Source organism: Pseudooceanicola sediminis, from assembly GCF_003575965.1.
GTDB lineage: Bacteria > Pseudomonadota > Alphaproteobacteria > Rhodobacterales > Rhodobacteraceae > Pseudooceanicola > Pseudooceanicola sediminis.
This window is the reverse complement of sequence record NZ_QWJJ01000003.1, coordinates 284,841-327,670: the sequence shown is the minus strand read 5'-3', so window position 1 is coordinate 327,670 and position 42,830 is coordinate 284,841. Positions and strand designations below refer to the sequence as shown.

36 protein-coding genes and 1 tRNA gene are annotated in these 42,830 nt (G+C 64.6%); 23 read left to right on the top strand and 14 right to left on the bottom strand.

The window, feature by feature from the left end; translation table 11 throughout:
- Positions 1–128: 128 nt before the first annotated feature.
- Positions 129–1,934, top strand: a complete 1,806-nt coding sequence (locus DL237_RS05160; protein ID WP_233544873.1) for an ABC transporter ATP-binding protein — start codon at positions 129–131, stop codon at positions 1,932–1,934.
- Between the two features lie 68 nt (positions 1,935–2,002).
- Here DL237_RS05160 and DL237_RS05155 read toward each other — a convergent pair whose 3' ends face one another.
- A complete protein-coding gene (locus tag DL237_RS05155; RefSeq protein WP_119397950.1) occupies positions 2,003–2,578 on the bottom strand; it encodes a glycosyltransferase in 576 nt (191 codons plus the stop codon).
- Positions 2,579–2,751: 173 nt separating this feature from the next.
- Here DL237_RS05155 and ygfZ point away from each other — a divergent pair, with 173 nt between their 5' ends.
- Positions 2,752–3,531, top strand: a complete 780-nt coding sequence (gene ygfZ / locus DL237_RS05150; RefSeq protein WP_119397949.1) for a CAF17-like 4Fe-4S cluster assembly/insertion protein YgfZ — start codon at positions 2,752–2,754, stop codon at positions 3,529–3,531.
- Between the two features lie 689 nt (positions 3,532–4,220).
- On the opposite strand, the gene efp is transcribed toward ygfZ, so the two are convergent.
- Complete coding sequence (efp, locus tag DL237_RS05145; protein WP_119397948.1) at positions 4,221–4,784, bottom strand: elongation factor P; 564 nt, start codon at positions 4,782–4,784, stop codon at positions 4,221–4,223.
- 211 nt (positions 4,785–4,995) lie between these two features.
- On the opposite strand from efp, the gene DL237_RS05140 reads away from it, so the two are divergent.
- Together DL237_RS05140 and DL237_RS05135 are read left to right on the top strand one after the other, a co-directional pair.
- Entirely contained in the window at positions 4,996–5,316 is a 321-nt protein-coding gene (locus tag DL237_RS05140; protein WP_119397947.1) for a DUF6280 family protein, read from the top strand.
- A gap of 158 nt (positions 5,317–5,474) precedes the next feature.
- Entirely contained in the window at positions 5,475–6,938 is a 1,464-nt protein-coding gene (locus tag DL237_RS05135; protein ID WP_119397946.1) for a cobyric acid synthase, read from the top strand.
- 14 nt (positions 6,939–6,952) lie between these two features.
- Here DL237_RS05135 and DL237_RS05130 read toward each other — a convergent pair whose 3' ends face one another.
- The 3 genes from DL237_RS05130 to DL237_RS05120 form a co-directional block, all read right to left on the bottom strand.
- Entirely contained in the window at positions 6,953–7,636 is a 684-nt protein-coding gene (locus DL237_RS05130; RefSeq protein WP_119397945.1) for a hypothetical protein, read from the bottom strand.
- Positions 7,637–7,708: 72 nt separating this feature from the next.
- Complete coding sequence (locus DL237_RS05125; protein ID WP_119397944.1) at positions 7,709–9,118, bottom strand: TolC family outer membrane protein; 1,410 nt, start codon at positions 9,116–9,118, stop codon at positions 7,709–7,711.
- Between the two features lie 119 nt (positions 9,119–9,237).
- Positions 9,238–9,891: a protein-L-isoaspartate O-methyltransferase family protein gene (locus DL237_RS05120; protein ID WP_119397943.1), complete on the bottom strand. Its 654-nt coding sequence runs from the start codon at positions 9,889–9,891 to the stop codon at positions 9,238–9,240.
- Positions 9,892–10,238: 347 nt separating this feature from the next.
- Between DL237_RS05120 and DL237_RS05115 the strand changes: the two genes are divergently transcribed.
- Positions 10,239–11,174 carry a GSCFA domain-containing protein gene (locus DL237_RS05115; protein WP_147405311.1) on the top strand — a complete coding sequence of 312 codons (936 nt, stop codon included), beginning with the start codon at positions 10,239–10,241 and terminating at the stop codon, positions 11,172–11,174.
- A gap of 249 nt (positions 11,175–11,423) precedes the next feature.
- Positions 11,424–11,497 (top strand) — tRNA-Cys (locus DL237_RS05110).
- 296 nt (positions 11,498–11,793) lie between these two features.
- On the opposite strand, the gene DL237_RS05105 is transcribed toward DL237_RS05110, so the two are convergent.
- Positions 11,794–12,705, bottom strand: a complete 912-nt coding sequence (locus DL237_RS05105) for an NAD-dependent epimerase/dehydratase family protein (protein WP_119397941.1) — start codon at positions 12,703–12,705, stop codon at positions 11,794–11,796.
- Positions 12,702–16,310 (bottom strand): rhamnan synthesis F family protein, encoded by a 3,609-nt coding sequence (locus tag DL237_RS05100; protein ID WP_119397940.1) that lies wholly within the window; start codon positions 16,308–16,310, stop codon positions 12,702–12,704. The genes DL237_RS05105 and DL237_RS05100 overlap by 4 nt, the downstream gene beginning before the upstream one ends.
- A 307-nt stretch (positions 16,311–16,617) precedes the next feature.
- Here DL237_RS05100 and DL237_RS05095 point away from each other — a divergent pair, with 307 nt between their 5' ends.
- Positions 16,618–16,839 (top strand): hypothetical protein, encoded by a 222-nt coding sequence (locus tag DL237_RS05095; RefSeq protein WP_119397939.1) that lies wholly within the window; start codon positions 16,618–16,620, stop codon positions 16,837–16,839.
- Between the two features lie 193 nt (positions 16,840–17,032).
- Here DL237_RS05095 and DL237_RS05090 read toward each other — a convergent pair whose 3' ends face one another.
- Together DL237_RS05090 and DL237_RS05085 are read right to left on the bottom strand one after the other, a co-directional pair.
- Positions 17,033–17,383 carry a hypothetical protein gene (locus DL237_RS05090; protein WP_119397938.1) on the bottom strand — a complete coding sequence of 117 codons (351 nt, stop codon included), beginning with the start codon at positions 17,381–17,383 and terminating at the stop codon, positions 17,033–17,035.
- A gap of 195 nt (positions 17,384–17,578) precedes the next feature.
- On the bottom strand, positions 17,579–18,184 hold the full coding sequence (locus DL237_RS05085; protein WP_119397937.1) for a helix-turn-helix domain-containing protein: 606 nt from the start codon (positions 18,182–18,184) through the stop codon (positions 17,579–17,581).
- 175 nt (positions 18,185–18,359) lie between these two features.
- Here DL237_RS05085 and DL237_RS05080 point away from each other — a divergent pair, with 175 nt between their 5' ends.
- The 3 genes from DL237_RS05080 (at position 18,360) to DL237_RS05070 (ending at position 22,998) form a co-directional block, all read left to right on the top strand.
- A complete protein-coding gene (locus DL237_RS05080) occupies positions 18,360–20,831 on the top strand; it encodes a GcvT family protein (RefSeq protein ID WP_119397936.1) in 2,472 nt (823 codons plus the stop codon).
- Between the two features lie 263 nt (positions 20,832–21,094).
- A complete protein-coding gene (locus DL237_RS05075) occupies positions 21,095–22,117 on the top strand; it encodes a diacylglycerol/lipid kinase family protein (protein WP_233544872.1) in 1,023 nt (340 codons plus the stop codon).
- The gene (locus DL237_RS05070) at positions 22,114–22,998 is read left to right on the top strand and encodes a metallophosphoesterase family protein (protein WP_119397935.1); all 885 of its coding nucleotides are present in this window, start codon (positions 22,114–22,116) and stop codon (positions 22,996–22,998) included. Before DL237_RS05075 ends, DL237_RS05070 begins: the two co-directional genes overlap by 4 nt.
- 326 nt (positions 22,999–23,324) lie before the next feature.
- Here DL237_RS05070 and DL237_RS05060 read toward each other — a convergent pair whose 3' ends face one another.
- Entirely contained in the window at positions 23,325–23,873 is a 549-nt protein-coding gene (locus DL237_RS05060) for a sugar O-acetyltransferase (RefSeq protein ID WP_119397934.1), read from the bottom strand.
- Between the two features lie 305 nt (positions 23,874–24,178).
- On the opposite strand from DL237_RS05060, the gene DL237_RS05055 reads away from it, so the two are divergent.
- The 3 genes from DL237_RS05055 (at position 24,179) to DL237_RS20965 (ending at position 26,391) form a co-directional block, all read left to right on the top strand.
- A complete protein-coding gene (locus DL237_RS05055) occupies positions 24,179–24,466 on the top strand; it encodes a co-chaperone GroES (protein WP_119397933.1) in 288 nt (95 codons plus the stop codon).
- A 46-nt stretch (positions 24,467–24,512) separates the two neighbouring features.
- Positions 24,513–26,138, top strand: a complete 1,626-nt coding sequence (gene groL / locus DL237_RS05050; protein WP_119397932.1) for a chaperonin GroEL — start codon at positions 24,513–24,515, stop codon at positions 26,136–26,138.
- Between the two features lie 121 nt (positions 26,139–26,259).
- The gene (locus DL237_RS20965; protein ID WP_267897003.1) at positions 26,260–26,391 is read left to right on the top strand and encodes a hypothetical protein; all 132 of its coding nucleotides are present in this window, start codon (positions 26,260–26,262) and stop codon (positions 26,389–26,391) included.
- Between the two features lie 117 nt (positions 26,392–26,508).
- Here the strand turns inward: DL237_RS20965 and choV are convergent, their stop codons facing one another.
- The 3 genes from choV to choX are packed head-to-tail and all read right to left on the bottom strand — an operon-like array spanning position 26,509 to position 29,370.
- On the bottom strand, positions 26,509–27,561 hold the full coding sequence (gene choV / locus DL237_RS05045) for a choline ABC transporter ATP-binding protein (RefSeq protein ID WP_119397931.1): 1,053 nt from the start codon (positions 27,559–27,561) through the stop codon (positions 26,509–26,511).
- Positions 27,558–28,394 carry a choline ABC transporter permease subunit gene (gene choW / locus DL237_RS05040; protein WP_119397930.1) on the bottom strand — a complete coding sequence of 279 codons (837 nt, stop codon included), beginning with the start codon at positions 28,392–28,394 and terminating at the stop codon, positions 27,558–27,560. Before choW ends, choV begins: the two co-directional genes overlap by 4 nt.
- 58 nt (positions 28,395–28,452) lie before the next feature.
- Positions 28,453–29,370 (bottom strand): choline ABC transporter substrate-binding protein, encoded by a 918-nt coding sequence (gene choX, locus DL237_RS05035; RefSeq protein ID WP_119397929.1) that lies wholly within the window; start codon positions 29,368–29,370, stop codon positions 28,453–28,455.
- A 106-nt stretch (positions 29,371–29,476) separates the two neighbouring features.
- On the opposite strand from choX, the gene betI reads away from it, so the two are divergent.
- From betI to DL237_RS04985, 10 genes are all read left to right on the top strand, one after another.
- Entirely contained in the window at positions 29,477–30,070 is a 594-nt protein-coding gene (betI, locus tag DL237_RS05030) for a transcriptional regulator BetI (protein ID WP_119397928.1), read from the top strand.
- A 22-nt stretch (positions 30,071–30,092) separates the two neighbouring features.
- Positions 30,093–31,580 (top strand): choline-sulfatase, encoded by a 1,488-nt coding sequence (gene betC, locus DL237_RS05025; RefSeq protein WP_119397985.1) that lies wholly within the window; start codon positions 30,093–30,095, stop codon positions 31,578–31,580.
- Between the two features lie 2 nt (positions 31,581–31,582).
- Complete coding sequence (betB, locus tag DL237_RS05020) at positions 31,583–33,043, top strand: betaine-aldehyde dehydrogenase (RefSeq protein WP_119397927.1); 1,461 nt, start codon at positions 31,583–31,585, stop codon at positions 33,041–33,043.
- Between the two features lie 11 nt (positions 33,044–33,054).
- Positions 33,055–34,716, top strand: coding sequence for a choline dehydrogenase (betA, locus tag DL237_RS05015; RefSeq protein WP_119397926.1), 1,662 nt, complete (start codon positions 33,055–33,057; stop codon positions 34,714–34,716).
- A gap of 254 nt (positions 34,717–34,970) precedes the next feature.
- A complete protein-coding gene (locus tag DL237_RS05010) occupies positions 34,971–35,441 on the top strand; it encodes an NUDIX hydrolase (protein ID WP_119397925.1) in 471 nt (156 codons plus the stop codon).
- A 147-nt stretch (positions 35,442–35,588) separates the two neighbouring features.
- Entirely contained in the window at positions 35,589–36,047 is a 459-nt protein-coding gene (locus DL237_RS05005; RefSeq protein ID WP_119397984.1) for a DUF1178 family protein, read from the top strand.
- Between the two features lie 52 nt (positions 36,048–36,099).
- The gene (locus DL237_RS05000) at positions 36,100–36,750 is read left to right on the top strand and encodes an SDR family NAD(P)-dependent oxidoreductase (protein ID WP_119397924.1); all 651 of its coding nucleotides are present in this window, start codon (positions 36,100–36,102) and stop codon (positions 36,748–36,750) included.
- Between the two features lie 97 nt (positions 36,751–36,847).
- Positions 36,848–38,086 carry an aspartate kinase gene (locus DL237_RS04995; RefSeq protein WP_119397923.1) on the top strand — a complete coding sequence of 413 codons (1,239 nt, stop codon included), beginning with the start codon at positions 36,848–36,850 and terminating at the stop codon, positions 38,084–38,086.
- 309 nt (positions 38,087–38,395) lie between these two features.
- The gene (ptsP, locus tag DL237_RS04990; RefSeq protein ID WP_119397983.1) at positions 38,396–40,657 is read left to right on the top strand and encodes a phosphoenolpyruvate--protein phosphotransferase; all 2,262 of its coding nucleotides are present in this window, start codon (positions 38,396–38,398) and stop codon (positions 40,655–40,657) included.
- 31 nt (positions 40,658–40,688) lie between these two features.
- Positions 40,689–42,101: an FAD-binding oxidoreductase gene (locus DL237_RS04985; protein WP_119397922.1), complete on the top strand. Its 1,413-nt coding sequence runs from the start codon at positions 40,689–40,691 to the stop codon at positions 42,099–42,101.
- A gap of 159 nt (positions 42,102–42,260) precedes the next feature.
- Here DL237_RS04985 and DL237_RS04980 read toward each other — a convergent pair whose 3' ends face one another.
- On the bottom strand, positions 42,261–42,791 hold the full coding sequence (locus DL237_RS04980) for an adenine phosphoribosyltransferase (protein WP_199671982.1): 531 nt from the start codon (positions 42,789–42,791) through the stop codon (positions 42,261–42,263).
- Positions 42,792–42,830 lie beyond the last annotated feature (39 nt).

Genomic DNA, 42,830 nt, shown 5'->3' with positions numbered 1-42,830 from the left:
CCCCCAAATCGCCCGCCCCCACCTCGAACGACCCCACCTCGCCCGACCCGACATCACACGGCCCGACATCACACGGCCCTGTCGCTTCCGTCCTCACCCCGACAGATCCGGCTGCCGCCCGCGCTGCCGTGGCGCCCTCCGATCCCTATGCCACCGGCCATCACACCAGCGCCCGCGTGCTCATCTCCTGGCTGTGGCGCGGCTACCTGCGGCCCTATCGTTTCGCGATGATCGCCGCGCTGATCCTGATGTCCCTCGAAGGCTCGATGCTCGGCGCGCTCAGCTACATCATGAAGCCGATGTTCGACACGGTGTTCATTCAGGGCAACACCAATGCCCTCGGCCTTGTCGGCGCGGCCGTCGTGTCGATCTTCGTGATCCGCGCCCTCAGCTCGATCGGGCAAAAGGTGCTGCTCTCGCGCGTCGCGCAAAAAAGCGCCGCCGCCCTGCGCACCACCCTGCTTGCGCGCCTGATGACCCAGGACGCCAGCTTTCACCAGACCCACCCGCCCGGCTTTCTGATCCAGCGGATCCAGACCGATGTCGCCGCGATCAATCAGGTCTGGACCGCGATCCTGACCGGCGCGGGCCGCGACGCGGTGTCCCTGGTCATCCTGATCGGCGTCGCCATCTCGGTCGACTGGCGCTGGACGCTTGTCGCGCTCATCGGCGCGCCGCTGCTGGTCGCCCCGTCGATGCTCGTGCAACGCTTCGTGCGCACCCGCTCGCGCGAGGCGCGCGACCTTGGCGCCCGCCTCGCCGTGCGGCTGGACGAAGTCTTTCACGGCATCGTGCCCGTCAAGCTCAACCGGCTCGAGGGGTATCAGTCCCGCCAGTACGGCGCGCTGACCGACAGGCTGGTGCGCGCGGAAACCCGCACCGCGCTTGGCGCGGCCACCATCCCCGGCATGATCGACATCATGGCCGGCCTGGGCTTTCTCGGCGTGCTGATCTACGGGGGTGGCGAAATCATCAACGGCGAAAAGACAGTGGGCGAATTCATGGCCTTCTTCACCGCCATCGGCTTCGCGTTTGAACCGCTGCGCCGCCTCGGCAATGTCACCGGGGTCTGGCAGGCCGCCGCCGCCGCGCTTGAGCGTGTCAAGGAATTGATGGAGGTCACGCCCACCCTGACCTCCCCCGCCAACCCTGTCCCGGCGCCCAGGGGCGTGCCCGCGATCTCCCTCGACGACGTCCAGCTCAGCTATGGCGACACGCGCGTGCTCAACGGGCTGACCTTCACCGCCCGCCCCGGCACCACAACCGCGCTTGTCGGTTCCTCCGGCGCGGGCAAATCCACCGTGTTCAACCTGCTGACCCGGCTGGTCGACCCGCAATCAGGCAGCGTGCGCATCGACGGCACCCCCGTCTCCGCGATGTCCCTGACCGACCTGCGCGCGCTCTTTTCGGTCGTCAGCCAGGACGCCCTGCTGTTCGACGAAACCCTGCGTGAAAATATCCTGCTGGGGCGCACCGACATCCCCGAGGACCGCCTGCGCGCGGTGCTCGACGCCGCCCATGTCAGCGATTTCCTCGACAAGCTGCCAAGGGGCCTCGACTCGCCCGTGGGGCCGCGCGGCTCGAACCTCTCGGGGGGCCAGCGCCAGCGCGTCGCCATCGCCCGCGCCCTGCTGCGCGACACCCCGATCCTGCTGCTGGACGAGGCGACCTCGGCGCTGGATGCCAAATCCGAAGCGGTGGTCCAGGCCGCCCTCGACCGGCTGGCCGAAGGCCGCACCACCATTGTCATCGCGCACCGCCTCTCGACCGTGCGCAACGCCGACAAGATCGTGGTGATGGACAAGGGCCGCGCGGTGGACGAGGGCACGCATGACCAACTGCTCTCGGCCGGGGGCCTCTATGCGCACCTGCACGACCTGCAATTCCAGACCGACGCCAGCACGGCCCGATCCGGCGAAACCGCACAGGACTAGCCGCCCCCGGGTGACCCCAGGCACGGCCACATGCCCGGCCCATACACGGCCCCGCAGACGGACGCGCGCTAGGTCGCGGTTTCGCGCCGCACACTGGCGGCCAACAGCACGGGGCGCCGCCCAATCGCCGCCAGACGCCGCGCCAGCGCAGGCGCGCCAGTCCGTCCGGCGCTGGCGTGGCCCCCGGCGTCGGCATAATCCCCGGCGCGCACCAGCAACCCCTGCGGACCAGTCGCGGCCCCCACCATCGCCGTGCGCCGGTTGGCCCAGGCCGCCGCCAGCCGCCCGGCCGTCCCCCTAGCCTCAACGCGAAACACCGCTGGCGCCTGGCTCGGCATGTGCGCCCTGACCGCGGCGGTCCAGCCCGGCTGCAACTGGCTTTCAGGCGGTACGAACAATAGCCAGTCACCCCGCGCCGCCTCGGCCCCGCGTTGCAATTGCGCCGCGCGGGTCGGCCCGGCGCTGACGAACTCCGCGCCCAGTTCATCCGCAATGCGCCGGGTCTCGTCCACGGACCCGCCGTCACTGACGATCAGTTCACGCAGCAGCCCTTCCTGCACGCCTTCGAACAGGCCCGCCGCACAGGCGGGCAGCAACCGTTCTGCGTCTAGCGTGGGAATGATAACCGAAATGGCGGCGCGCATCTTCGTCTCCTGTTGCGGCCCCTTCTCCGGGCCTCTGCGTGATCCTGCCGTGGCGTGGCCACGTGCCCGACCCAACCGCGAACCGGCAAAGATAGGACGCGTCTCGGGGCACCCCCCTGTCGCCCGCCGGCAAGAGGGCTATACTCGCCCCGAACCAGAACCGGGAGTCCCCAATGCCTGAAACCGCATCCGCAACCGGCACACCGATCCACCCCGCGGCCGACGCCCGCACCATCCTGCGCCTGTCCGGCCCCGAGGTGCGCGACTTTCTGCAAAACCTCGTCACCAACGACATCACGCGCGTCGATGACGGCGCCGTCTATGCCGCGCTGCTGACACCGCAGGGCAAGTATCTGGCCGATTTCCTGCTGGTGGCCGATGGCGCCGACATCCTGCTGGATACCGCCTCGTCGTTGGCGCCGGGCCTGCTGCAACGCCTCAACATGTACAAGCTGCGCGCCAAGGTCACGATTGCCGAAACCGATCTTGCCGTTCGCCGTGGCACCGGCCCGGCGCCCGACGGCGCGGTGGCCGATCCCCGGCACGCCGCGCTCGGCTGGCGGCTCTATGGCGCGACCGGCGGCGATGACGGGACAGACTGGGCGGCGCTGCGCGTGGCCCATTGCATCCCCGAAACCGGGGTCGAGCTGACGCCCGATACCTTTATCCTCGAAGCCGGGTTCGAACGCCTGCACGGTGTCGACTTTCGCAAGGGATGTTATGTCGGACAAGAGGTCACGGCCCGCATGAAGCACAAGACCGAGCTGCGCAAAGGTCTCGCTACGGTCGCCATCACCGGCAGCGCCCCTGCGGGTACGGAAATCACGCGCGATGGCAAGGTCGCGGGCACCCTGTTCACCCAGGCGCAGGGACAGGCCATCGCCTACCTGCGCTTTGACCGCATCGGCCCGGACATGACGGCGGGCGACGCCAGCGTCAGCCCGATCACCTGACACATCCCGCGCGCGGCGCGACCTCCTCGGCCAGGCGCGCGCATCACGCCCGGGTGCGACCGCCGCCGGGCCTGCACGAACGTCGCGCGCCGCGTTCGAACTCCGCACCGCAGATCGCCCTCAGATCCCGCCTGACGCTCCGCGCCACCGCAGGCGCGCCGCACGGTGATCGCACGGTGACCTCAGGGTGATCGCAGGGTGATCGCAGGCTGGTCACGGTGGTCTGTCCACCGGCGCGACGGGTGTTGCGCTCAGGCCACGTGGTGTTGCACAAAAAAACCGACACGCGCCCGAGCATGGGCGCTGCGGCTGGCTGAACCGCGCCAGACACCGCCCGGATACCGTCAAGATACCGACGTGAATACCGTCGCCGTTTGTCTGTCGCGCAGGCTGGCCCACAGCGCCGCCGCGCTGCGGCAGGATACGATGCGGTGCGGCACGGTTTCCCACCAAGCCATGCATTTCGATCATGTGACTACGAATGATCGCCTTTGCCGTGTCACGGCATCACTCCTGACCACGCGCGCGCCCTGCCCGACTCAGTCTCGGCCGCCGCCACGGGGACCCTTGGCCGACGCTGCCACCGGGCCGGCCAGGCGCGGCGCATCGAACAGCCAAACGGCACGGGGGCCGCATCACCCGATTGGTGATACGGCCCCCGCAGCGCTGTCGAGACTGTATGGATCGCCTCAGGCGCGTTCGTAGTATTCCATGGTCTCGGTGTTGACGACGATGTCCTCGTCCTGCCCGACGAACGGCGGCACCATGACCTTGACGCCGTTTTCCAGGATCGCGGGTTTGAACGAATTCGCGGCCGTCTGACCCTTTACGACCGGCTCCGTCTCGGCGATGCGGCAGGTGACTTTCTGTGGCAAGGTGGCGTGCAAAGCCTCGGTATCATAGAATTCTACAAGGATCGTCATGCCATCCTGCAAGAACGGGCGGCGTTCGCCCAGCAGGTCTGCGGGCAATTCGATCTGCTCGTATGTCTCGGTGTCCATGAACACCAGCATCCCGTCGCTCTCGTACAGGAACTGCTGGTCCTTCTGCTCAAGACGCACCTGCTCGACCTTGTCGGCGCTGCGAAAGCGTTCGTTCAGCTTGGAACCGTTGCGCAGGTTCTTCATCTCGACCTGGGCAAATGCGCCGCCCTTGCCGGGCTTCACGTGGTCGACTTTGACAGCCGCCCAAAGGCCGCCGTTGTGTTCCAGCACGTTGCCGGGACGAATCTCGTTACCGTTGATCTTGGGCATCTCGTACCGCCTGCGATGGTTGAACCGTTTCCGGGCCAGCCTATATATCGGCCACAAGCTCATGGCAAGCGATCCAGACGGAGCGCGATATGGACCAAAGGCATGCAAAAATCGCATACCGGAGATGCATGATCGCGCTATCCGAATCGATACGTTTTCGTCATAAGGGGCGGCACGCCCGAAACACAAGAGCAATAAGCAAGGACGGATCATGAAAGATTTCGTTGACGGCACGGCCTTCAATAACGAACAGGGCAACCGCGCACGCAAACTTTTCGCAGCCGTTGTACTGGCTGCGTTGGATGATGCCATCGCCGATGACAAGAAATACGGCAACGGCCCGGAACAGATCGCCCGTTGGGCCCGCTCGCGCGATGGTCGCGAGGTTCTGTCCTGTGCCGGGATCGACCCCAACGAACGCGTGGTCGGTGGACTGATGGACTTCGTTTCCAAGGGCATTCGCACCTCGGTCGCGTTGTCGCGCGAAGAAAGCGAACGCCGCCACGCTGCCGAACAGGCAGAAGCTGCGTAAGTAACTGAAATCGTTACTGAATACCGTTGAAAAGCGCGCCTCGAGAGAGGCGCGTTTTTCGTTGGCCTGCCCCGCATCACGTGGCATAGCCAAGGGAAGCTCTCGGTGGCGATGACCGAAACAGCGGCTCTGACAGCGGCAGGAACAGGAAGACAGGCATGGCACGGGCGATCATGATGCAGGGTACCGGCTCCAACGTGGGCAAGTCCCTGCTTGTCGCGGGGATGGCGCGTGCCTTTGCCAATCGCGGCCTGTCCGTCGCCCCGTTCAAACCGCAGAACATGTCGAACAATGCCGCCGTAACGCCCGACGGAGGAGAGATCGGACGCGCCCAGGCGCTTCAGGCGCTGGCCTGTCGCCGTGCGCCGTCGATCCACATGAATCCCGTCCTGCTCAAACCGGAATCCGACATCGGCAGTCAGGTCATCGTGCAGGGACAGCGCGTCACATCGACCTCCGCACGGGACTATGCGCTGCTGAAACCCCGCCTGCTCAGCGCCGTTCTCGACAGCTTCCGGCGGATTTCCGCAACGGCAGACCTGGTGATCGTCGAGGGGGCCGGCAGCCCGGCTGAGGTCAATCTGCGCGCCGGCGACATTGCAAACATGGGTTTCGCCGAAGCTGCACAGATACCGGTGCTGTTGATCGGCGATATCGATCGCGGCGGCGTCATCGCGCAGATTGTCGGCACGCATACCGTGCTGTCAGCCCGGGACAATGCGCGCATCCACGGCTTTGCCGTCAACAAGTTCCGCGGCGATCCGCGTCTGTTCGACGACGGCGTCAGCGCCATCGCGGCCCATACCGGCTGGCAGCCACTTGGCGTGCTGCCCTGGTTTGCAGACGCCTGGCGCCTGCCCGCCGAAGACATCATGGACCTGGATACGCGCAGCCACCGCCGCGACGGCGCGCTCAAGATCGCAGTGCCGCGCCTTGGCCGCATCGCAAATTTCGATGACCTTGATCCGCTGGCCGCCGAACCCGGCATCACGCTCGACATCATCCCGCCGGGGCGCCCGCTTCCCGGCGATGCGACACTTGTGCTGATCCCCGGGTCCAAATCCACCATTGCGGATCTTGAGATGTTTCGCGCGAATGGTTGGGACATCGACCTTGCCGCACATGTGCGGCGCGGCGGGCACGTCCTGGGCCTGTGCGGAGGCTATCAGATGCTGGGGCGCGGCGTCAGTGATCCCGATGGCATCGAAGGGCGGCCCGGTCGGACGCAGGGACTGGGCCTGCTGGATGTGGAAACCGTGATGAAACCCGGCAAGCGGCTGGCCCTGTCCCAGGCGCACCACCTGGCCAGCGGCGCGCCCCTGTCGGGCTACGAAATCCACCTGGGCGAAACCACCGGCCCGGACTGTGCCCGCGCCTGGCTGACGCTTGGCGCGCGCCCCGAAGGCGCGGCCTCGGCAGATGGCCTTGTGCGGGGCTGCTACCTGCATGGGCTGTTCAGCTCGGATGCCTTCCGTGCCGCCTACCTGGCCGAACTCGGCGGCGCGTCCCAGCCCGGCTATGACGCAATGGTCGAAAAGACGCTGGACGCGCTGGCGGCCCATATCGAGAACCACATGAACCTAGACCAGGTGCTGGACCTGGCGCAGGACGTGCACCCCTGACGCCTGCCCTGACCTCAGTACAGGTCGCGCGCATTCAGGGCGCGCTGTATTTCGGCACGCACCAGCTTGCGGACATTGCGGGTAATCCGCTCTCCCAACGGGCCCTGAAGCTCCTGTCGCAGGATTTCAGAGACCAGGTCGCGCAGCATGTATTCGTCGAACAGCGCGCCGTCGTCGTCATTGTCCTGCACGGCCAGGTCGCCCGCAGGCTGTTCGCTGATCGGCGCCCGCCGGTCGACGGCCGCGTCGGCATAAGCCGAGCCTTCATCCTCTTCGCCCATGCGGTGGGATGCGGCAACCGGGTCTTCACCGGCCTCCTCCGTGTCCCACAGCACATCTGCGTCGTCGGTTGAGCGCCCGCCAGGCGTGGCGTGGTTACGGTCGCGCACCCGCGACATCGCCTCGAAAGGGCGCAGCACGACTGCCGCCGTGTCATCGTCTTCGGGTTCCGCATCGGGGGCAAAGCCCGCGATTTCTTCTTCGTCAGCGTCGAAATCGCCACGTTCGGTCACGGCCCCTTCGACCACCCGCAGCGCAGGCGACAGAATCAGCTTGTCTGATGCAGGTGCCGAAGAAGAGGCCGGGCCAACCTGGCCCGCCACGCTGGGCGAAACCTGCGCCCGCACCTCTTCGGATACCAACTTGCGGATGGACGACAGGACGTCCTCGATCGGGACGTTCGTTACCGGGTCTGACATGTTTTCCTACCACTCTCACTTGGACCCAAGTCTAGCGCGAGAGGGCAGGTTCAACAATGCGGTGTCGGCGGATTACTGTTTGCCGATGCGGCGCAGCACGGAATCCAGCTGACGACCCTGTTTCGACACGCCCGCCGGGGCGCTCTTGACCATGTTGTAATAGGCCGCCGGGTCGTAGATATCGACGTTCAGCTTCAGGTTCTGCGCCGTCAGCAGCCCCATCGAGGACAACAGCGAATACCGCGCCAGAACCTCGTCGACCTGCGCTGACAGGTAGGTGGTGCGGGCATCCAGCAAATCCTGCTCCTGTGTCAGCACATCCAGCGTGGTCCGCGACCCCAGGGTGGCTTCCTCGCGGACACCATCAAAGGCGACCTTGGCCGCGCGCACCTGTTCGGTCCCCGCGCTCGAGGCTGCGCGTGCAATCTGCACGCCGGAAAAGGCATTGCCGACCGCCTGGCGAATATTGATCGTGACGACGTGCAGGTTGGCGAGCGTCTGTTCCTTGTTCAGCATCGCCTGACGCTGTTTCGAGGCCAGCGCACCCCCGCTGTAGATCGGACCGGACACGCCAAGGCTGACCGAACCGCTGCGGCTGTGCGCGTCGCTGTCCAGATCCGATTCCAGGCCATAGCTGCCCGACAGGTTCAGGGACGGCTTGAGGCTGGCATCGGTCACCGCGACCTGCAATTCGGCAATGGTAACCTGGCGGCGGGCGACGTTCATGCTGGGGTGATTTTGCAGGGCGACCGCAATCGCCTCGTTCACCGAAGCGGGCACACTGCCCAGTTGCGACGGTGCCGCCAATGTACCGGGGCGGTGCCCGACGGCGGCCTCGTATTCCAGCTGCGCCTGGATCAGCACACCCTGCGCCGACGTCAGACCGCTGCGCGATGCTGCCAGCGCCGCCTCGGCCTGCGACACGTCTGTCCGGGTAACTTCACCCACATCGAAACGATCACGTGCAGCGCGCAGTTCCTGCGTCAGCAGACGTACGTTGGCCTGGCGCAATGCCAGGGTCTCGGTCGCGCGACGCACCTCCATATAGGCGGTGACGGCCCGCAGCAGCACTTGTTGCTCGATCAGCACCAGTTGCTGCCGGGTCAGCAGAACCGACTCCTTGGCGATATCGAGGGCGATGCGGCTGGCACCGAAATCGAACAGTAACAGCGACATCGTCAGGCCAGCCGAGGCCCCGTTCGACTCGGTCGCGGCAGACGTCCCTGCGTCACTGTAGGCGCGCCCAAAGGAATGCGACGCCCCCGCGCTCCACGACAAAACCGGACGCAGCGATGCCAGCGCCTGGGCGCTGTCTTCATCCGCCGCCTTCAGGACCGCGCGGTTCTGCTCCAGCAGGCCGCTGTTCCTGTAGGCGTCGGCCAGCGCCTGACCAAGGTTTTCAGCGGCAGCGGCCATCGGCATGGCCAGCAGGGCCAGCCCCACGGCAGATCCCGCCAAGGCCTTGCGAAGGGCTGCCTTCATCGGCCGCGATTGTCCTTCACGCCGACGGTCCGCCTCTACTCGTTTTGCCATTCTCTTCATTCCTCGTTCGACCGGTTCGCCCAGTCCTGTCACTGATTGTCCGGTGCCGTCCCGCAGGATCAGAGCGTGAAGACCGCGTGCCGTTCAAAACCCGGCAACACCGGCGCGCCCGCGTTGAAGGAAAAGCGCCAGCTCACCTTGCCATCGATCTTGTAGCCGACGCGTACGACACCCAGATGTCCCTCCGCGAACAGCACCACGATACGGCCACCTTCCTTCAGCTGATCCGTGATCGCCTCGGGCAGATGTTCGACGGCCCCTTCCAGCACAATGACGTCGTAGGGCCCGTGCTCAGGCGCACCCTCGGTCAGCTTGGCTTCGTGCAACACAACATTGTCAGCACCAAGGTCGCTCAGCAATTGCTGGCTGTCGGCGGCGATGTCGGCGTCTTCTTCCACCGCGATGACGGCTTCGGCGATCCGCGACATGACTGCAGCAGCATATCCCTGCCCCGCGCCCAGATCCAGCACCAGCTCATCGGGCTGGATATCCACCGCATCAAGCATCTTGGCCAGCGTGCGCGGCTCCAGCAGCACGCGATTGGCGCCGATGCTCACGTTCTCGCCCAGATAGGCCGCTTCCTTGCGGTCCTGGGGCACGAACATTTCGCGCGGCACCGCGAGCATGGCCTCGATAATTGGAAACTTGGTCACGTCAGATGGTCGAACCTGGGCATCAACCATCATCGTACGGCGTGCAGCATAGTCGGTCATAACTAAACTCTTCCGTTCAGAATCTTCTCTGGAGTGGTATTGCCACATAGAAAAGGCGGCAGCAACGGCGCGATGCAAGGCTTTTACCGTTTGTCTTTAAGAAGGGCTTAACAGCAACGCCTTTGCGCAGCCTCGCATCACTGACGGTACAGGGCGGGCACCGCTCTCGCACCGTTCGCGCACCGTCCTGGCACCGCGGCCATTGACGTGCGGCATTTCCCGCAGCCAACAGCATTGCCCCCTCACTGGCGATCGCATTTTGAACCTTTGTTAACCACGGCGCCGTAATCCTGAGCCTGTGATGACGCCGCGTGCAGAATGCCGCGGCCCGAACGGGAGACGCACAGGTGAAAGACATTGCAGGGGCAGACGCCTTTTCCGGCGCACTCAGGAACAAGGACCGCAAGTACCCGGATCGCGGCGATCCCCGCTGGCGGCAAGGCATGATCTTTCCCAAGGTGACACCCGGCTTTACCTTGTCGGCGGGCGAAAGCGTCTTCACCATCGGGTCCTGCTTTGCGCGCAACGTCGAAAAGGCCCTGCTGGATCGCGGCCTTGCGGTGCCCACCGCGCACTTCACCGCGCCGAACGAAGAGGCCCCGGGCCAGCCCAACCGCGTTCTCAACCAATACAACCCCGGCACCATGTTGCAATGCGTGCGCAGCATCGACGCCCCGGTGGACCGCAAGGGGCTGTACCCCGTCGCCGACGGGCAGGTGCTGGATTGCCTGCTTGCAACGGGATCGCGCCCGGTGTCAGCCATTCGCGGGCTGGAACGTCGCCAGCAGATCCGCGATCTCTACGCGTCGGGCCTGGGAAATTCCGGCATCGTCGTCGTCACGCTCGGCCTTGTCGAAGCATGGTATGACCGCGACGCCGAGGTATACCTGAACGAGGCGCCCAGCCGTAAGTTGCTGACCGCCCATCCCGACCGCTTTCTGTTTCGCCAGCTGAACATGTCGCAATGTCAGGACCTTGTCTTTGACATGCTGGACCACCTGGTCGCAGGGGGGCGGCGCAAGGTGGTCCTGACGGTGTCCCCCGTTCCCCTTCAAGTCACCTTTGCGGGCGGCGACGCGACCATCCGCAATGCCTATTCAAAGTCCGTCTTGCGGGTTGTCGCAGAACTGGCAGCGACCGAGTTTCCCCAGGTCGACTATTTCCCCAGCTATGAAATCATCACCACTCTCGGTCTGACGGGCTACGGCGAAGACAATGTGCACGTCAGACCCGCCATCGTGGATGAGGTGATCGGGTACATGACGTCCTGCTACGTCGCCTGAACGGCTGGGCCGGGCGCCCTGCCTGCCCGGTCATCGCCGTCCCTTCACCCCTGCCCCGTCGCGCCTGTCGCGCCCCACGTCGCGCAACACCGCAAGTGTCCCGAAAAGCCGCATCCTCCGCCCCACGCGGCAACGCACCCGCCCTGCCGCTCGCCCCCTCTCTCCCTGGACCCCCGCACATCGGTATCTGCGGCGGACCCTCTTGCGCGCCGCCGCAAGTTTCGCTAAACGGCAACACACATCACGGATGGCGAGTTGGCGGAGTGGTGACGCAGCGGATTGCAAATCCGCGTATACCGGTTCGATTCCGGTACTCGCCTCCACTTATCTTCAAGCGATTACGCCAGTCACTCCATTGCAGCGGCACCGCCGCTTGCAGGTGCGAAGCCCCCTAAAGGCCCGGCTTCGCGGCCTTTCGCGCTTTCCAAGGCCTGGACGAGGCGTCGTTCTGAGCAGATTAGCGCGGCGATCGCGATCGGCGGCAACATCCGCCAAGTACGCGGCGTGCAAACATGACCCACGCGCCGCGCCTGGATCGCTCCGGGGTCACGCGCTGTCTTCACCCGGCCACGGGGGCCAGCGGCCCTGGGACCGATGGCCGAGCGATATATGATCCCGTCTAAAGCTCCCGCATCCATTTCCAGGTCAGGTCGATACCTTCGCGGCTGGCCACCACCGGTTCCCAGTCGAACTCTGCCCGCGCCTGCGAAATGTCCAGAACGGATCGCGGAACATCGATGGCCCGTCCCGGCAGGTAGGTCGGCTGGATGTCCTTGCCTGTCACGTCGCGCAGGGCCTCCACGATCTCGTTCACCGAAAGGCCGCTGCCGCTGCCGGCATTGTAGACGCCCGGTCTGTCGCCAAAGGCCGCACGGCAGCACAGACGGGCCACATCCTCGACGTAGATATAATCGCGCACAACGCTGCCGTCGCCCCAGATCTGGATCGCTTCATCATTCAGGATGCGGTTCAGGAACGTGCCGATGATGCCCTGCAAACCGGTATGTCCCTGACGGGGCCCATAGGGGTTTGACGGGCGTATGATCACGGTGGAGATGCCATGTTCACGCCCGTACATCGTCACGTAGTTCTCGATGGCGACCTTGACGATACCATAGGAATTGATTGGGCGCAGAGGGTGATTTTCGGGTGTCGGCACCGCCTCCGGCACGCCATAGACCGTCCCGCCCGATGACAGGTACACCAGCCGGGGCACCTTGACCTTGACCATGCCCTCCAGCAGCGCGATCGTCGGCAACAGGTTGTCACGCACATCGGCAAGCGGATCCATCGCCGCCGTTCCGGGGACCGTTGCCGTGACAAGATGCAGGACCACGTCGCAATCCGCCAGGGCCTCGATCACGGCGACGGAATCGCGAAAATCGCCGAACAGGTACTCCACTCCGGGCAGTTTCTCGCGATAGCGTTCCGGGCCACGGTCGAACACCCGGACCTTGACGTCAGCCGCCAGCAGCTGATCCACCACGTGCGACCCGATGAAGCCGCTGCCCCCGAGAACCAGAACCCTCATCGTGTCATATCCTTCACATTGGTCAGAGCTGTCTTGAATCCATGGGCCTCGACCGTCAGCCCGAACAGCCGTTCCAAGGCATGCAGCATCGTGCCGTCATAGGCCAGAGGCTCCTTCGGATAGTCGTCCCATCCCAGGTCAAGTTGCACAAATGGCGCAAGCGCCGCTGCACGGATCCAGAACATCGTGCCGACCGGAAAATCGAAGGCCGCGGGCACGTCACTGTCGAGGCCCAGCCGGGGCGCCAATTTCCGCGCCTCGCCCGCGTTCAGCGACCATGACAGGATATTCGGGTCTGCCGCGAACACCAGCCCCAGGTCATCCTGCCGGACAAAGGCGTCCATGATGCCATCCAGCATGGCACCCCCGACGTCTCCGCCAAGCAGGTTCTGCATCAGGAACGCCATCCATGCCTCGACACTCTCGGGGTCATCCAGCACCAGGCTCTTTTTCGTATGGACGTGGCCGACCACATCGTAATCCGCGACCAGCCGCGCGCCGAACTCGGTCAGCAGCGGGCCGATGTCACGGCCCAGGTTGGGCACAACCGAAACGCAGGACGCGCCGCCGTACTGGCGCAACATCTCGCTGGCTGCCGACCTGTCCACGTCGCTGGTGACACTGACAAGGAGATCCGGCCGGGTCGCATTTGCTGCCAGGTGCGACAGGATGCGCGGCAACTGATCGACGTAATAGGCATGGATATGCAGCGCGACGCGACAGTCCGCCGGGGCCCCGGCAACGCCGTTCATCGGGCCGGAGATCAGCGGCCTTGTCCACGGGCCGACAGGCCGACCTGCGCGCAGGAATTCGGCATAGGGATCGGCCAGCAGATCACCGTCACGCAGCCGGTGCATGGTGTAGACGGCCGGATTGAACCCCGGCTCCGGCCGACGCATACTCGCCCCTTCGGAAAACGACTGCAGATACTGCGCCGCCGCTTCGCCCCGCGTCATCCCCGGACGAGACGCCGCCAGCGACGGCGGCAGCATGAAGGCCGGGTCGAACGTCTCGCTCTGTTCCAGGGTGCGCTCATCGCGTGCGCGCCCCTCATCATGCGACGCCGCCCGCCCCAAACGCTCGATCCGCGCGGCGTAGGCCCCCAGATCAAAGGTGGCGCGGGCGTGGGCGCTGATTGCCTGCGAGATATTCCGGTACGCTTCGGGATCCTGGACCAGTCGCAACACCTGGTCGGACATGCACGCGGTATCCAGGTAATCGACGATGCACTCCGCCTCCAGCGGTGTCCCGCGCAGGATGTCGGGGATGCCAGACGCACGGTCGAAACAGACCAGCGGCAGGCCCGCCTGCATCGCATCGATCGCCACGTTCGGCAGCGGGTCAAGACGGCTCGTCAATACAAAGGCATCGGCCAGCTCGTAGACGTATTCAATTTCCGATGTCACGCCCAGCATGGTGATACGGTCCGCGATCCCGGCGCGCTGCAACTGATCCTGCAAATAGACCGAATAGGCCGTATCGACCTCGGGCGCATAGCCCGCGCCGATCCATGCAAAGCGGATCCTGGCGCCATTGGCCCGCGCCAGGGTACGTCGCGCGACCTCGATGAACAGGTCGACACCCTTGCGGATCTCGACATAGCCCGCCCCGATGACCAGGAAATCCGCCTCGCCCCCTGCCGGGCGCAGGATGGATTTCAGCCGGGCGCGCTCGGCCTCGGTGTCGCTGTCGGCCTGCGATTTATGCGGCACGATGCATTTGCCCTGGGGAAAGACATGCACCTTGCGCGACGGCGACACGCCCGTCGTCTCGATCGCATTCGCCAGGGTCAGGTTGGTCGAGAACACGACGTGGTCCGACCATTCGAAGGCATCGGGAAAGGCGGTGCGTGGCAACGTATAGGCCGCAAATTCATGCAACAGCGACACGGTTGCGACCTTCGCCTCGCGCAGCGTCTTCAGCACATGGCGCGACTCGACCGAGTTGACGACGGCAAAATCAAAGCTCTGCGTGCGCAGCAACCGCGCCAGCTTGTTCCCTGCCCCCGTGCCTGTCACGGAACTGATGCCCAGCACGACGACGTTCACCGCAACCTCGGACAGCGCGGGCAGCAGGGCGCCCCCCTTGAGTGTCACGATGGTGACATTGTAGCGGTCGGAAAAGGTCCGTGCCAGATTGTAGACGACCAGCGGAGCGCCGGTCCAGCTTGCGTCATGGCTGACGATCAGCAGGTTCGGCAGATCGGCCCGCACCGGCATCTCTCCGGTCGTGGGCCTTTCCTTGCCCGCGGCCTTGCCTCCGCCTGCGCCGCCCGCCTGTGGTGCCGGCGCAGACGCGGCCTTGCGCGTCTTGGGGCCGGTCAGCTCCGGCGACGATGCGATCGAACGGTTCGGGTCACGCTTTGCCGCACTGCGCTGAAAACGCATCTTTGAGCGCGGCGACAGCGGCGAGCGTTCCGATGCCAGCGCCATCAGCAGCCTGTAAATCAGCAGATCTGCGAAGATCGTCAGGGGCTTGCGGCGCGCCTTGGCCAGCGCGGCGTTCGCCGCCCCCAGGGCGCTCAGCGTCCCGACCAATTGTCGGGATGTTGCCTCGCGCTGGCTGCGCGCCTGCCACAGTTCCGCCGTGAGCCGGGCCATCGCATCGCCGCCCACAACAGGCGACTGCGCAGGCGGCGCAACCACCGTGCGGCCCGCCGTTGCCTCCGGCGCACGCGCCTCGGCCAGCGCCCCCTCGATCAGAGGAGACGACGCATCGAGTGCCGCGCGCAGCCTGTCCAGCGCCCGCAGGTCGCCCGCCGTTTCACCCTTTTCCGCCCAGCCCGACAGGATGGCAACGGCCTCGCCCAACGGATCGGACGCCCCGGCCTCAGGCGGCACCGATCCAGGCGCCGCTTGCAGCCCCGGTTCGCGCGCGACACTCTCCAGCGCGGCCACGGTCTCTGGCGTGATTTCCAGCGTCAGTCCCAATGCCTGCGCCGCCCGGCGCAGAGTGTCCTCCGCATCGTCCCCAAGCTTGTCCAGATCGGCAAAGGCGCGGGGGTGCCCGCGTGATCCCGCCTCGGCATCCAGCAACGCCCGCAGCCAGACCAGCCGCGCGTGAGAGGGCGCATAGTCCGTGTCCGGTTGCATCGCCCCGGCAGTGCCCATCGGATCGCTCAGACCGCAAAGAACCAAGGGGACGACCCCTTCGCGCGCGGCAAGGTCCAGCCAGAAACCCAGCACACGCCAAAGGTTCGGAGCCGCAATCATCGCGCCCGCCGCCTGCCGGGAGGAGCGGTCGAGCGAAGAAACGGTCGCGTCGCGTGCGGCCCGCTGCACTGCCCGCACGGCCCGATCACGCAGCTCTGTCGGAACATCCCTTGCCCAGTCATCGGGCACCGGCGCGATATCCTGCCGGTCCGCCCCCATGATCGCCAGCAACGCGTCGTTGATCGCCACGATTTCCGCGTCATCGACGCCGCAGGTCTCGGCAGGGTGGTCTTTCGCGACCGTCTGCTCGTGTCCCTGCGACCGATTTACCGCCGCCGTCCCGGATCCCGCCCCAAGGCCGGCAATCGCCAACGCCCGGGCCAGCCGCGTGGTTTCGGGTCGGTGCACGCCCAGCACGAAAAGGATGTGTTTCGCGGCGCCTTCGTCAGTCATTTGTCAAACCTAGTCTTCCAGATATCGCCGGCACGCTTGCCTCGTCGGCCGGTCCATTTGCCAAGTCATACGATAAATGAAAAGATGTTACCCGAACCAATTTATCAAACGCGGCTTTCCACCGACCCTTGCGGACCGGGCCTTTCATGGACATGCTACGTTCACCCACTTCCTGCCGCCTTTCGGGCTGCGGGGCGCGCAATATACCGCCCGTCATTCGCGGGAACTGGCCCAAGCGGGCCTCTGCACGAAAAACAGTCGTCAGCGACCCGACCATCGCAATCAACCCGACAGGAAGGAGGACGAAATGACCAACATGACCCCGAAACGCCGGGTGCAGATCGTCTGCGCCGCGTTCTTGCACATCCCCCTGGTGGCCATTGCCGCCTTTGCCCTGTCCGAAGGGTTCGCGAGCCATGTCAGCATTCTGACGGTCTGCCTTGTCGCGACGCTGGTCTCGACGCTGTTCGTCGTGGCCTATATCGGACGGGTGATGGGCGCCGCAGCCGCGATGAGCCCAGCCAAGTAAACAGCGCGGTGGCCCTCTGTCGTGATACCCAATCGGGGTCCGAAACGCCTTGATGTCGCGGGCCCGGCTCTCGGCACGTCCCTCCGTGGCCCTGCCCCCCTCCGGCCCGGCACGGCCCGCCCCGGCCAGCAGCAGGGCCGACGCCAGGTTCAGCACCACGGCCGGTGGCGATTGATCGCCTTTAAACCAGTGCCTAAAGAAACAGGTACAGGATCCAGGCCAAAAGGCCGATCTTGGCCAAGGCCAGGGCAATCACCAGTCCCCGGTTTTCCGGCGCAACGGCGACCTGCAACGCGCGGCGCCATATCGGCACGGGGCGCGCGCCGAACAGCGTCGTCTCGATCCTGCTCCAGGCGGCGCCCGGCGGGGTCGCGTCAACCGTGGCCGCCCCGAAAAAACAGGTGGCGAAATCCTCTTCCCATGCCTGAACGGCCGCCCGCATTTGCGGATCGATGTTCAGCGCGTGCAGGGCATCCTGACGGTCTTGTCCCTGCAACAGGCCAAGTGCAAACTCTCCGGCAAGGGCGACTTTGTCATCATCCAAGACCTGTACCTGCTCCTCTCACCACACGGACCGACACACCATACCGCCACAGGGTGACGCAAACCTGCTCATGACGCAACGGGATCGGTGAAATCGTCCCCCCGCCGCCAGCCACTGTGACAAAACCGAGGGCACGCCTTCGCAGCCAACACGACGCCGCGCACCCTGCCAGCCCCTCCGCCCCCCTCTACCGCGTCAGAAATGCGCGCAACTGAAGGACCAGACGATCACTGTATTGCTCTCTCCGGGGTTGCGGCACCAGTGGCGGCCTGTGCCCGTCATCTGGAAACTGTCGCCTGCCTCAAGCAGCATCACCGCGCCGTCGACGCTCAGCTCAAGCTGGCCATGCAGCACGAAACCGCCCTCCTCGCCGCGGCGTTCACGCCCGTCGGCCCCCGTGCCCGCCCCCGGCGCGAAAGTGGTCAGCACCATCTCCAGCCCGCCGGTCAGATGCGGCGACAGCAGCTCCTCGCGCACGCCCGCCTGGCTCAGGTTGATCTGGCGGCGGTGCGCGCGGCGCACCACGATGTCTGCCTCGGGGCGGTCCTGCGGATCGGGGGCGGAAAAGAACCAGCTGATCGACACGTCCAGATGCCGCGCAATCTTGTCCAGCGTGTCCAGCGTGATCGGGCTGACGCCGCGCTCAAGCTCGCTTAGATGGCCGACCGATCGCCCGATGGCCGTGGCCAGCGACTTGAGGGTCAGCCCACGCGCCCGCCGCAACGCCCGGATCTGCCGCCCCGCAGGCGCCCCCGGGCTGGTCGCATCCACGTCCCGCTGACCACCGTGATCCGATTTCATCCTGACGCCCCAATTTTCACACTTGTGAAATTTTCATTGCATTTTTTCACTTTCACCGCAAGTCTGGGCGCAATCACCGCAACCCCGACCACCCCTTTCCCCAGACGACGCCCACCATGGCGGCACGACGACGTCGCCCCCCCGATACCACCCAAACCTCCGCGAGTGCGCAATCATGACCACCCCCGTCCCGACCAAGGCCCGCGCCGTCATCATCGGCGGCGGCATCGCCGGTTGCTCCACCGCGTATCACCTGGCGCGCATGGGCTGGACCGATGTTGTCCTGCTGGAGCGCAAGCAGCTGACCAGCGGCACCACCTGGCATGCTGCCGGTCTGATCGCGCAACTGCGCGCCACCAAGAACATGACGCGCCTCAGCAAATATTCCCAGGAACTCTACGGCGGGCTTGAGGACGAAACCGGGATCGCCACGGGTTTTCGCCGCAACGGCTCCATCACCATGGCCCTGACCCGGGAGCGCCACGAGGAAATCCGGCGCCAGGCCTCGATGGCCCGCGCCTTCGGGGTTGAGGTCGAGCATCTGTCAGAGCCGGACCTGCGCGCGCTCTACCCCCAACTCAACACCGATGGCTTTGCCGGGGCGGTCCACCTGCCCTCGGACGGCCAGGGCGATCCGGGCAACATCGCGCTGGCGCTGGCCAAGGGCGCACGAATGCGCGGCGCCCAGACGCTCGAACATATCCGGGTGACGCAGATCCACGAAACCATGCGCGGCGGCCAGAGGGCCGTTTCGGGCGTATCCTGGCAACGCGACGGGGATGGCGAAACCGGCTTTATCGCGGCGGATTTCGTGGTCAATTGCGCCGGCATGTGGGCGGCGGAACTGGGACGTCAAAACAACGTCAACGTGCCGCTGCAAGCCTGCGAACACTTCTACATCGTCACTGAAAACATCCCCGGCCTGGGCCAGTTGCCCACCCTGCGGGTGCCGGATGAATGCGCCTATTACAAGGAAGACGCAGGAAAGATCCTGCTCGGCGCGTTTGAACCTGTCGCCAAACCCTGGGGCATGAACGGCATTCCCGCCGGTTTCTGCTTTGACCAGCTGCCCGAGGATTTCGACCATTTCGAACCCATCCTGGAACAGGCGGTCAACCGTGTGCCGCTGCTGCAAAGCGCCGGTATCCATACCTTTTTCAATGGTCCCGAAAGCTTCACCCCCGACGACGCCTATCACCTGGGCGAGGCACCGGAACTGCGCGGCTATTTCGTCGCCGCCGGGTTCAATTCGGTCGGCATCCAGTCCTCGGGCGGGGCGGGCATGGCGCTGGCCCACTGGATGGAACACGGATACCCGCCGTTCGATCTCTCCGATGTCGACATCCGCCGGATGCAGCCCTTCATGGGCAACCGGACCTACCTTGTCGACCGGGCAAGGGAAACGCTTGGCCTGCTCTATGCCGACCACTTCCCCTATCGGCAAAAGGCCACGGCACGCGGTGTGCGGCGCGCGCCCTTTCACGATCTGCTGGCAACGCGCGGCGCGGTCTTCGGAGAGACCGCTGGGTGGGAGCGCGCCAACTGGTTCGCGACGCCGGGCCAGACGCCCGCCTATGAATATTCGTGGCAGCGACAGAACTGGTTCGACAATTCAGCCGCCGAACACCTCGCAATCCGCGAAAATGTCGGCCTCTACGACATGTCCTCCTTCGGAAAGATCCTCGTCGATGGCCGCGATGCCGAGACGTTTCTGAATAACATCTGCGGCGCAGAGATGGCCGTGCCGACCGGCAGGATCGTCTATACGCAGTTTCTCAATCCGCTCGGCGGGGTCGAGGCCGACGTCACGGTGACGCGCCTGTCCGAAACCCGTTACATGGTCGTCACCCCCGCCGCGACGACCGTGCGCGACATGTCGTGGATGACCCGGCATCGCGGCGATTTCGCGGTCTCTCTCTTTGCCGCCACGGCGGCCGAAGCGGTGCTCTGCGTCATGGGGCCAAGGTCGCGCGCCCTGTTGCAGGCCGCCGCCCCCTGGCACGACTGGTCGAACGACAGCCACCCCTTCGGCACTGCCCGCCAGATCGAAATCGGTCTCGGACTGGCGCGGGCGCACCGCGTCTCCTACGTGGGCGAACTGGGATGGGAGCTGTACGTGGACACCGACCAGGCCGCGCATGTGCTGGAACACCTCTTGCAGGTCGGCGCCGCGTTCGATCTGAAACTGTGCGGTCTGCACGCGATGGACTCCTGCCGTCTGGAAAAGGGCTTTCGCCATTTCGGTCACGACATCACGCCGGAGGATCACGTGCTGGAGGCCGGTCTGGGCTTTGCCGTGCGCACCGCCAAGCCTGCCTTCATCGGGCGCGATGCGGTGCTGCGGCGCAAGGAGGCCGGGCTGACCCGTCGGATGCTGCAATTCCACCTGCGCGATCCCGGGCCCCTGCTCTATCACGCCGAACCGATCCTGCGCGACGGCGTGATCGTCGGTGATCTGTCCTCGGGCGCCTATGGGCATACGCTGGGCAGCGCGGTCGGGCTGGGCTACGTGCCCTGCGCTGGATCAGACGGCGTGGACGACCTGCTGTCGGCGCACTACGAGATCGAGATCGCCGGGCAGCGCTTCGCAGCCGAGGCTTCGCTTAGACCGATGTATGATCCGACCTCGGCGCGCGCCCGCGCCTAAGGTCTGACCGGGCCGGTTTCGCACCGTTCGGCTACCGTTCTGATACCGTCAGGATACCGACGTGGGAATCTCATGTTATCAAAGGCTTGCGCACTCCTGCTGGCGGAATACCGACAGCGATCTGCCGCCTGCCCCGCCCCGCGGCGCGCGACCGGCCCGACAACGCAGCGTTCAAGGCGCAACAAATCTGCGACCTCGCGCGTTGATCCCCCAGTGCAGCCCGGCACCGACACCGGGCGTGGGTCAAGGGACCGGAGACAAAGATGAACGCGATTGCAGAGCCTACCGATACGGCGCCCCGTGATATGGACGTCTCAGCCGCAGAGCCCACAAGATCTGCGCAGCATCCAGGGGTCGAGGGCCCCATCACGATCATTGCCAACCGCAAATCCGGCACCAACGCCCGCGACGCCGACGCCATCGACCGTACGCAGGCCGTCTTCGGGGCGCAGTCGACCGATCTGCGCTATTGGGATCCCGAGCAGGATCTTGACGCCCTGGTGCAGGACGCCATCGACGATGGTGCCCGCCTGATCGTCGCCGCGGGCGGCGACGGCACCGCGATGGCCATCGCCTCGGCCATGCTTGGCACCAACTGCGCGCTGGCTGTCTTGCCCTTGGGAACATTCAATTATTTTGCGCGCGGCTTGAACCTGCCCGAAGATCCCGAGGCCGCGGCCGAGGCGATAATGAATGGTTATACCCGGGACATAAGCGTCGGGATGGTGAACGACAGGGTGTTCCTGAACAACGCCAGCCTTGGCATCTATCCCGCGATCCTCAAGGAGCGCGAAACGGTCTATGCCCGCTGGGGCCGCCGCCGCCTGATGGCGCATTGGTCGGTGGTCAAAACTTTCCTGCAATTCCAACGCCCCATGCACCTGACAATCACGGCGGACGGCGAGACCTGCGAACGCCGCACGCCCCTGTTGTTCGTGGCGCGCTCTGCCTTTCAACTTGAACGCTTTGGCCTGACGGGGGGCGATGCCATTCACCACGACCAGTTCGCCCTGCTGGTCGGTCGCGGCACGACACGAAGCGAGCTGTTCACCCTTGCCTGGCGCCTGATCACCCGCACGATGCAAGAGGGCCGCGACTATGAGTTGATCTGCGCCCGCGATGTCACGGTCAAGACGGCCAAGCGCCGTGCGCTGGTGGCCTTTGATGGCGAAAAAACGCGTGATTACAGCCCCTTCGAATTCAAGATGTCGGACGACACGCTCAAGATCGTGCTGCCGACGGACAAGGCGGACTCGGGCAATGCGGAATCGGATACCACGGAATGAGGCGCATCCTGCACCTGTCCGACCTGCATTTCGGGCGCAGCACCCCTGCGCTGGAAACGCCGCTGTTGCAGGCGATCCATCAGCTTGAGCCTGATCTGGTGGTGATATCGGGCGATTTCACACAGCGGGCACGGGTATCGCAATTTATCCAGGCGCGGGAGTTCGTGGAGCGGATCGAAGCCCCCGTCCTGTCGGTTCCGGGCAATCACGACACGCCGCTCGATAATCTTTTCATGAGGTTTTTCAAACCCTTCTCCCGGTACAAACGCTATATCAACCGCAACCTGGAGCCGATGTTCGAAGACAGCGAAATCTCGGTCGTCGGGGTCAATACGGTAAACCGCTTTGCCTGGCAGAGCGGTAAATTTGCCGAGCGCACGGTGCAAAGGGTCTGCGGCACCTTCGAAGATGCCTCGGCACGGCTGCGGATTGCTGTCTTGCACCACCCGCTGGAACACGGCCCCGAGGTCGACAAGCGGCCGGTTAAGGGGGGGCGCAAGGCGCTGCGCGGGTTGGAAAACTGTGGTGCCGACGTCGTGCTGTCGGGCCATCTGCACACCGCGTCGATCGCGCCGTTCACCGCGGCGCCCGGCCTTTTGTGCGTTCAGGCGGGGACCGGGCTGTCGACACGGCTGCGCGGAGAGCTGAATACTTTCAATATGTTGGTGACCTCTCCCGAGCGGGTTGTGGTGACGACCTGGGCGGCGCGCTGGCCCGAAGACGGACAGGCGCCGGTATTCGAAGCGGCCGGATCAACCGTACATCGACGGCAAAGCCATGGCGCCGACCTGATCAGTCGCGATGGAATGCGGTTCCAATCGGCGAATGTGGCGGATGCGGCGACCGAAGAAACCGAAGCGCGTGAAGCCAACAGCGGCTGAATGAAGCCCGTGCATCGGCGCTGCGGGACGCGCCGTAATGCCAGCCTGAGTGGTCCGGGACAGAGGCCTTGCCAATCGGCTAACGGGGCGGACAGGTGCACCGACACGGCGCGGTGCGCCGAAGCCGGTCAAGATACCCTATACCCATATTAACAAGGCAAATCCTGCGAATCTGCAACGTCGGTATCTGGACGGTGTCCGAGCGGTATCCGAGCGGTGCGACGAGCGCGGCTGACACCGGGGTTAACGCAGCGCGCGCCGGTTCAGGCGGGGCCGGTTCAGCCGGGGTCGGTCCAGCTGGGGTCGGTCCAGCCGGTCCAGCCGGGTCAGCCCGAAATCGGACGCGCGGGGTTGCCCACCCAGGTCTCGCCCGCCGGGACATCATGTGTCACCACGCTGCCCGCGCCGATGATCGCGCCATCGCCGATCGAGACGCCGGGCAGCAACACTGCCGCGCCACCGACCCAGACATCGCTGCCCAAGGTCACCGGATAGCCGATTTCCTGCCCCGCCGCGCGCAGGCCGGCATCGCCATGATGCTGGGGCGTGTAGATCTGCACGTTCGGCCCCAGCATGGTGCGGGCACCGATGCGCACCGGCGCGGCGTCGAGAATGGTGACCCCGGCGTTGAAATAGACGTCGCTGGAGATATGGATGTTGAACCCGTAGGCACAGTGGAACGGGGCCTCGAAAAAGCATCCGTCCCCGACCGATCCGAACAGATCCCGCAGCGCGGTGGCCATTTCGCCGCGCCCGCCCGGGTGGGTCATGTTGTGTTCGTGGACCGCCGCGCGGGCCACACCGCGCAGATCCTCAAGTTCGTCCCCGAGGCTGTTGTACCAAAGCCCGGCCTGCATCTTTTCAAATTCGGTCATGCTGCGCCTCTTGTTCCCGGTCGTGCCTGTCGCCGCCCGCCCGCGCGCCGCAGAACAGGGGCCACAGGTGTTCCGGGATCACAGGTTGCCGATCACAGTGACCTGCGGAGGACGCGATGGCAATGGCGGCGCATCCGGCCCGGCAAAACCCCGCGTGACCCTGCAAGGTATATTCGCAAAGCCCCATTGCCGTAGCCTTTGGCAATCGCTAGATCTGCTGCACTGGCACTCTCGCAAACAGAGTGCCAGGCCCTTATTCTCGACATCGCCATTCCGCCCGGAAATCTCGAAAAGGAGCGTTTCCCATGCCATTTTCCCCCCTGCACGACCGTGTTCTTGTCCGCCGCATCGACGCTGATGAAAAAACCAGGGGCGGACTGATCATCCCCGATTCCGCGAAGGAAAAACCGCAGGAAGGCGAGGTCGTCTCGGTCGGCGCCGGCACACGTGACGACGCGGGCGCACGCGTGGCGATGGACGTCAAGGCGGGCGACAGGATCCTGTTCGGCAAATGGTCGGGCACCGAGATCAAGCTGGACGACGAAGAGCTGCTGATCATGAAGGAAAGCGACATTCTGGGCATCGTCGCCTGAAACCCGACTTTCCGACGCCGATCCCCCTTATTCAGGAACATTCATAATGTCCGCCAAAGAAGTCAAATTCGGCACCGATGCCCGCGACGCCATGCTGCGCGGCATCAATACGCTGGCCAATGCCGTCAAGATCACCCTGGGCCCCAAGGGGCGCAACGTGGTGCTGGACAAATCCTTTGGTGCGCCGCGCATTACCAAGGACGGTGTCTCGGTCGCCAAGGAAATCGAACTGTTCAACACGTTCGAGAACATGGGCGCGCAGATGGTGCGCGAAGCCGCGTCGCGCACCAATGACGAAGCGGGCGATGGCACCACCACCGCCACCGTTCTGGCGCAGGCCATCGTGCAGGAGGGGATGAAGGCGGTTGCGGCTGGCATGAACCCGATGGATCTGAAGCGCGGTATCGACAAGGCCGTCGCCGTCGTCGTGGCCGAGGTCAAGGCGATGTCCCGTCCTGTTGGCGACAGCGACCAGATTGCCAAGGTCGGCGCGATTTCCGCCAATGGCGAGGCCGCAATCGGCCAGCAGATCGCGGATGCGATGGCGAAAGTCGGCAACGAGGGTGTGATCACCGTCGAGGAAAACAAGGGCCTTGAGACCACCACCGAGGTCGTCGAGGGGATGCAGTTCGACCGTGGCTACCTCAGCCCCTATTTCGTCACCAACGTCCAGAAGATGACCGTCGAGCTGGAGGATTGCGTGATCCTGCTGCACGAAAAGAAACTGTCGTCTCTGCAATCCATGGTGCCGCTGCTTGAAGCCGTCATTCAGGCCGACAAGCAGCTGCTGATCATTGCCGAGGATATCGACGGCGAAGCGCTGGCGACTTTGGTCGTCAACCGCCTGCGCGGCGGGCTGAAGGTTGCCGCCGTGAAGGCGCCCGGTTTCGGCGACCGTCGCAAGGCGATGTTGCAGGATCTTGCTGTGCTGACGGGGGGCGAGGTGATCTCGGCCGACCTGGGCACCAAGTTGGAGAATGTCACGCTGGACATGCTGGGCACGGCCAGGAAGGTCGCCATCACCAAGGACACCACCACGGTGATCGACGGCGCTGGCGAAACGGACGTGATCGTATCGCGCGTCAGCCAGATACGCGCACAGATCGAGGAGACGACCTCGGATTACGACAAGGAAAAGCTGTCGGAGCGGCTGGCAAGGCTGTCGGGCGGGATTGCCGTGATCAAGGTCGGGGGCGCCACCGAGATCGAAGTGAAGGAGCGCAAGGACCGTGTCGACGATGCGCTGAATGCGACCCGCGCGGCGGTGCAGGAAGGTGTCGTGCCGGGCGGCGGTGTGGCGCTGGTACATGCCGGGCGGGCGCTGGCCCGGCTGACGGGCGACAATGCCGATCAGGACGCGGGCATCAAGATCATGCGACGCGCCATTCAGGCCCCGCTGCGCCAGATCGCGCAGAATGCCGGTGTCGACGGGTCGGTGATCGTCGCGCATGTCATGGAGAGCACCACAGAGGGGTTCGGCTATGACGCCCAAAGCGAAACATATGGCGACATGCTGAAGGCCGGGATCATCGATCCGGCCAAGGTGGTCCGGGTCGCCCTGGAAAACGCGGCCTCGATCGCGGGGCTGCTGATCACCACCGAGGCGATGGTGGCCAACAAGCCCGCAAAATCGGGGGCAAACGCAATGTCCGGCATGGACGACATGATGTAGCCGCCGGGCCCCCTATCCCGTTCGGGCGTGACCCTGCGGGGCGCGCCCAAGCTCCGCACGGCGCGGATCGCAACGCCGCTCACCACGATGAAACTGAAATCGGATTTTGGGAGATACGGACATGAGCAAGGGCGACAAGCAACGCAGCAACAAGGAAATCAAGAAGCCGAAGAAGGCCAAGGAAAAGGTCGTCGTCACGGCAGATTTCGCCAAGGGCAAGACCCCGGTGAACGTGGGCAACAACAAGAAATAGCTCCCCCCCTGGGGACGCCCGTTCATCTGTTGCATGACAGATTGGCCCCTGCCCCGCGCGTGCGGGACAGGGGCCTTTTCGTGGCCCCGCAGCGCGGCGCGCGGGGTGGGTCCGGTGTCAGGAATTCTTGGCGTGCAGAGCCGAGATGATATCCTGATTGGTGATTGAACCGAGATCGTTTTCGCCGTCCTTGACCCCGACGATGTCATTGCCGGTCGAGAGCGACTGGATCACGTCGTTGACGGGCGTGTCGGGACGCACCTGCACCGTCGCCTGCTGCGCCAGTGTCCCGGACATCACGTCCGAGGCCAGCAGGACGTTCAGCGGGTTCATGTGGGTGACGAAATCCTCGACATAGGCATTGGCGGGGTTCGCGATGATGTCCTGCGGGGTGCCGCATTGCACGATGCGCCCGCCCTCCATGATCGCGATGCGATTGCCCAGCTTGAACGCCTCGTCCAGGTCGTGACTGACGAAGACGATGGTGCGTTTCAGCTTTTGCTGAAGCTCAAGCAGTTCGTCCTGAAGACGCGAGCGGATCAGCGGATCGAGCGCCGAGAACGGTTCGTCCATCAGCAGGATCGGTGCTTCGGTTGCAAAGGCGCGGGCCAGGCCGACACGCTGCTGCATGCCGCCCGAAAGCTCGGACACCTTGTTGTCGGCCCAGTCTGTCAGGCCGACCAGATCGAGCTGTTCGCGGGCCTTCTTTTCGCGCTGCGACTTGGACATGCCCGACAGTTCCAGCCCGAGGGCGACGTTGTCGACGACGTTGCGCCAGGGCAGCAGGCCGAACTGCTGAAACACCATCGCGACCATCTGCCGACGCAGCTTGCGCAGGTCTTCGCCCTTGGCCTTTGCGGCATCCAGCGTGGACCCGAGGGTAGAGACGCGCACCGCGCCGCGCACCACGGGGTTCAACCCGTTGACGGCGCGCAGCAGGGTGGACTTGCCCGACCCGGACAGCCCCATCAGCACCAGGATCTCGCCCTCGTCGACGGCGAGCGAGCAATTGTGCACGCCCAGCACCTGACCGGTTTCCTTCTGGATCTCGCTGCGGCTCTGACCTTCGTCCATCAGCGGCAGGGCCTTTTCAGGCTTGTCCCCAAAGACGATGGACACATTGTCGAATTCGACGGCAGGGCGTTTGCCCTGAGACATCTGTTCGCTCATTTCCGGCCTCCGATACGCAACATGCGATCAAGGATGATTGCCACGACGACGATGACGAATCCACTCTCGAACCCGAGAGAGGTGTTCACCTGGTTCAAGGCCCGCACGACAGGCACGCCAAGGCCATCCGCCCCGACCAGCGCGGCGACCACGACCATGGAGAGCGACAGCATGATGGTCTGGTTCAGACCGGCCATGATCTGTGGCAGCGCGTAGGGCAGTTCGACCTTGCGCAGGGTCTGGCTGGGGGTGCCGCCGAAGGCCTCGGCCGCCTCAAGCAGCGGCGTCGGCGTCGAGGACACGCCAAGGTAGGTCAGGCGGATCGGCGCGGGCAGCACGAAGATGACGGTCGCGATCAGGCCCGGCACCATGCCGATGCCGAAAAAGACGATGGCCGGGATCAGGTAGACAAAGGTGGGCAGCGTCTGCATCAGGTCAAGCACGGGCTGCATGAAGGCATAGAGCCGGGGCCGGTGCGCCGCGGCAATGCCGATCGGCACCCCGATGGCCATGCAGACGATGCAGGAAGAGATGACCAGCGTCAGGCTTTCGGTCGTCGCCTCCCAGTAATCCTGATTGATGATGAACAGGAAACCGACAGCCACGAACAGGCAGGTTTTCCAGTTGCGTTGCAGCACCCATGTCAGGGCCACAAAGCAGGCGATGATGATCAGCGGATGCGGCGTTTGCAGAATCCATTGCAGGCCGTCGATCAGATTTTCAGCGCCGGCAGCCAGCGCGTCGACAACGCCCGAGAAATTATCGCGTAGCCAGTCGAAAAATTCGCTGGCCCAGTTCCCTACGGGAATCTTGTGTTCAGTGAGCCACTCCAAGGCGACCTCCCTATTTGAAAAAAGGCCCGGTCAGTGACCGGGCCCATTCAGAATTGCCTCAGAGGCCCAGCTGTTCCTTGACCGCGGCAGCGCCATCGCCACCGTCGACCGTGGTCACGCCATCGACCCAGGACATGACCAGATCGGCGTGATCCTTCATCCAGGCCAGCGACGCGTCATCGGCGTTTTCACCGTCGTTCAGGATCTTGCCCATGATCTCGTTTTCCATGGGCAGGGTGAATTCCAGGTTGGTCAGGAATTTGCCGACATTGGGGCATTCCTCGACGTAGCCCTTGCGGGTCACGGTGTTCACGTCGCCTTCACCGCCAAAGAAATCCTCGCCGCCGGGCAGGTATTTCAGTTCGAAGTTGGCGTTCATGGGGTGGGGTTCCCAGCCGAGGAAGACGATATCCTCTTCCTTGTCGACAGCGCGGCGCACCATCGAGAGCATCCCCTGTTCGGAGCTTTCGACGACCTTGAAGTCCTTCAGGCCGAACTTGTCTTCCTCGGTCAGGGACACGAGGTAGGCGTTGCCTTCGTTGCCAGGCTCAATGCCATAGATCTTGTCATCCAGGCTGTCGGCGAACTTGGCGATATCGGCGTAGGATTGCAGGCCCTTTTCGTAGGTATAGGCGGGCACGGCCAGCGTGTACTTGGTGCCGGTCAGGTTGGTCGAGACCGTCTCGATCTCGCCCGAGTCGAGGTAGGGTTTGATGGCGCCGTTCTGCGCCGGCATCCAGTTGCCGAGGAAGATGTCGACATCGTCGCTTTCCAGCGAGGCGAAGGTGACGGGCACGGACAGCACCTTGACGTCGACGTCATAGCCGAGGGCGGTCAGCACCTGCTTGGCGGCAGAGGTGGTCGTGGTGATGTCGGTCCAGCCGACGTCCGAGAAGATCACTTCGTCGCAGTCAGCGAAAGCGGCGCCGGCGGTCAGTGCCAATGCGCTGGTCATGGTGAGCAGAGTTTTGGTCATTGCGTTTCCTTCTGTTGGCTCGTGGGTTGCTTTTTTGTTGATTGACGGGTTAATCAAAAACGATGAGACGCTAAAAGTAAAGCGTTGTGGCTGAAAGGACAGTGTCATGCCCAAGGTCGGGATGGAACCGGTTCGAAAAAAGGCACTGATCCACGCGACCATCGCGGAGATCGGGGACGCCGGCACGCTGGACGTGACCGTCAGCCAGATCGCGAAGCGTGCGGGCATGTCCTCGGCGTTGGCGCACCACTACTTCGGGTCCAAGGAACAGATGTTCCTGGCGACGATGCGTTACGTGATGCGCGACTACGGAGAGACGGTGCTGGCCAACCTGGCCCGTGCCAAGACGCCGGAAGAGCGCATTCGCGCCATCACCGATTCGAGTTTCGATTCGAGCCAGTTCGAGCGCGAGGTGATCGCGGCCTGGCTGAATTTCTACGTGCGGGCCCTGCGTTCGGACGAGACGCGCCGCCTGTTGCAGGTCTATGCGCGGCGTCTGCAAAGCAACCTGATGCACGACCTGAAAAAGCTGTTCGACCCCGAGACCGCCGCCGAAATCGCGCAGGGTCTCGCCTCGCTCATCGACGGGTTTTACGTGCGCTCTGCCCTGCAGGAAGCAGTGCCCGAGCACCATCGCATCAAGGCGATGGTCAACGACTATCTAAATCTTTGGCTTGAAAGGAAAAATCGTGGCGTCTAAGCAGCCCAACATCCTCATCTTCATGGTCGACCAACTGAACGGAACGCTGTTCCCCAACGGCCCGGTGGATTGGTTGCATGCGCCCAACATCAAGGCGCTTGCCGCACGGTCGACCCGGTTCGCCAATACCTATACCGGCAGCCCGCTCTGCGCCCCGGCGCGCGCCAGCTACATGTCCGGGCAGTTGCCCCGCCGGACCCGCGTCTATGATAATGCCGCCGAATTCGGCAGTGCCATCCCCACCTATGCGCACCACCTGCGCCGGGCCGGATACCAGACCTTTCTGTCCGGCAAGATGCACTTTGTCGGCCCCGACCAGCTGCACGGGTTCGAAAAGCGCCTGACGACCGACATTTACCCCGCCGATTTCGGCTGGACGCCGGATTACCGCAAACCGGGCGAGCGGATCGACTGGTGGTATCACAACATGGGCAGCGTGACGGGGTCGGGCGTCGCCGAGATCACCAACCAGATGGAATACGATGACGAGGTCGCCTTTCAGGCCCGTCAGAAGGTCTATCAGCTGGGCCGTGGCCTGGACGATCGCCCCTGGATGATGACCGTCAGCTTTACCCATCCGCACGACCCCTACGTCGCGCGCCGCAAATACTGGGATCTCTACGAGGATTGCGAGCACCTGGAACCCGCGGTCGGCACGCTGGGCTATGACGATCTGGATGCGCATTCGCAGCGCATCTATGACGCCAATGACGCCAAGAAAAGCGATATAACTCAGGAAGATGTGCGCCGGTCGCGCCGCGCCTACTTTGCCAATATCAGCTATCTCGACGACAAGATTGGTGAAGTGATGGAGGCGCTGGAGGGCACGCGGCAGGTCGAGGATACCATCATCCTGTTCGTGTCCGATCACGGCGACATGCTGGGCCACAAGGGTCTGTGGTTCAAGATGACCTTCCTGGAAGGCTCGTCTCGGGTGCCGATGATGATCTGCGCCCCGCAGATGCCCGCCGGTCTGGTTGAGACCCCGGTGTCGACCATCGACGTCAACCCGACGCTGGCCGATCTGGCGGGCATCGACCTGTCCGAGATCATGCCCTGGACCGATGGCGAATCGCTGGTGCCGCTGGCCAATGGCACGGCGCGCACGACCCCGGTCAAGATGGAGTACGCCGCCGAGGCGTCCTATGCGCCACTGGTCGGGCTGCGGCAGGACCAGTGGAAGTACATCCACTGCGAACTGGACCCGCCCCTGCTGTTCAACGTCGAAACCGACCCCGATGAGCTGGTCAACCTGGCGACGGACCCGACCCACGCCGAGATTGCCGCCGCCTTTGCCGAGGCCGTCGCCGAATACTGGAACATGGGCGAGTTTGACGCCGAGGTGCGCGAAAGCCAGGCGCGCCGCCTGATCGTCTACGAGGCGCTGCGCAATGGCGACTATTACCCGTGGGATTTCGAGCCGCTGCAAAAAGCCTCTGAGCGCTACATGCGCAACCACATGGACCTGAACGTGCTGGAAGAGAACCAGCGCTTTCCCCGAGGAGAATGACAATGAAAGACGTTCAACCCAAGGGCAGCCACTTTATTGACGGCGCTTACGTCGAAGACACCGCCGGCCGCGTCATCGAATGCGTCTATGCCGCAACGGGCGAGGTGGTGGCAAAGCTGCACTCGGCCACCCCCGCCGTGATCGCGCAGGCGCTGGAGTCGGCCCGGCGCGCGCAAAAGGAATGGGCCGCGGTGCCCCCGGTGGAGCGGGGCCGCGTGCTGCGCCGTGTCGCGGACCTGCTGCGCGAACGCAACGAGGCCCTGTCGGAGCTGGAGACGATCGACACCGGCAAGCCCATTCAGGAAACGCTGGTGGCGGATGCGACCAGCGGCGCGGATGCGCTGGAATATTACGGCGGCATCACCGCCTCGATCACCGGAGAGAGCGTGCCGTTGGGCGGTGACTTCGTCTATACGATCCGCGAACCGCTGGGGGTCTGCGTCGGCATCGGCGCGTGGAACTATCCGACCCAGATCGCCTGCTGGAAATCTGCGCCCGCGCTGGCCTGCGGCAATGCGATGGTGTTCAAACCATCCGAGGTCACGCCGCTGTGCGCGCTGAAGCTGGCCGAGATCTATATCGAGGCCGGTGCGCCTGCGGGTCTGTTCAACGTCGTCAACGGCTATGGCGACGTGGGCGCGGCGCTGGTGACCGACTCCCGCGTCGACAAGGTGTCGCTGACCGGATCGGTGCCGACGGGCCGCAAGGTCTATGCGGCGGCAGCGGAGGGCATTCGCCATGTCACGATGGAGCTGGGCGGAAAATCCCCGCTGATCGTGTTCGAGGATGCGGATATCGAAAACGCCGTGTCGGCCGCGATCAACGCCAACTTCTATTCCACAGGCCAGATCTGTTCCAACGGTACCCGCGTCTTTGTGCACGCGGACATTGCCGAGGCCTTTGCCGCGCGGCTGGTCGAGCGCACCAGGAAAGCGGTGATCGGTGACCCGCTGGACCCCGACACCAACATCGGGCCGATGGTCAGCGACACGCAGCGCGCCAAGGTGCTGGAATATATCGAGATCGGCAAGGCCGAGGGGGCGCGGCTGCTGATCGGCGGCGCCATCCCCGAGGGTCATGCCACCGGCAACTATATCGAGCCGACCGTTTTCGCGGATGTCACCGACGACATGCGCATCGCGGCTGAGGAGATCTTTGGCCCCGTCATGGCGCTGCTGACCTTCACCGACGAAGCAGAGGTGATCGCGCGGGCCAATGCCACGGAATTCGGACTGGCCGCCGGTGTTTTCACCAATGATATCAAACGCGGCCACCGCGTCGTCGCGCAGCTGGAGGCCGGCACCTGCTGGATCAACCAATACAACCTGACCCCGATCGAGGCCCCCTTTGGCGGTGTGAAACTGTCGGGTGTGGGCCGCGAAAACGCCCGTGCGGCGCTGGAACACTACAGCCAGGTCAAATCGGTCTACGTCGCCCTGAGCGACGTTGAATCGGCATTCTGAGAGGACACGACATGGAAGCGGATTTCGTCATCATCGGGTCAGGCTCGGCAGGATCGGTCATGGCCTCGCGGCTGTCGGAAGACGCGAAGAACAAGGTCATCGTGCTGGAATTCGGCGGGACCGATGCCGGGCCGTTCATCCAGATGCCGGCGGCCCTCAGCTATCCGATGAACATGAAGCGGTATGACTGGGGGTTTTCGTCGGAGCCCGAACCGGGCCTCGGCGGGCGCACTCTGGTCACGCCGCGCGGCAAGGTGGTGGGCGGGTCCTCCTCGATCAACGGGATGGTTTACGTGCGCGGCCACGCCCGCGACTTCGACCATTGGTCGGATCAGGGCGCGACCGGCTGGGCCTATGCCGACGTGCTGCCCTATTTCAAGCGGATGGAGCACTGGCACGACGGCGGGCACGGCGGCGACGCAGGGTGGCGCGGATCGAACGGCCCGCTGCATGTCACCCGTGGCCCGCGCAAGAACCCGCTGTTCCAGGCCTTTGTCGACGCCGGGGAGCAGGCGGGGTTCGAGCTGACGGACGATTACAACGGCGAAAAACAAGAGGGCTTTGGCCCGATGGAGCAGACGGTCTGGCGGGGGCGCCGCTGGTCCACCGCCAATGCCTATCTGAAACCCGCGCTGAAGCGCGACAACCTTGAAATGCTGCGCTGTTATGCCCGCAAGGTCGTGATCGAGGACGGCCGTGCCGTGGGCGTCGAGATCGAGCGCGGCGGCAAGATCGAAGTCGTGCGCGCGCGCCGCGAAGTGATCATCGCCGCAAGCTCGATCAACTCGCCCAAGCTGCTGATGTTGTCGGGCATCGGCCCGGCGGCCCACCTGGCGGACCACGGGATCGAGGTTGTCGCGGATCGCGCCGGGGTCGGGCAGAACCTTCAGGACCACCTGGAGCTGTATATCCAGCAGGCCAGCACCCAGCCCATCACGCTGTACAAGCACTGGAACCTTTGGGGCAAGGCGCTGGCCGGGGCGGAGTGGACCTTTTTCAAGAGCGGTCTCGGCAGCTCCAACCAGTTCGAAAGCGCCGCCTTCATCCGGTCGAAACCAGGTGTCGAATACCCGGACATCCAGTACCATTTCCTGCCGATCGCGGTGCGTTACGATGGCAAGGCCGCAGCCGAGGGGCATGGCTTTCAGGCCCATGTCGGGCCGATGCGGTCGAAATCGCGCGGTGCGATCACGCTGAACAGCGCCGACCCCAAGGATGCGCCGCGGATCTTGTTCAACTACATGTCGCATCCCGACGACTGGGCCGATTTCCGTCATTGCATCCGCACCACCCGCGAAATCTTTGGCCAGGCGGCCTTTGACCCGTACCGCGGCAAGGAAATCCTGCCCGGCAGCGATGTGCAGAGCGACGCGGCGCTGGATGCCCATATCCGTGAACACGCCGAAAGCGCCTATCACCCCTGCGGCACCTGCAAGATGGGGCGAGCAGATGATCCCACGGCGGTCGTGGACCCTGAATGCCGGGTGATCGGTGTCGAGGGGCTGCGGGTTGCCGACAGCTCGATCTTTCCGCGCATCACGAACGGCAACCTGAACGGGCCGTCGATCATGGTGGGGGAAAAGGCGTCGGATCACATCCTTGGCCGCGCGATGCTGGCACCGGAAAACGTCGAGCCGTGGATCAATCCGCGCTGGCGCGGCAGCGACCGCTAGGGCACCCGCCCCACGTGCTGCCGCTGCGCCCGGTGTCGTGCGGTGCGGCAGCACGGATCCCTCGGGTCCGCCAGTTGCGCAGGAAATGGGCGAACCCCCAGTAACCTATGGTGTTTTCGCCCCAGAGAGCAAAAACTTCCGCCGCCTGCATACAAGTCCTTTGATCTCTTAAAAGACTGTTCATAAATCGTCTGAAACATGACCGGGCGTCGGACCTTGGCGCCGACGCTGAAAGCAAGACGGCAGACAGGCACGTGACAGCACAACCACAAGCAGGGTTCCGGACAGCGCATGAGGGTCGCCACCACGTGCAGACCCAATATGCCGCACTGTGCTATCGCCTTATCAAGGGAAAACCCCGCATCCTGCTGATCACGTCGCGCGGGACGAAACGCTGGATCATCCCCAAGGGCTGGCCGATGCAGGGCAAACCCCCCGGCGCCGCCGCCTTGCAGGAAGCATATGAGGAAGCCGGCGTCGTCGGGCAGGTCAACGAAACTCCGCTGGGCATGTATTCCTACATCAAGTCGCTGTCGGACGGACGCGCCCTGCCCTGCGTCGGGGTTGTCTATGCCGTGAATGTGGACGCCATGAAAGGGCATTTCCCCGAAGAAGGCGAACGCCGCTTGAAATGGTTTTCGCGCAAGAAGGCCGCCCGCAAGGTCGAAGAGCCGGAGCTGGCACGCATCATCCGTGATTTCGATCCCGTGCAGGGATTGGCCTAGCACCCGGTCGGGACAGGATGAGCAGGGCTGCGGCCCCTGCTGCCCCCGGCCCTGCAACTGTGCGCACGCGTCGGGAAGATCAGGCAATCTTGCATCTGCCGCGCGCGTGATTATGTTTTGAACCACAAATTTGCCAACGGGTTTCCGATGATTCAGTTCACGCTGAAATGCGACTCCGACCACCGGTTCGACAGCTGGTTCCAGTCTTCCACCGCCTTTGACAAGCTGGCCGCCGCCGGCATGGTCAGTTGCTCCGTCTGCGGATCGGCCAAGGTCGACAAGGCGCTGATGGCGCCCCGCGTGAACACCCGCCAGAGCGCAGAAGCCGAGGGCGCGCCGACGCCAGCACCCACGCCCCCGGCACGCCCGCTGTCCGAACCTGCCAGCGACGCGGAACGCGCGATGGCGGATCTGCGGCGCAAGGTCGAAGCCAATGCGACCTATGTCGGCGGAAACTTTGCCCGCGAGGCACGCGCCATCCACGAGGGCGCCAGTCCGGGCCGCCCGATCTATGGCGAAGCACGGCCGGACGAAGCGCGCGCCCTGATCGAGGATGGCGTTCCGGTGATGCCCCTGCCCTTTACGCCCGGCCGCAAGACGAACTAGGCGCGGCGCGACGCGGCCCACCAGAGCCGGTCAGTATCAAGGAGAGACTGCTATGCATGTCGTGATCACAGGCGCAAGCCGGGGCATCGGGGCGGCCCTGGCCGCGCGCTATCGCGACCGGGGCGACCGTGTCACCGGCACGTCCACCGCCGGCGACGGTGCGAACCTGCTGGCGCTGGACGTAACGCAGCCTGACAGCATCTCCGCCTTTGCCAAGGCGGTCGACGCGCCGGTCGATCTGCTGATCTGCAACGCGGGCGTTTATCTGGACAAGGGACAAAGACTGGACGACGGCTTTGATGCGGCAACATGGGCCGACACGATGGCTGTAAACGTGGCGGGGCCCTTTCTGACCGTGCAGGCGTTGCTGCCGCAGCTGCGCGCCTCGGCGTTGGCGGGCAAGATCGCCATCCTGTCTTCGGCCATGGGCAGCCAGTCACGTGCGCCGGGTGGCAGCTATATCTACCGCGCATCCAAGGCGGCGGTGGCCAATGTCGGGCGCAACCTTGCCGCAGACCTGGCGGGCGAGGGTATCGCCGTCGGCATCTACCATCCCGGCTGGGTGCAGACCGACATGGGCGGCGCGGGGGCCGATATCGACACCGCCACCTCGACGGCGGGGCTGATCCGGCGCTTCGACGCGCTGTCCCTCTCGACCACGGGCTGTTTCGAGGCATGGGACGGCGCGCCGATCCCGTTCTGAAGCCGCCCCACCCCGCAAAAGCGCGCTTGCGCCGCGCCCCGTCCCCGCGTAAACCGCCGACGATCTGAAAGATAGGACTACGGGCGAAGGACCAGACATGCCTGTTCTCGTGATGAAATTCGGCGGGACCTCCGTCGCCAACCTTGATCGTATCCGGCGTGCTGCCAAGCGCGTGGGGGTCGAGGTCGCCAAGGGCTATGACGTGATCGTCATCGTCTCGGCCATGTCCGGCAAGACCAACGAACTGGTCGGCTGGGTGAACGAGACGTCGCCGATGTATGACGCGCGCGAATATGACGCCGTCGTCAGTTCGGGCGAAAACGTCACCGCCGGGTTGATGGCCCTGACGTTGCAGGAAATGGATATTCCGGCGCGCAGCTGGCAGGGCTGGCAGGTGCCGCTGAAGACCAACAGCGCGCATTCCTCGGCCCGGATCGAAGAGATCCCGAACGACAATATCAATGCCAAGTTCGCCGAAGGCATGAAGGTGGCCGTGGTCGCAGGCTTTCAGGGCGTCAGCCCCGAAGGGCGCATCACCACGCTGGGCCGGGGCGGATCGGACACCACCGCCGTCGCCTTTGCCGCGGCCTTTGATGCCGAGCGTTGCGATATCTACACGGATGTCGACGGCATCTACACCACCGATCCCCGCGTCGCGCCCAAGGCACGCAAGCTGGACAAGATCGCCTTCGAGGAAATGCTGGAGCTTGCCAGCCTCGGGGCCAAGGTTCTGCAGACCCGCTCGGTCGAGCTGGCGATGCGCTATAACGTGAAACTGCGCGTTCTTTCGAGTTTCGAGGAACCATCCGACACAGCCGGCACCCTTGTCTGTGCCGAGGAGGACATCATGGAATCCAACGTCGTCAACGGGATCGCCTATTCCCGCGAAGAAGCGAAGATGACCCTGATTTCGGTCGCCGACCGTCCGGGCATCGCCGCCAAGATCTTTGGCCCGCTGTCAGAGGCCGGCATCAACGTGGATATGATCATCCAGAACATCGCCGAGGAAGGTCGCACCGACATGACCTTTTCCTGCCCCACCGAACAGGTGAAGCGTGCCGAAAAGGCGCTGAACGAGGCGAAGGAACGCGGCGACATCAACTTTCACGACCTGGTCGCGGATACCAACGTGTGCAAGATTTCCGCCGTCGGCATCGGCATGCGGTCACAATCGGGTGTCGCGGCCAAGATGTTCAAGACCCTCTCGGACGAGGGCATCAACATCAAGGTGATCGCCACGTCCGAGATCAAGATTTCGGTTCTGATCGACCGCAAGTACATGGAGCTGGCCGTGCAGGCCCTGCATGACGCGTTCGAACTGGACAAGGCTGCCTGAGGCAAGGCCGCCTGAGGCACACGGGACGGGCCCGCTTGGCCCGCCCCGGTCGCTTTCGCGTTGAAAAAACAATTGATCCGGGGGTGCTGAGGCCCTGCGGATCAATGCCAGCCGGCCCCGCAGGGCATGGCCGCGCGCATCACCCGCGCCTCGGCCAAAATCCCCCCTGCGCGGTTCTGCCCGCCCCTGATCGCACAGATAGTCATTTCGCTTCGCGCTGGCCTGTGGTCTATTCACAGCCGTTGCGCAGGGTGGTCATATGATGCCGCCACCGGTGGCCAACAGATGGGGACAGGGGAACCCGACGGGATGAGCGACGCTTTTCAGACCGACAGCCGAAAGATGCTGGGCCGCCTGCGCGAAGTCATGGCAGAGCACGCGCAGGGCCAGGCGCGGCTGGATCGGATCACCCACCTGATCGCCGACTCGATGCAGACCGAGGTCTGTTCGGTCTACCTGTTCCGCGATGCCGAAACGCTTGAACTGTGCGCGACCGAAGGGTTGAAGCCGGAAGCCGTACACCAGACGCGGATGCGCCTGGGCGAAGGCCTGGTCGGTCGCGTCGCGCGCACCGGCCAGCAGATCAACACGGCCGACGCCCCGAAAGAGGCCGGTTTCCGTTACATGCCCGAGACGGGCGAGGAGATCTATTCGTCCTTTGGCGGTGTGCCGATCCAGCGGCTGGGCGAAACACTGGGCGTTCTGGTGGTTCAGTCGAAAACCGCCCGCAAATATTCCGACGACGAGATTTACGCGCTGGAAGTCGTCGCGATGGTGCTGGCGGAAATGACCGAATTGGGCGCCTTTATCGGGGACAGCGCCGCCCTGACCGCGCGCCACACCAAGCCCGTGATGTTTCGCGGGGCTTCGGGCCAGGAAGGATCGGCCGAGGGGCACGTCTGGCTGCACGAGCCGCGCGTCGTCATCACCAACCCCATCGCAGACGATCCTGTGCGCGAAAACGAACGCCTGCACGAGGCCGTCGACCAGCTGCGCGTGGGTGTCGATGCCATGTTGCAAGGGGCCTCGGATGGCGACGCCGAACAGCTCGAGGTGCTGGAAGCCTATCGGATGTTCGCCAACTCCAAGGGCTGGATGCGGCGCATGGAGGAAGATATCGCGCGCGGTCTGAGTGCCGAATCCGCCGTCGAAAAGGAACAGAACACCGCCCGGGCCCGCATGGCGACGGTGGCCGATCAATACCTGCGCGAACGCCTGCACGACCTGGACGACCTGTCGAACCGATTGCTGCGCATCCTGACCGGCCAAGGCAGCCAGACGGGCGCCGAACTGCCCGCCGATCCGATCCTGGTCGCGCGCAACATCGGCCCCGCCGAGTTGCTGGATTATGGGCGGTCGCTGCGCGGCATCGTGCTGGAACAGGGTTCGGTCGGCAGCCATGCCGCGATTGTCGCGCGGGCGCTGGCAATCCCGCTGGTGATCCACGCCACCAACATCACGACCGAGGCGCTGAACGGCGATCACATCATGGTCGACGGCGATCAGGGCATCGCCCACCTGCGCCCCGAGGATTCGATCGTCAGCGCGTTTCGTGACAAGATCGCGATGCAGGCCCAGGCGCAGGAGCGCTATGCCTCGATCCGCGAGGCCCCCTCGATCACTGCCTGCGGAACGCAGATGTCCCTGCAAATGAACGCCGGGCTGATGGCCGACCTGCCGTCGCTGGAAAGCTCCGGCGCGGATGGCGTGGGTCTGTTCCGAACCGAATTGCAGTTCCTGATCCGCAACCAGATGCCCAAACGCTCCGAATTGTCGGCGCTCTATAGCCACGTGCTCGACAATGCCATGGGCAAGCGCGTGGTGTTCCGCACCCTCGACATCGGGTCGGACAAGGTGCTGAGCTACATGAAGCCCAACGACGAGCCGAACCCCGCGCTCGGCTGGCGCGCGATCCGCGTCGGATTGGACAAGCCAGGCGTGATGCGGATGCAGTTGCAGGCCCTGCTGCGCGCCGCCAAGGGGCGCCCGTTGACGGTCATGTTCCCCTTTGTCGCGCAATACGAAGAATACCGCGCCGCCCGCGCCGAGATGGAAAAGGCGCTGGAACGCGAGCATATCCTGGGTCATCCGATCCCCGAGACACTGGAAATCGGCGCGATGCTGGAAACGCCGAGCCTGGCCTTTGCACCGAAATCGTTTTTCGAAGAAGTGCAGTTCCTGTCGATCGGTGGCAATGACCTGAAACAGTTCTTCTTTGCCGCGGATCGTGAAAACGAACGGGTGCGGCGGCGCTACGACACCCTGAACATCTCGTTCCTGACCTTCCTGCGCCAGATCGTCGAGCGGTGCGAAGAGACGGGAACGCCGCTGTCCTTCTGCGGAGAGGATGCCGGACGCCCGGTCGAGGCCGTTTGTCTGGCGGCCATGGGGCTGCGCACATTGTCCATGCGCCCCGCCTCGATCGGACCGGTGAAAAGCCTGTTGATGCGTGTCGATCTGGGACAGGTACGGCAGGTGATCGATGCCGCCGCCGCCCGTGGCGACCAGTCAGCCCGCCATGCCGTGATGGAATATTTACGCACGGCCCCCGCCGCAGACAGCCGCAGCTGACATCCCCCCGACCTGACGACAAGAGAGCCGAATGCCCCACCTGAATGACGTCGACGACAGTTTCGTCGCCACCCTGCATGACCTTCTGCCGGAGGCGGCCTTTCGCGACCCTGCCGCCTATGTCGAGGAACCGCGCGGCAGCTGGCGGGGCAAGGCGGGCGTTGTCGTCGCCCCCGGATCGACCGCCGAAGTCGCCGCCGTGATGCAGGCCGCCAATGCCGCGCGCATTGCCGTCGTGCCCTATGGCGGCGGCACCGGGCTGGTCGGCGGCCAGATCTTGCAGGACGGCCCCCTGCCCCTGATCCTGTCGATGGAACGGATGACGAAGATCCGCCATATCGACGCCTTCGAGAATGTGCTGATTGCCGAGGCCGGAGCCATCGTCGAGACCCTGCACCAGGCCGCCGAGGAGATTGATCGCCTGTTCCCCCTCAGCTTTGCGGCCCAGGGCTCGGCCCGGATCGGCGGCAGCCTCGGCACCAACGCGGGCGGGCTGAACGTGCTGCGCTACGGCAATACCCGCGATCTGTGTCTGGGGCTTGAGGTGGTGATGGCCGATGGCCGGGTGATGAACACCCTGACCCGGCTGCGCAAGGACAACACCGGCTACGATCTGCGCAACCTTATGATCGGCTCCGAGGGAACGCTGGGCGTGATCACCGCCGCCGCGCTGAAACTGTTTCCGCGTCCCGCCGCACGCGCCACCGCGCTGATGGTCGTCCCCTCGCCACAGGCCGCGCTGGAGCTGCTGGCCATGACGCGCGACCGTGCGGGCGAAAACATCTCGGCGTTCGAGCTGATCTCGGGCATGGGTCTGGAATTTCTGGCGCGCGAGCTGCCCGACCTCCGCCGGCCCTTCGACCCCGCCCCCGACTGGATGGTGCTGACCGAACTGGGCCTGGCGCGCGGCGGCCAACCCGAGGCGATGCTGGAGGCGATCTTTGAACAGGCGTTCGAGGCCGGACTGGTCAGCGACGGGATCGTCGCCCAGAACGCCGCCCAGGCCGCCGAATTGTGGAATGTGCGCGAAACCATCCCCGAGGCGAACCGGCTGACCGGCGCAATCGCCAGCCACGATATCTCGATCCCGATCACCAGCCTGCCGGCCTTCATCGAAGAGGGGCGCGCGAAGCTGGCAGAGATGGGACCGTACAGGCTGAACTGCTTTGGCCATCTGGGCGACGGCAACATGCACTATAATGTCTTCCCGCCCGAGGGCGAAAGCAAGGCCGACTACGCCGCACAAAAGGCCCCGGTGATGAAGATGATCCACGATCTGGTTGCCGCCTATGACGGCTCGATCAGTGCGGAACATGGCATCGGGCGACTGAAGGCGGCCGACCTGGCCCGCTATGGTGATCCGGTCAAGCTGGAGCTGATGCGCGGCATAAAGGACCTGTTCGATCCCAATGGCATCCTGAACCCCGGTGCCGTTCTGCTCTGACGGTGCAGGCGGTCGACCGGCAGGGGCGCGCTGCAATGACGCGCCCTGCCAAAGGGGGGGAAGGCAGGACGCGTCGGCAGATCGGGGTCGAACCGTTGCAAGCAGAAGCGGTACCCGACTGGCCCTCTTTCGATAGCGCGATCATCCTTAAGACAGGGTTTACAGCCCCTCGAATTCGCACAGCGCATGGACGTCCATGCCCATGCCCTCAAGCCGTGTGCGCCCGCCCAGTTCGGGCAGGTCGATGATGAAGGCGCATCCCATGATGGTGCCGCCCAGACGCTCGATCAGCTTGATACCCGCCTCGGCGGTCCCGCCGGTTGCCAGCAGGTCGTCGACCAGCAGAATGCGCTCGCCCCCCGCGATTGCATCTTCGTGGATCTCTACCGCCGCCTCTCCATACTCAAGCGTATAGCTCTCGCCCAGGGTCGGCCCCGGCAGCTTGCCCTTCTTGCGCACCGGCACGAAGCCGACGGAAAGCTGATGCGCAATGGCCCCGCCCAGGATAAAGCCGCGCGCCTCAAGGCCGACGACCTTGTCGATGCGCAGCCCGGCGTAGGGATGCAGCATCTGGTCCACCGCCAGGCGCAGGCCGCGCGGGTCGGCAAACAGCGTTGTCACATCGCGGAACAGGATCCCCTCGTGCGGGAAATCGGGGATGGTGCGGATGTAGTCCTTGACGGTTTTCACTCTCGTCTCCCTTGGGGGCAGTGTTGCGCCCCACTGTTG

Bases quoted from the DNA above. Each gene is read 5' to 3' on its own strand.
- DL237_RS05155 (WP_119397950.1), bottom strand. From the start codon at position 2,578: ATGCGCGCCGCCATTTCGGTTATCATTCCCACGCTAGACGCAGAACGG.
- ygfZ (WP_119397949.1), top strand. From the start codon at position 2,752: ATGCCTGAAACCGCATCCGCAACCGGCACACCGATCCACCCCGCGGCC.
- efp (WP_119397948.1), bottom strand. From the start codon at position 4,784: ATGCCCAAGATCAACGGTAACGAGATTCGTCCCGGCAACGTGCTGGAA.
- DL237_RS05140 (WP_119397947.1), top strand. From the start codon at position 4,996: ATGAAAGATTTCGTTGACGGCACGGCCTTCAATAACGAACAGGGCAAC.
- DL237_RS05135 (WP_119397946.1), top strand. From the start codon at position 5,475: ATGGCACGGGCGATCATGATGCAGGGTACCGGCTCCAACGTGGGCAAG.
- DL237_RS05130 (WP_119397945.1), bottom strand. From the start codon at position 7,636: ATGTCAGACCCGGTAACGAACGTCCCGATCGAGGACGTCCTGTCGTCC.
- DL237_RS05125 (WP_119397944.1), bottom strand. From the start codon at position 9,118: ATGAAGGCAGCCCTTCGCAAGGCCTTGGCGGGATCTGCCGTGGGGCTG.
- DL237_RS05120 (WP_119397943.1), bottom strand. From the start codon at position 9,891: ATGACCGACTATGCTGCACGCCGTACGATGATGGTTGATGCCCAGGTT.
- DL237_RS05105 (WP_119397941.1), bottom strand. From the start codon at position 12,705: ATGAGGGTTCTGGTTCTCGGGGGCAGCGGCTTCATCGGGTCGCACGTG.
- DL237_RS05100 (WP_119397940.1), bottom strand. From the start codon at position 16,310: ATGACTGACGAAGGCGCCGCGAAACACATCCTTTTCGTGCTGGGCGTG.
- DL237_RS05095 (WP_119397939.1), top strand. From the start codon at position 16,618: ATGACCAACATGACCCCGAAACGCCGGGTGCAGATCGTCTGCGCCGCG.
- DL237_RS05085 (WP_119397937.1), bottom strand. From the start codon at position 18,184: ATGAAATCGGATCACGGTGGTCAGCGGGACGTGGATGCGACCAGCCCG.
- DL237_RS05080 (WP_119397936.1), top strand. From the start codon at position 18,360: ATGACCACCCCCGTCCCGACCAAGGCCCGCGCCGTCATCATCGGCGGC.
- DL237_RS05075 (WP_233544872.1), top strand. From the start codon at position 21,095: ATGAACGCGATTGCAGAGCCTACCGATACGGCGCCCCGTGATATGGAC.
- DL237_RS05070 (WP_119397935.1), top strand. From the start codon at position 22,114: ATGAGGCGCATCCTGCACCTGTCCGACCTGCATTTCGGGCGCAGCACC.
- DL237_RS05060 (WP_119397934.1), bottom strand. From the start codon at position 23,873: ATGACCGAATTTGAAAAGATGCAGGCCGGGCTTTGGTACAACAGCCTC.
- DL237_RS05055 (WP_119397933.1), top strand. From the start codon at position 24,179: ATGCCATTTTCCCCCCTGCACGACCGTGTTCTTGTCCGCCGCATCGAC.
- groL (WP_119397932.1), top strand. From the start codon at position 24,513: ATGTCCGCCAAAGAAGTCAAATTCGGCACCGATGCCCGCGACGCCATG.
- DL237_RS20965 (WP_267897003.1), top strand. From the start codon at position 26,260: ATGAGCAAGGGCGACAAGCAACGCAGCAACAAGGAAATCAAGAAGCCG.
- choV (WP_119397931.1), bottom strand. From the start codon at position 27,561: ATGAGCGAACAGATGTCTCAGGGCAAACGCCCTGCCGTCGAATTCGAC.
- choX (WP_119397929.1), bottom strand. From the start codon at position 29,370: ATGACCAAAACTCTGCTCACCATGACCAGCGCATTGGCACTGACCGCC.
- betI (WP_119397928.1), top strand. From the start codon at position 29,477: ATGCCCAAGGTCGGGATGGAACCGGTTCGAAAAAAGGCACTGATCCAC.
- betC (WP_119397985.1), top strand. From the start codon at position 30,093: ATGGTCGACCAACTGAACGGAACGCTGTTCCCCAACGGCCCGGTGGAT.
- betB (WP_119397927.1), top strand. From the start codon at position 31,583: ATGAAAGACGTTCAACCCAAGGGCAGCCACTTTATTGACGGCGCTTAC.
- betA (WP_119397926.1), top strand. From the start codon at position 33,055: ATGGAAGCGGATTTCGTCATCATCGGGTCAGGCTCGGCAGGATCGGTC.
- DL237_RS05005 (WP_119397984.1), top strand. From the start codon at position 35,589: ATGATTCAGTTCACGCTGAAATGCGACTCCGACCACCGGTTCGACAGC.
- DL237_RS05000 (WP_119397924.1), top strand. From the start codon at position 36,100: ATGCATGTCGTGATCACAGGCGCAAGCCGGGGCATCGGGGCGGCCCTG.
- DL237_RS04995 (WP_119397923.1), top strand. From the start codon at position 36,848: ATGCCTGTTCTCGTGATGAAATTCGGCGGGACCTCCGTCGCCAACCTT.
- ptsP (WP_119397983.1), top strand. From the start codon at position 38,396: ATGAGCGACGCTTTTCAGACCGACAGCCGAAAGATGCTGGGCCGCCTG.
- DL237_RS04985 (WP_119397922.1), top strand. From the start codon at position 40,689: ATGCCCCACCTGAATGACGTCGACGACAGTTTCGTCGCCACCCTGCAT.